Below are 57671 nucleotides of genomic sequence, written 5' to 3' on the forward strand. Positions count from 1 at the left end.
CCGCGCCCGCCGGAGACCTCGACGACCTCGGTCCAGGTGCCGCCGAGCGCACGGACCGCCGACGCGGTCTGGCGCCGCGCCCTCTCGGGCAGCTGGGTGCCGATCACCCTGGCGACGCTCGCGCTCTTCGCCGTGAGCCCGGTGATCGCCCCCGGGAGTCTCGACGCGGCCCCGCTGCTGTCGATGCTGCCGTTCGCCTCGGTGCTCGCGATCGCCGCCGCCGGCCAGACCCTCGTGGTGCAGCAGCGCGGCCTCGACCTCTCGGTGCCCGGCATGATCGCCCTCGGTGCCGTGATGGCGACCGCCCTGCCGCAGCAGTACGGCTGGAATCCGTGGGCCGCGGTCGTCGCCGCGCTCCTCGGCACGACGGCGTTCGGGCTCCTCAACGGCGTCGTGGTCGGCCGGCTCCGGATCCCCCCGCTCGTCGCGACCCTCGGTATGAACGCCGTGCTCCTCGGCACGGTGTTCGCGATCGCCAACGGCACCCCCTCGGGCGCCGCGGACGAGCTCAACCGCTTCGCGCTGGCCCGGACGTTCGGCATCCCGAACACGCTGCTCATCGCGGTCGTCGCGATCGCGCTGGCCGCGGTCGTCGCGCACCGCTCCGTCGTCGGCCACCGCTTGAGCGCGGTGGGGGTCAGCGAGGCCGCGGCCTCGGTCGTGGGCATCCGGGTCGGGTCCTACCAGGTGGCGGCGTACGGGCTTGCCGGGCTCTGCTACGGCGCAGCGGGCGTGCTGCTCGCCGGCTACACGAAGACCCCGGCCCTCTTCCTCGGCGACCAGTACCTGCTGCCGACGGTGGCGGCGGTCGTACTCGGCGGCACCGCGCTCACGGGCGGGATCGCGTCGATCGCCGCCTCGGCGGTCGCCGCGCTGTTCCTCACCCAGCTCGGCCAGCTGCTGCGCTCGGTCGGCTGGCCGGACGCGCTCCAGCTCATCGCCCAGGCGATCGTGCTGATCCTCGTGGTGCTGCTGCGCGAGCTCGTTCCGGTGTTGCTCCGGCGGCGCGCGACGCGGCGGCTCGCCGCTCAGGCGGTGAGCCGATAGGTGCGCATCTTGCGGTAGACGGTCGCTCGCGAGAGGCCGAGGATCTCGGCCGCTCGCGAGCGATTGCCGTCGGCCTCGTGCAGGGCGCGCTGGATGGCTTCGAGCTCCGCGCGCTCGATCATGGTCAGCGACCGGGTGCCGCGGACCGACATCGGCAGCTCGGCGACGCCGATCGAGCCGCGCCGCCCGCTGAGGAGGAGCTGCTCGATGACGGTGCGCAGCTCGACCGCGTTGCCCGGCCAGCCGTGCGCCTCGAGTGCGGCGAGGGCCTCGCGGTTCGGCTCCAGGTGCGCGGTGCGCCCGGCACGGTCGGCGAGCACCCGCCAGAGCGGGCCGATGTCGCCGGCGCGTTCTCGGAGCGGCGGCACCCAGGCGATCGGATAGCCGAGCCGGGTGCCGGCGGCCTCCGCATCGGCACGGGTCGCCGCCGACATGGTGAGCAGCACGGTCGCGCCGCCCGCCGCGCTGTCGATGAGCGAGCACATGCCGGCGACGGCGGCGGGGTCGAGCGTTTCGATGCCGCGCACGATGAGCGGCGCGCGGCTCGCGATGCGTTCGCCGAGCCGCTGCAGCCATCGGCGGGTGCCGAGCACGTGCCGCTCGGCGGCGTCGACGACGGCGCTCGGGCGGTGCGCCTCGTCGGGCCGGAACGGGAAGCCGAGACCGAGCGAGGTCTTGCCGGTGCCGGGCTCCCCGGCGATGACGAGGGGCGTCTTCGCCTCGCGATGGCGGGCGACGAGCTGGGCCGCCGCCAGCCACTCGGGCGAGCGGCCCGCGAGCGGCGGCCGCATCGGGCCGAAGCCGGTCTGACTCTGCCGCCGCTCCGTGTCGACGAGGACGGCGACGGTGCCCGACCCGCCGTCGAGCCGGGTCACCTGCACGTCCGCCAGCCCGTCGGAGAGCTCGAGGCTCACCCGCCCGGAGCGGGCCGGCTCGGCGCAGAGCCGCTGGAGCAGGCCGAGGTCGGCGGGCAGCAGGCGCGAGGCGCGCTGGTTCTGCATCATCAGGCCGTCGGGACCGAACGCCACGACGGGGCCGGCCTGCACGCGCGAGGCCGCGAGGAACGCCTCGAGCATGTTGCGCGCCGCCGGCCGTTCGGCGTCCATCACGTGCTGGCCGAGCTGGGTCGCGATCGAGTGGGAGAGGGGGCGCAGCAGTCCGGCGCGGTCGTTGACCTGGCCGGAGAGGGTGACCACCGCGAGCAGGCGCCCGGTGAGCGGATGCCGCACCGGCGAGCCTGCGCACATGGCGGCCCGGTAGAACTCGGCGAAGTGCTCGTTGCCCGCGATCTGCACGCTGCGCCCGGTGGCGGCCACGGTGCCGACGCCGTTGGTGCCGACCGCCTCCTCGGAGAGCACCGCGCCGCGCACGGTGCCGAGCACGTCGAGGTGGGCGACGACCGAGCGGTCGTGCGACCAACGCTGCAGGATGCGTCCCTCGGAGTCGGCGAGGAGCAGGCCGAGCCCGGTGCCGTCGAGCTCTTCGGAGGCGCGGGCGAGCGGGGCCTGGAACATCTCGAGGAGGTGGCCGTCGAGCAGCTCGAGGCCGACCTGGGGCACGTCGCGCACCCGCTCGGGGGAGCCGAGGGCGTCTTTGGAGCGCTGCCACGAGGTGACGAGCTCGGGTCGGAGGGCGGCGAGCTGCGGCGAGGCGCCGAGCAGCTCGGACTTCGCCTGATCGATCAGCTTCGGGTCGGCTGCGGTCATGTTCGACTCCTTCGTCGACATCGGATCTCTCGATCCGCCGCGGGCGGGTGCGGGGGCGCTCGCCTGCGCTTGGGGGAGTGCGCCGAGGGTACCCCACGGCGGGGCGGTCCGGTACCGGCGTCGCGGGGCTCAGACCAGGACGGAGCTCGGGTGCTCGAGCCGTCCGTCGGCGGTGACGCGCGCCTCGTACTCGACGATCGCGAGCCGGCCGGCGAGCTCGAGATGGTGCTCGGCCGCGGCGCGGGCGGCGACGGGGTCGCGCACGACCGCGGCGGCCTCGACGATCGCCTGCAGCTCCTCGTAGGAGGTGGCGACGCGTTCGTCGTCGAGGAACGCGTAGCGGCGGAAGAGCCCGATCCGGCGGTGCACCGCGGCGAGCTCGTCGCTCAGCACCTCGTTGCCTGCGCCGTCGAGCAGGAGCCGGTAGAACTCGGTCTTGCTCTCCTCGCGGGTGGCGACGGTGCCGTGCAGGTAGCTGGCGGACATCGCCCGCAGCTGCGCGGAGAGGGCGCGCGCCTGCGCGTCGTCGGCCCGCCGGGCGAAGAGCGAGGCGGCGAGCCCCTCGAGCGCCGCACGCACTTCGTAGAGCGACTCGATCTCGTGCCTCGTGAGCACGGCGACGATCGGGCCGCGGCCGGGCAGGACCGCGATGAGGCTCTCGCTCTCCAGCTGCCGCAGCACCTCGCGGATGACGGTGCGGGAGACGCCGTAGGAGGCGCACAGCTCGCCCTCGACGAGCCGCTCGCCGGGGGCCCGCACGCCGTCGAAGATCTCTTCGCGCATGCGGATGAGCACCTGCTGCCGCAGCGGTGCGGCGTGCCGTTCGATGACCGCCATCCGGTCGTCACCTCGCCTTCCGATTCGTCTCAGATTGAGACACTGGCCCGGTCGGGCCGTCTCATCCTATTACCGTAATACGAGATTCGACCAGGGTGAAAGGATCAACGATGACCACCGCCATCAGCACGCCGCTCACGGCGGAACTCCGTGGACCGGACGTTCCGACCGACCACTACGTCGGCGGCGCCTGGGTGCCGACCGCCGAGCGCTTCACGGTCTTCGACCCGGCGACGGGCCGCTCCATCGCCGAGGTCGCCGATGCGAGCGTCGAGCTCGGCCTCGCGGCCCTCGCCGCTGCGGACGCCGCCCAGGACGCGTGGCGCTGGATGCCGCCGCGGGAACGCGCCGAGCTCTTCGCCCGAGCCCACCGGCTCCTCGTCGAGCGCGCCGAGGAGATCGCCGGCATCATGACGCTCGAGAGCGGCAAGCCGCTCGCCGAGGCCCGTGCCGAGTTCCAGCTCAGCGCCGACTTCTTCCTCTGGTACGGCGAGCAGATCGCGCACCTGCACGGCACCTTCGCCCCGGGCTCGCGCGGCGGCTACCGCATCATCGAGACGCACCAGCCCGTCGGCCCCACCCTGCTCATCACGCCCTGGAACTTCCCGCTGCTGATGATCGCCAGGAAGGCCGGCGCAGCGCTCGCCGCCGGCTGCACGACGGTGGTGAAGTCGGCCCGGGAGACCCCGCTCAGCTGCGCGCTCTTCGTGCAGGTGCTGCACGACGCGGGCTTCCCGCCCGGCGTCGTGAACCTCGTGCACACGACCTCCTCCTCCGCGATGTCCGCCGCGATCATGGCGGACCCGCGCTTGCGCAAGGTGAGCTTCACCGGCTCGACCGAAGTCGGCTCCGTCCTGCTGCGGCAGGCCGCCCCCGGCATCGTCAACGCCTCGATGGAGCTCGGCGGCGACGGCCCGCTGATCGTCCTCGACGACGCCGACGTCGAGCTCGCCGCCACGCAGGCGATCCTCGCGAAGTTCCGCAACGCCGGGCAGGCCTGCGTCGCCGCCAACCGCATCATCGTGCACGAGGCGGTCGCCGACCGATTCATCGAGCGCTTCGTCGAGCTCGCCGCCGCGCTCGTCGTCGGCAACGGCTTCGCGGACGGCACCGACGTCGGTCCCATCATCTCGGCCGCGCAGCGCGACGGCGTCATCGAGCTCGTCGCGGAGTTCGATCGGATCGGGGCACGCCGGCTGCTCGGCGGCAGCCCGATCGCGGGCGAGGGGTACTTCTTCGAGCCCACCGTCTTCGAGGTGCCGACGCGGGAGGCTGAAGTCTGCAACCGCGAGCTCTTCGCGCCGATCGCGGCGATCTACCGGGTCTCGAGCACGGCGGAGGCGATCGAGTTCGCGAACCGCACCCGCTACGGGCTCTCCGCCTACGTGTTCACGCGCGACGTCTCGCGCGCCTTCGCCGTCGCCGAACGGATCGACGCGGGCATGGTCGGCGTGAACCGCGGCATCATGGCCGACCCGGCGGCGCCGTTCGGCGGGGTGAAGGCCTCCGGGCTGGGACGCGAGGGCGGGCACGACGGGATCTACGAGTTCCTCGAGCCGAAGTACCTCGCGGTGACCGTCGACGCGGACGGGGCGCTCGCATGACCGCCCAGAGCCTGCCCGCCCCGGCGCGGACCGAGAACGGCGCCGCGCTCGGCATCCTGCGCCAGCCCGGCACCGTGCTCTTCGGCCCCGGCCAGCGCCGGCAGGTGCCGAGGCTCGTGGCCGGCTTCGCCCGGCACGCGCTCCTCGTCACCGACGCCAGGATGGCCGCCAGCGACGAGTTCGCCGCGCTCGCCGGCGGTCTGCGCGACGCCGGCGTCGCGGTCGAGGTGTACGACGGCACGCTCGCCGAGCTCCCCCGCGAGAACGTCATGGAACTCGTCGAGCGGTTCCAGGACCGGCCGATCGACGTCGTCATCGGCATCGGCGGGGGATCCTGCCTCGACCTCGCGAAGGTCTCGGCCGTCGTCCTCGCGCGCGGCGGCGACGTCCGCGAGCTGTACGGCGAGTTCCTCGTGCCCGGCCCCGGCATCCCCGTCGTGACCGTGCCGACCACCGGCGGCACGGGCGCCGAGGTCACCTGCATCTCCGTGATCTACGACGCCGAGCGCGGCATGAAGGTCGGCGTGGCGAGCCCGCACCTCGAGGCCACGATCGCCGTCATCGACCCCGAGCTCACGCTGACCTGCCCGCCCGGACTCACGGCCGCGACCGGCGCCGACGCGCTCTCGCACCTCGTCGAGGCGTTCACCGGCCGGGCGAAGAACCCCGGCCCCGAGCAGCTCGCGAGCACCCTCTACGCCGGCAAGAACCTCCTGACCGACGTGTACGCCCGGGCCGGGCTCGAACGGCTCGCGACCTCCCTGCCCGCGGTCGTCGCCGACCCCGCCGATCTCGCGGCGCGCACCGACACCATGTTCGCCTCGTATTGCGCGGGGATGGCGATCAACACGGCCGGCACCGCGGGCGCGCACGCGATCCAATCGCCCATCGGCAACCTCACGCACACGCCGCACGGCTTCGGGGTCTCCGCGCTCCTGCCGTACGTCATGCGCTACAACCTGCCGGCGCGGATCCCCGAGTTCGCGGAGATCGGCGCGCTGCTCGGCGTCGCGGACGCCGACGCGCCGGAACTCGAGCGCGCCAAGGCCGGCATCGTCGGCGTCGAATCGCTGCTCGAGGTGCTCGGCGCCCCGACCGACCTCGCGACGCTCGGCCTCGACCCGAAGGACTTCGGCTTCGTCGCCGAGCAGGCGCTCCTCGCCACGCGGCTCACCGCCAACAACCCGCGCGAGCTGAACCGCGAGGCCGTGCTCGAGATCCTCGAGCGAGGGCACGCGGCCGACCGCGGCTGGTGGTCGTCGTGAGCGCGACGGGCGAAGCCGAGCGGGTCGCCGTCGTCGGCAGCGGCTCGATCGGCGTCGCCTTCGCGATCGTCTTCGCGCGGGCGGGATTCCGGGTGGCGCTGCACGACCCGGTGCCCGCCGCGCGCGAGCGCGCCGAGGCCGAACTCGCCGAGCGGCTCGAACTGCTGGCCGAGGCCGGGCTGCTGCCCGGCGGAGTGGGCGCCGCGGCCGCGCGGATATCGCTGCACGCGACGCTCGACGAGGCCGTCGCCGGGTGCGCGCTCGTGCAGGAGTGCGCACCGGAGCAGCGCGAGCTCAAGCGCGAGCTCTTCGCCCTGGCCGCCGCCGCGGCCCCCGCCGGCGCCGTGCTCGCGAGCTCCAGCTCCGCCATCCCGCCGTCGGAGCTCGCGGACGGACTCCCGGAGGACGCCGCCGGACGCCTGGTGGTCGGGCATCCCGGGAACCCGCCGTACCTGCTGCCGGTGCTCGAGCTCGTGCCCTCGCCGCGCACCGACCCGGCCGTGCTCGCGCGCGCCCGCGACGTGTACGAGCGGGCCGGGCTGCGCGTGGTCGAGCTCCGTCGCGAGGTGGAGGGATTCGTCTTCAACCGCCTCCAGGGCGCGCTGCTGCGCGAGGCGTACTGCCTCGTCCGCGACGGCGTCGTCGACGTCGACGGGGTGGACGAGATCGTGCGCAGCGGGCTCGGCCGGCGCTGGAGCGTCGTCGGCCCCTTCGAGACGAGCGATCTCAACGTGCGCGGCGGCATCGCCGCGCACGCCGAGCGGATGGGCGGGGCCTATGCCCGCATGGGCGCCGAACGTGGGCAGCACGACCCCTGGTCGCCGGAGCTCGTCGACACCGTCGCGGCGCAGCGCCGGGCCATCCTGCCCCTCGAACGGTGGGACGAGCGCGTGCGCTGGCGCGACCGCCGGCTGACGGCGCTCACCGCGGTCTGGGACGACGGCGCGCGGAACGGGGGCGAGGCATGATCGACAAGACCTGGCCGGATGCCGCGAGCGCCGTCGCCTGCGTCGAGGACGGTGCGACCGTGATGATCGGCGGCTTCGGGCGGTCGGGGCAGCCGGTCGAGCTCATCGACGCCCTGATCGCCCACGGCGCGCGCGAGCTCACGATCGTGAACAACAACGCCGGCAACGGCGACACCGGACTGGCGGCCCTCATCGCCGCCGGTCGGGTGCGGAAGATCGTGTGCTCCTTCCCGCGACAGGCCGACTCCTGGGTGTTCGACGAGCGCTACCGCTCGGGTCGGATCGAGCTGGAGCTCGTACCGCAGGGCAACCTGGCCGAACGCATCCGTGCGGCCGGGGCCGGCATCGGCGGCTTCTACACGCCGACCGGGGTGGGCACGCTCCTCGCCGAGGGCGCCGAGCTGCGCACGATCGGGGGTCGCGACCACGTGCTGCAGTTCCCGCTGCACGCGGACGTGGCGCTCATCGGGGCGCTCGCCGCCGACCGCTGGGGCAACCTCGTGTACCGCAGGACCGCCCGGAACTTCGGTCCCGTCATGGCGACCGCCGCGCGCACCACGATCGCGCAGGTCGACGCGGTCGTCCCGCTCGGGCAGCTCGACCCCGAGGCCGTCGTCACCCCGGGGATCTACGTCGACCGCGTCGTCGTCGTCGGCGAGCGGCCCTGGCTGCGCGAGGGGCGCTTCGTCGGCGGAGTCGACATCGACGGCCACCCGATCGCCGACGAAACGCAGGAGGCCGTGCGATGAACGACCGGATCAGCCGCGACGAGCTCGCGGCGCGGGTGGCCGCCGACATCCCGGACGGCGCGTACGTGAATCTCGGCATCGGCGCGCCCACGAGGGTCGCCGACTTCCTGCCGGCCGAGCGGGAGATCGTGCTCCATACCGAGAACGGCCTGCTCGGCATGGGCCCCGCGCCCGCGGCCGGCGCCGTCGACCCGGATCTCGTGAACGCCGGCAAGCAGGCCGTCACCGAGGTCGCCGGCGCCGCGTACTTCCACCACGCCGACTCCTTCGCCATGATGCGCGGCGGGCACCTCGACGTCTGCGTCCTCGGCGCCTTCCAGGTCGCCGAGAACGGCGATCTCGCGAACTGGTCGACCGGCGGCGAGGGGGCGATCCCCGCCGTCGGCGGGGCGATGGACCTCGCCATCGGTGCGAAGTCCGTCTACGTCATGACCGATCTGCTCACCAGGGCGGGCGAGCCGAAGCTCGTGCGCGCCTGCAGCTATCCGCTCACCGGGGTCCGCTGCGTCACCCGGGTCTACACCGACCGTGCCGTGTTCGATGTGACCGAGCGCGGCTTCGCGGTGCGCGAGCTGTTCGGCACCGCCACCGTGGCCGAGCTGGAGGAGCTCACCGGTCTCTCGTTCGTCACCGCAGAAGGAGCCGCCGCATGACCGTCACCTGGATCTACGATGCCGTCCGCACGCCGTTCGGCCGGGCCGGGGGAGCCCTCGCCGGCGTGCGTCCCGACGATCTCGCGGCGCTCGTCATGCGCGCGACGGTCGAACGCACCGGGCTCGATCCGGCCCGGATCGACGACGTCGTCTTCGGCGACGCGAATCAGGCCGGGGAGGACAACCGGGACGTCGCGCGGTTCGGCGCGCTGCTCGCCGGATTCCCGAGCTCGGTGCCCGGCGTGACCGTCAACCGGCTCTGCGGTTCCTCGGTGGAGGCGGTCATCCAGGGTTCGCGTGCGATCGAGTCTGGCGATGCCTCGATCGTCCTCGCCGGCGGGGTGGAGTCGATGAGCCGGGCGCCGTACGTCGTCGAGAAGCCCGCGCGGCCCTGGTCGGCGATCGGCAACCCGACCATGTGGAACACCGCGATCGGCTGGCGGATGACGAATCCGGCGCTCCCGCCGGCGTGGACGATCTCCAACGGGGAGTCCGCCGAGCTGCTCGCCCGGCGCTTCGGCCTCTCGCGCGAGGCGCAGGACGAGTTCGCCCTGCGCAGCCACCGGGCCGCGGCGGGCGCGTGGGCCGCCGGCCGCTACACGGACGAGATCGTGCAGGTCCCGGGCGCGCCGCTCGCCCGCGACGAGGGCATCCGCGACGATACGACGCTGGCGGCGCTCGGCGGGCTGCGCGCCCTGTTCGCCGCCGACGGCACCGTGACCGCGGGAAACTCCTCGCCGATCACGGACGGCGCCTCCGCCGTGCTGCTCGCCGCCGAGGGGGCGGTCGACGGCGAGCCGCTCGCCCGCATCACCGGGCGCGGCGTGTTCGGGAACGACCCGGACGTGTTCGGCATCGCCCCCGTCGAAGCGGCGAACCGGGCCCTGGCCCGGGCGGGTCGCCGGTGGGCGGACGTCGACCTGGTCGAGCTCAACGAGGCGTTCGCCTCGCAGTCGCTGGCCTGCCTCGCCGGCTGGCCGGAGCTCGATCCGGAGCGCGTCAACCGCGACGGCGGGGCCATCGCGATCGGGCATCCGCTCGGGGCATCCGGCGGCCGCATCATCGGGCACGCCGCGCACGAGCTGGCGCGCCGCGGCGGCGGCGTGGCCGTCGTCGCGATCTGCATCGGCGTCGGCCAGGGCCTCGCGCTCGTGCTCGAGCGCTGAGCTCGCGCCGCGCGAGGAGACCTAGTCGAGCTCGAGCTGCGCGCGGTCCAGCGCTGAGCCGCGCCGGTCGCGCACGCTCGCCCGCCTGGCCAGCGCCAGGGCGAGCACGGTCGCGACGATGGAGCCCCCCAGCAGCCACGGCGCCGCGGCGTCGAGCGCGTGCGCCACCGGCGAGGCGTACCAGCCGAGGGGCAGCGGCAGATTCGTGCGCCCCTGCTCGTGCGCGGCGGCGAGGTCGAACTGCACGTCCCAGGCCGGGGCCTCCGCCTCGGCCCCCGACACGGCGCGCACCGTCGTGTTGTAGGCCGGGAAGAGCCTCGACACCGTGTCGTCGTCGACCTGGACGACGAGGCCGGAGGAGTCCTTGCCGGCCGTGCGATTGCCCTGCGCATCGACGGTCTCCGGCAGGACCCCGCCCTCGCCGTCGTCGATCAGGACGTACGCGCCGAGGGCGTCGTACAGGTCCCGAAGCTCGCCGGCCCCGTCGATGCCCTGGCCGCGCAGCTGGCGCGCCGCGGGCGGGGCCTCGCCCGGCATGAGGAAGCCGATGTCGGCGTCGACCGGCACCTCGGCGCCGACGTACGACGCGGTGTCGATCTCCTCGGCCGCGTACACCCGCGGATCGAGCCGGGCCGGCGCGCCGGTGATGAGCCGGAGCTCGGCCGTCGCCCCGGAGGCGTCGGTGACGAGGAGCGTGTCCGGCGCGTCGATCCGGATGCCGGACGCGGGGATGCGGGGCATGCCGACGCCCGCGGTCATCATCCCCGCGACGATCGCGAGCAGGGCGCACACGCCGGCCATCGCCAGCCACCATCGCGCACGGGTCTTCGCTGAGTGCGGTGTCATGTCTCCCACGCCGGTTCGGTTCACATTCGGGCCCTTCCATCCTGACCTGTCGGAGGTGATTCTCCGAACTGACCCACCGGCCCGTCCGCTCAGTCGTCGGGTCGGCGGAGCAGTGCGCCCTCGTGCCGACAGGTCGCGGCCGCGACGAGCATGGCGGCATCGAGCCGCTTCGCCCAGTCGCCGGTGTCGGCGTCGGCGCCGGGACCGGTGTCGGCGACGAGGCTCGCGACGGTCGCGGCGAGGATGGCGTCGCCCGCGCCCATCGTGTCGACGATCGCGCCGGGCAGGCTCGGCACCGGGCGGGCGACGATGCCCCGGGCGGAGTGCACGGCGGCGCCGCCGGCCCCCATCGTCGCGAGCACCGCGCCCGCCCCCGCCCGGTGCAGCCGGGCGGCGACCGCGACGAGCGGCGCTCCGTAGAGCAGCTCGGCATCGTCGTCGCCCAGTTTCACGAGCGCGCTCCGTGCCGCGAGCGTCTCGAAGCCGCGCACGAACTCGTCGCGATCGGCGAGCAGATGCGTCCGGGGGTTCGGATCGACCGCGAGCGGTGTGCCGGCGGCCGAGAGGGCGGCGGCGAGGGCGGCCGACTGCGCCGTGTCGTCGAAGGGGAAGCAGCTCACCACGACGAAGCTCGCCTCGGCGAAGGCGGCGGTCAGTTCAGGGGAGAAGCGGATGGCCCGGCGGCGGGCCGCGAGGTTGAATTCATACCTCGGCTCGCCGGCCGCGTTCCGGGTGCTCACCGCCCGGCTCGAACCGTGCGGCCCCGTCGTCGGGATCAGCCGGACGCCGGCATCGGCGAGGTGCTCTGCGATCCGCCCGCCCGCCGGGTCGTCGCCGAGCATCGCGACGAGCGTCGCCGGGACGCCGAGCCGGGCGAGCCCGACGGCGACGTTGAGCCCGGCGCCGCCGACATGCTCGCGCACCCCGTGCGCGTCGCGCAGCTCGTCGATGAGGGCGTCGCCGACGACGACGACGGAGGGGGTGGCGGGCACGGGCTGGGTCCTTCGATTCGACGGTGCGAGTCGCACGACGGATGCCGGGGCGCGCCGCGGGGGCTGGCGCGGGGTCGGTTCTGTCGTGCGACTCGCAGGAGGTGGGAGGTAGCGAGACGGGGCAGGAGGTCGGAGGTGGGTAGGCGCGGCTCAGCGCGCGGGGTAGCGGATCGGCGCCTCATGCACGCGGCCGCAGGCCTCGGTCAGTACGCCGAGGAGGTCGCCGTCGGCCGCGGTGAACGACTGGCCATCGATCGCGAGCGGGGCGCCGAAGACGACGACGGGCGCGCCGATCCCGGGGCAGCCGACCGCCTGGTCGATCGTGAGGCCGCCGACGGCCTGCACCGGCACGGTGGTCGCGGCGACAATCGCCTCGAGGTCGGTGAGCGGGGTGAGACCCCAGTCGGGGTGCGCGTTGCGGTGGTCGTAGCCGATGTGGTGGATCACCATGCCGACGCCGAGCGACTCGAGTCGCGCGCACTCGGCCACGCGATCGGGGGCGCCGAGGTCGTCGCCCATCACCAGCATGCCGAACTGCTCGCCGGCGGCGATGACGGCGTCGATGGTGGCGTCGTGCGCGCGGCCCATCACGATGACGGCGTCCGCCCCGGCGTCGCCCATCATCTCCGCCTCGAGGTAGCCGCCGTCCATCGTCTTCAGGTCGACGACGAGCGGATGCCCCGGGAACTCCTTGCGGAGCGCCCGCACGGCGTGCAAGCCCTCGGCGAGCACGAGCGGGGTGCCGACCTCGATCCAGTCGGCGCCGGCCTCGACGGCGATCGCCGCCGTCTTCAGCGCCTCGGTGTTGTTCGTGAGATCGAGCGAGACCTGCACGAGCGGACGGGTGAGGGTGTCGCGGCTCAGTCCGCGGATGGACGTCGTCATGTGGTGGCCTTCCGAATCGGGGTGACGAGGTTGCGTAGCGGCGAACCGTCGAGGTGCGCCGCGAGGTTCTCCTGGATGAGCGATGCCGCGCCGAGCGGGCGCCCGCCCGCCGAGTGCGGGGTGATGATCGCGTTCGGCAGATCCCAGAGCGGGGAGGACGCCGGGAGCGGCTCCTGTACCGTCACATCGAGCGCGGCGCCGCCGAGCCGGTCGTCGCTGAGCGCCTCGATCAGGGCGGCCTCGTCGACGGTGGTGCCCCGGCCGACGTTCACCACCCAGGCGTGGTGGGGGAGCGTCGCGAGCAGCTCGGCGCTGAGCGCGGCATCGGTCGCCGGCGTCGAGGGCAGGATCATCACGAGCACATCGGTGCTCGGCAGGAGCGCGGGGAGCGCCTCCGGGGTGACCACCTCGAAGCCCGATTCGGTGCGGGCGCGGGTGCCCACCCCCGTGACGCGCGCACCGAGCGCGCGCAGGTGCGGGGCGAGCGTCGAGCCGATGCTGCCGAAGCCCCAGACGACGACGTTCGCGCCGCGGAGGGTCGAGAAGACGCCCGGGCTCGGCTCCGGCTGGATGCCGCCGAGCTCATCCGCCCAGCGGTGTCCGATCTGCGCCCGCACGAGGGTGTGCACGCGGCGGGCGGCGGCGAGGACGAGCGCGAGCGCGTGCTCGGCCACCGGGGCGTCGTGCAGCGAGCGGCCGCTCGTGATCGCGACGCTCGCGCCGAAGCCAGCGGCGAGGGCGGCGTCGCTGCCGGCGGAGAGGAGCTGGACCCATTCGAGTTCGCGGAGCCGGACGGCCGCATCGCCGAGCAGCTCGTTCGGCATGCCCCAGACGACGAGGCCGCGCGCGTCGGCGTGCTCGTCGGGGATGGGCCGGGTCGGATCGTAGGCGACGACATCGACGCCGGGCAGCTCGGTGGCGAAGGGCACGAGGTCGGGGACGAGGAGTTTCACGCGGCACCTCCCGGGAACGCGACACCCGCATCGGTGCCGAGCGCGGCGAGTTCGCTCGCGGTGGCGTCGGGCAGCTCGATGCCGCCGGCGAGTCGCGCGCGGCGGGTGGCCTCCTCGGGTTCTCCCGGTACGAGCACGCGGTCGAAGCCGGGCGCGGTCGGCACCGCGTGGGCGAGCGCGGCGAGGCCGTCCATCCGGGCGACGAAGTCGTCGAGGGGGAGGAACCGGGCTACGTCGACCGCGAGCATCCAGTGCCCGACATCCTGCGGCTTGGAGAAGTCGTTGTACATGTTGCCGATATCGCCCGCGACCGCAGCCCCGGTGAGCACGCCGCCGAGCACCTCGACGAGGAAGGCGAGTCCGTACCCTTTCGGGCCGGCGGCGGGCAGCAGCGCGGTCACCGCGGCCGGGTCGGTGGTGGGCACTCCCGCGGCGTCGACGCCCCAGTCGGCGGGGATGGCGGTGCTCTTCGCCTGCGCGACGAGCACCTTGCCCATCGCGCTCGTGCTCGTGGCCATGTCGAGGCTGATCGGGTCGCCGGAGGCGGGGGCGGCGAACGCGAGCGGGTTCGTACCGAGGAGCGCCTCGCGCCCGCCGAACGGCACGACGCAGGGCTCGGAGTTCGAGACGACGATGGCGATCCGGCCGCGCCGAGCGAGATCCCGCGCGTAGAAGCCGGCCGTGCCGAAGTGGGTCGAGCCTCGCACCGCGGCACTTGCGATGCCGTGCGTCGCGACGAGGCCGTCGAGCTCGTCGACGGCGAGCCGCGCGGCGAGCTGGCCCGGCGCTCCGTTCGCGTCGATGCGGACGACGGCGCCCGAGCGTTCGACGATCGGCTCCGCGCGGGGGCGGACCAGGCCGGCGTCGATGCGCGCCCGGTAGGCGGCCAGGCGGATGACCCCGTGCGAGTCGACCCCGCGGAGGTTCGCGTCGACCAGGGTTTCCGCGAGGTAGGCGGCATCGTCAGGGTCGTACCCCCAGGTCTCGAGCAGCTGCGTCGCCCAGCTGCGGAGCCGACTTCCGTCGATCTTCATCGCTGACTGTCCTTTCGCCTCGTCGCGGTGGTGGGGCACTGGCGAGCGCCCATTACGCATAATAGTCTGATTCGTAATACTTTTGTACTTCCAGCATGAAACGAGGAGTCAATGAGGATCAGCGTGTTCCCGAAGGGGGACCTGGAGGCGTTGGCCGTGCATCGCACGATGACGGTCTTCGACTGGATCGAGAAGGCCTCGGCGCTGCCCGCCGACGGGCTCGAGCTGTACAGCGGCATGTTCTGGCAGACCGACGACGCGCACCTCGACGCCGTCGGCGAGGCGCTGGCCGTCGCCGGCTTCGAAATGCCGATGCTGTGCGCCTCGCCCGACTTCACCCACCCCGACCCGGCCGTCCGCTCCGCCGAGTTCGACCGCGAGGTCGAGATGCTCCGCATCACCGCGCGACTCGGCGGGCGCGGCGCGAGCACCCGGGTGCTCTCCGGCCAGCGGCACCCCGAGGTCGCCACCGAGCAGGGGGTCGAGTGGGTCGTCGGCGCGATCGAGCGACTCATCCCGATCGCTCGGGAGCTCGGCGTCACCCTCGCCATGGAGAACCACTACAAGGACGGCGCCTGGTCATACCCGGAGTTCGCGCAGAAGTCCGAGGTGTTCCTCGCGATCGTGGACGCGATCGAAGACCGAGCGACGTTCGGCGTGCAGTTCGACCCGTCGAACGCGATCGTCGCGGGCGACGACTCGGCGGAGTTCCTCGAGCGGGTCGTCGACCGCGTCGTGACGATGCAGGCCTCCGACCGCTCCCTCGCGCCCGGCGCGAGCCTCGCCGAGCTGCGGCAGAGCGATGGCACAATCGGATACTCGCCGTTGCTGCAGCACGGCGTCATCGGCCGCGGCATGAACGACTACCCGCGCATCTTCGAGACGCTCGTCACCGCGGGGTACGACGGCTGGATCAGCATCGAGGACGGGGTGAACGGCATGGGCGAGATGGCCGAGTCCGTCGACTACCTGATCGAGGCAAGGGACCGGTACTTCGGCGGGTCCACCGCCGTCCGCGTCGAGACGCACGAGCACGCGCTCGCGGCCGCCGGCCTGCCGAGCATCGCCAAGCAGGAACTGATCGGAGGGGCGCGATGAAGGCGCTGGTGAAGTACGGGATGAATGACGGCGACGTCGAGCTCCGCGAGGTGCCGGAGCCCGAGCTGCAGCCGGGCACGGTGCTCGTCGCGGCGCGCGCCGTCGGCGTGTGCGGCTCCGACATCCACATGTGGCGGAACGGCCAGAGCTGGGACGTCGCGCTGCCGGTCACCCTCGGCCACGAGACCGCCGGCGTCATCGTCGCGGTCGCCGACGATGTGACCGGCTGGCAGCTCGGCGACCGGGTGGTCTGCGAGACCGCCGCCTCGATCTGCGGGGTCTGCGCGCTCTGCCGCACCGGGCGCTACAACCTGTGCCCGGACCGCCAGGGGTACGGGGCGCTCCGCGACGGGGCCTTCGGCGAGCTGCTGCTCGCCGAGCCGCGCGTGCTGCACCGCATCCCCGACGGCGTGAGCTTCGAGCAGGCCGCGATGACCGAGCCCTTCGCCGTCGCGTACAACGCGCTCGTCGAGCGCGCCTCGGTCACCCCCGGCGATCTCGTGGTCATCCAAGGGGCGGGGGCGATCGGCGCGCTGTCGCTCCTCGTCGCGAAGCTCCGCGGCGCCGGTACCACCGTCGTGCTCGGCACTCCCGTCGACGCCGAGCGGCTCGTGAAGCTGCGCGAGCTCGGCGCCGACCACACCGTCGATGTGACCGTGGACGATCCGGCGGAGCTCGTCCGATCGCTCGGCGACGGCCTCGGCGCCGACCTCGTCGTCGACGCCACGGGCGTCAGCGTCGCCTTGAAGCAGGGGCTGGAACTCGTACGCCCCTTCGGCTCGATCGCGAAGGTGGGCTGGGGGCCGCAGCCGCTCGGCTTCAGCCTCGACCCCCTCGTCGCGAAGGCGGTCACCCTGTACGGCTCGTTCTCGCACACCTGGACGACCTGGGAGCGGGTGCTCTCGCTCTTCGCGAGCGGCGACCTCGACACCTCGAAGGTGCTCGGCGGGGTCTACGAGCTCGCCGACTGGGAGCGCGCGTTCGCCGACATGGAGTCCGGCCGGAACATCAAGTCCGTGATGGTGATGCCCGCCTGAGCCCCGAGCGGGCGCGCACTCAGGTGGTGCGCGCCCCCTCGTGGGTGCGCTCGAAGTCGTCGAGGGTCAGTTGCACGAGTTCCAGCGCGAGCCGCTGCGCGGCCGATGCGTCACGGGCGACGAGCGCCTCGGCGAGTCGGATGTGCTTCTCGACCGCCTCGCCGGACAGGTCGAGCATGCCCGGTCGGGTGTCCTGGCTCCGGGCGTCGAGCGTCGCGCCGATCGTGTCGGCCAGCTGCGCGATGACCGCGTTCTCGGTGCCCTCGAGCATGATGCGGTGGAACGCGGCGTCGGCCTCGAAGAACTTGCGCGCGTTCTGCTCGGCCATCGCATCACGCATGTCGTGCGCGCGCGCCAGGATCTCCTGGCCCTGCTCGGCGGGCAGGTGCTTGGCGGCGAGCCCCGCCGCGGCGTGCTCGAGCCCGAGCCGGAGCTCGAGCAGTTGCTTCATCTGCTCGAGGTAGCCTGGTCCCTGGCCGCGCCACTTCACGACGTACGGGTTCAGCAGGTCCCAGCTCGTCGACGGCAGCACGCGGGTGCCCACCTGCGGGCGCGCCTCGACGAGCCCCATCGAGCTCAGGGTGCGGATGCCTTCGCGCACGACGCTGCGGGAGACGGAGAGTCGCTCGCAGAGCTGCTCGGCGAAGATGATGGTGCCGGCCGGGAGGTCGCCGTTGATGATCTCCTGCCCGACGACGTCGACGACGTGGGCGTAGAGGCCGCTGCCGATCCGCGCCCGGTAGCGCGCGGTGCTCGCACCCCTGAGGTCTGCCACCAGTGAGCCTCCCGTCATTCGGCTGTCGCGAGATCGTACTCGCCGGCGGCGGCTGCGGCCTCGTAGGCGAGCCGGGGGACCTGTGTGGCCAGCTTCCCTCCGCTGATATCGATGAGCGTACCGGTGATGTATCCCGCGTGGTCGGAGGCGAGGAAGCAGATGAGGCTCGCGATGTCGGACTTCGCCCCCCAGCGCCGGAGCGTCAGCGTGTCGAGCAAGCGGTCCTGCGCGGCGGTCTCGAGTTCGTCGAAGTGGTTCATCGAGGTCGGGATCATGCCGGGGGCGTACGCGTTGACCGTGATGTTCCACGGGCCGACCTCGCCCGCGAGCGCTCGGGTGAAGTGCGCGACGGCGGCCTTGGAGGAGGCGTAAGCGCCGCTGCCGTAGATCGGAACGAGGGCGGCGAAGGACGCGGCGTTCAGGATGCGCCCGGACCGCTGCCGCTTCATCGCGGGCAACACCGCGCGGCACATGAGGAACGTGCCCTTGAGGTTCACCTCGTGGACGAAGTCCCAGGTGCGCTCGTCGAGTTCGTCGATGGGGCCGTTGCCGACGACCCCGGCATTGTTCACGAGGAGGTCGATGCGGCCGTACTCCGCCTCGACGGCGGCGACGACGGCGGCGACCCGGTCGGCGTCCCGGATGTCGCACTCGAACTCGCGGTGCCGGCCGCCGAGCTCGTCGAGGAGTGCGCCGGTCTCCGCCAGCTCGGCTGCGCTGACGTCGACCGAGACGGTGGTGACCCCCTCGCGGGCGAGTGTGGCGACGATCTCGCGGCCGATTCCGCGACCCACTCCGGTGACGATCGCGACCTTGCCGTCCAGGTCGATGTTCATGGCGCTCCTCTGCTCCGGCGACCTTGCGGTTGCATTATTAGTATGAATTATTAGAATAATCATACTCAGGTGCCCCGGCACCGATCCCTCATCCCCCCGAAGCGCAGGGTTGCGCACTCACAGAGAGGAGATGCGATGAAGCATCGAGTTGCACTGAAGGCCGCCGCCCTGGCGGTGGGCGTGCTCACCGTCGGAGCGTTGGCCGGGTGCACGACCAGCGGCGGCGAGGCGTCCGACGTCGTCCGCGTCACCCTGGCGAACCACGTCTGGACCGACCTCATCAAGGAGAAGATCCCGGAGTTCGAGGAGCAGACCGGCCTCACGGTCGAGCTCACGCAGCTCGGCGAGGACCAACTTTCCGACCAGTACAACGTGAAGCTCAACGCCGGCACCGACGAGATCGACGTCATGATGTACCGGCCGTTGCAGGAGGGCAAGCTCTTCGCGCAGAACGGCTACCTCGCCGAGCTCGACGACCGCATCGACGCGGCATCCGACTGGGACTGGAGCGACTTCCAAGCCGGCCCCGCCGAGGCCACCACCTACGAGGACACCGTCGTCGGCGTTCCGCTCGTCACCGAGTCGGAGGTGCTCTACTACCGCACCGACCTGCTCGAGCAGGCCGGGCTCGAGGTGCCCACCACGCTCGCCGAACTCGAGAACGCCGCGAAACTCGTCTCCGAGGCGAACCCCGGCGTCGCGGGCTTCATCGCTCGCACCGGCCGCTCGGCCGCCGTCACCCAGTTCTCCAGCTACCTGTTCAGCTTCGGCGGGGACTTCAGCGAGCAGGGCACGGCCGCGGTGAACTCGCCCGAGGCGGTCGAAGCCTACGAGTACTACGGCGGCATGATCCACAAGTACGGGCCGCAGAACGTCAGCACGGACATGAACTGGGCCGAGGCCTCGGCGATCTTCGCCCAGGGCCAGGCCGCGTTCTACACCGACGCGAGCAGCCTCTACCAGAACCTCGCGCTGCCCGAGAACTCCACCGTCTCCGACAAGCTCGGCTACGCGCCGTTCCCCGAGGGGCCCGCCGGCTCGAAGCCGTACAGCATCCCCGCCTGGGCGCTCGGCTTGAACAGCGGCTCCGGCAACCAGGACAACGGCTGGAAGTTCATCGAGTGGGCGACGAGCTTCGACACCGTGCTCGCCACGCAGGAGGCCGGCGTGCCCGGCGCGCGCACCTCGGTGTGGGACGACCCGGCCGGCACCTCGAGCTTCCCCGCCGCGCTCGCCGCCGCCATCCAGGCGAACGCTCAGAACGGGGTCGGCTACGACCGGCCCCTCGTCGTGAACGTCGCCGAGGCGCGCGAGATCGTGGGCGACCCGATCGTCGTCGGCATCACCGGGGGCGACGTGCCCGCGGCCGCCGAGACCGCCGAGCAGAAGTTCCAGGCCTTCCTGGACGACGAGAACCAGTAACGAACGACAACCCGGGCCCGGTGGGCGCGCTTCGTCGCGCCCACCGGGTCATCACCAGAGGAGGTGGCCGGTGAGCCAGGTCGCACACGGCGACGTCGGCGCGTGGGAGAAGACCTCGCGCTGGGTCAACAGACGACGCAAATGGGTGTTCGCGGCACCGGCGATGATCTTCGTCGCCCTGCTGCTCGTCTTCCCCGTCGTCTGGACGCTGTATCTCAGCTTCACGAACTCGAAGGGCTCGGTTCGCGCGCCGTTCGACTTCACCGGCTTCGAAAACTACTTCACCGTCCTCACGGACACCGAGCGGTTCTGGCCTGCCGTCGGCCGCACCGCGTACTTCACCGGCGGGGCGCTCGTCTTCGAGGTGATCCTCGGCATCGCGATCGCGCTCCTGCTCTGGAAGCCGTTCAAGGGGGAACGACTCGTGCGGGTCGCGATCCTTCTCCCGCTCGTCGCCACCCCGGTCGCGGTCGGCATGATGTGGCGGCTCATCTTCGAACCGAACATCGGCTTCGCGAACGAGTTCCTCTCCTGGTTCGGCATCCCCGCCCAGCCGTGGCTGAGCAGCCCGGACACCGCGCTCAGCACCCTCGTCTTCGTCGACGTCTGGCAGTGGACGCCGATGGTGACCCTGATCATCCTCGCCGGGCTCACCGCGTTGCCCGAAGAGCCCGACGAGGCGGCGCGGGTCGACGGCGCCAACTGGTGGCAGCGGCTCTGGTACGTCACCCTGCCGCTGCTCGCGCCGACGATCACCGCGGCTGTCGTGCTGCGCGGCATCGACGCGCTGAAGACCTTCGACATCCTCTATGCGACGAAGGGCAAGGGCGGCGGCTCCTTCCACGAGGTCGAGACGCTGAACATCTACGCCTACGGCCTGAGCTTCGACTACAACCGCTACGGGCAGGCCTCGACCGTGCTGATCCTCTTCTTCCTGATGATCATCGGGCTCATCTGGATCCTGTCCCTCCGGAAGAAGGCGGCGAACAAGTGACCACGAAATCCCTGACCATCGCCGGCGCCCCGCGGCGCCGCAAGTTCCCGTGGCCGACGTTCGGGCGCGCAGTCGGGCTCACCGCCGTCGTGGTCACCTTCGTGGCGCCGCTCGCCTGGATGCTGCTCGCGAGCTTCAAGACGAACGTCGACATCTACGACTCCTCGAAGATGTTCGCCTTCCTGCCGACCCTCGACAACTACGGCACCGTGTTCGGCCAGGCGAACTACGGCGCGTACATCTGGAACTCGTTCTTCGTGGCCTTTGTCGCGACGGTGCTCTCGCTCGTGCTCGCGGTGCCCGCCGCGTACAGCATGAGCCGCTTCGTGATGGGGCGCTCGGCGATGGTCGTGCTGCTCGCCCGCATCATCCCCGGCGTAAGCCTGCTCGTGCCGTGGTACTTCGTGTTCTCGCAGATGCGTCTCGTCGGCAGCTTCGCCGTGCTGATCCTGTCGATGATGTTCGTCTCGCTGCCGCTGATCCTCTACATCATGATGTCGTACTTCGACTCCATGCCCGAGGAGCTGGAGGAGGCCGCGCAGGTCGACGGCCTGACGCCGATCGGCGCGTTCCTGCGGATCACCTTGCCGCTGTCGATGCCGGGCGTCGCGACGGCCGGCATCCTCTCGTTCATCTTCGCGTGGAACAACTTCATGTTCGCGCTCGTACTGTCGGGGGCGAGCACGAAGACGCTGCCCGTCGCGATCTTCGACTTCGTCGGTTACGCGAGCATCGACTGGGGCGGCCTGATGGCCGCCGCCGTCATCGTCACCCTGCCGATCATGGTGATCGCGCTCTTCACCCAGAAGTACATCGTGTCCGGCCTGACGGCGGGCGCGACGAAGGGCTGAACCAGTCGCGGCCGCCGCTGTCAACCCCTGTTCGGCAGCGGCCGCCGGGTGTGAAATGAAGTGGTCGCACAAGGGAGCGATCAACGCACGGAATGGGGTGGCCCGGGTGGCGGTGTTTCGACCGCGGCCCGGGCCTTTTCCGTGTCGGCGGATTGCAGGGGAGGGGTGCGCACGTCGGTCGCCCGACGTACGGTCGAAGACATGAAGGTCACGATCATCGCGACGAACCCGGCCTCGGGCGAGGCCGTCGTCGTCGAGGCCGACGGCACCGACGAGGAGACCGCGACCGCCGCGGCGAAGGCGCAGATCCCGGTGGGATGGAAGGCCGTCAGCATCCGCCGAGTCTGAACGCCGCGGCGATACGCTGGGCCTGCCCACGGGGGACGGCGCCTCGGAGCGGGTTCGACCGACGACGCCGAGGCGGCAGAGAGAGGCACCGATGCGCGCACGTGAACTGAGCTTCGTCCGTGAGATCGAGACGGGGAAGCGCAAGACCCCGCTCGTCGTCGCCTACCTGCTCGCCGTGCTGCTCGCCGTGTTCGGCGTGCAGTTCGTCGTCGGCGCGGGCCTGCGCATCGCGACCGGCTCCGTGACCGACACCTCGAGCCTGTTCTCGCAGCTGATCGAGGGCGTCACCGACCTCGTGCCGATCCTCATCATCTTCGCCTGGGTCGCCTGGTTCGAGCGTCGCCGGGTGAGTTCCCTCGGCCTGCGGAACGCCCGCGGCTGGCTGACCCTGCTGCTCGGCGTCGTCGTCGGCGGTGTCCTCATCGCGATCGCCGCGGCCCCCGCCATCCTCGCCGGCGACGTCGTGCCGGCCGGGCCCGACACCGGCGCGCTGGTGACCGGCACCGCGGCGCTCGGCGCCGTCGTCGCGACGATCCCGATCTGGCTGATCCAGGGCAGCTCCGAGGAGATCATCTTCCGCGGCTTCCTGCTCCAGCGCAGCCTCTACTCCTGGCCCACGTGGCTCGCCATCCTCGTCACGAGCGTGCTGTTCGCCCTCGTGCACCCCGGCGCCTTCGGCGTCGGCAAGCTCAACATCGCCCTCTTCGGCGTGTTCGCCGCGCTCGTCGTCATCTGGCAGAACTCGATCTGGCTCGTCATGGGCATCCACGCCGGCTGGAACCTCGTGCAGGGGAACGTCCTCGGCATCGCGGTGTCCGGCTCGGGCCACGACAACAGTCTCTTCCGCTTCGAACCGGTCGCCGGTCGAGAGCTGCTGTCCGGCGGTGACTTCGGAACCGAGGGCAGCGTGTACGCCACCGTCGTGCTCGTCCTGGCGATCGTGGCCGCGTTCCTGCTCGCGCAGCGCCGCCTCGCCGCGGGGCCCGCGGGACGCTGACCCGGCCGCGTCAGGCGAACGCCGCGGCCCGCGCCGCGACCCACTCGTCGTACTGCGCCCAGGGGTCGTCGACGCCGAGCGCGAGTGCGGCGACCTGCGCGTCGAGCTCGGCGGTGCGCTCGAACCACTCGGTGCCGGGGACGCGGGACGCGGCGAACTGCTCGTGCCTGCGGTGCTCGCACGCACGACCGCCGGGCTCCAGGGCGAGCAGCTCGTCGTGGGGGAGCGCGGCGACCCGCGCCCGGAGCCGGCCGCTCGTGCCGATCTTGATGCGGTCGTCGAAACGCAGGTAGTAGACGACCTCGACGATCGGGGCGCCGAACTCGCGGTCGGGTACGTCGCCGGCCCGCCAGCCGCAGCGCTCGCAGAGCGTGCCGCCGGGGTAGCGCCGCCCCACCCGGGCGCCGCAGGCCAGACACGGCGAGAGCAGCAGCGTGCGCGCGCCGAACTCGCCCTCCGCCCACTCGAGCGCGACGGCGAGGTGGCTCGTGCAGAGGGCGAGCGGCGCACCGGCCGCCGCCGGGTGCGGGCAGGGCGCGCCCGAGGCATCCGTCAACGCGCAGTGATCGTCCACGCGGGTACGGTACGTCGCACCGGTGACATTCGGGCCGCGGATGCCCCGGCTCAGCGGCGCGCGCGGACGGGGCGCAGCACGGTCCGCAGCACCGGGCCGAGCGGCGAGCGCGACACGGCGCGGCGCAGCCGCTGCAGCCGCGAGGGCGGCGTCGCCCGCCGTCGCTCCCGGGCGCGTTCGAGCTCGAGCGCCCACTTCGCCACGACGCGCTCCTCGTCGAAGTCGCGCGCGGCCTGCATCGCCCGCCGCCGCATCGCCGAGACCCGGGCGGCGGGCATCGCCTCGAGCCGCTGCACCGCGCGGGCGAGCCCCGCGACGTCGCCCTCCGGGACGAGGAAGCCGTTCCGCCCGTCGCGGATCAGATCGGCCGGGCCGTAGCGGATGTCGTACGCGATCGGCAGGCAGCCGGCCGCCATACTCTCGACGAGGACGAGGGGGAACCCCTCCGAACGGGACGTCAGCATCATGAACGACGCCCCGTCGAGGTGCTGCCTGGCCGCAGGGTCGTAGCCGTGCAGACGAACCCCCGGAGCATCCGCGGCGAGCGCCTCCACCTCGGCCCGGCACTCGCCGTCGCCGTAGACGTCGAGCCGCACGGGCGTCTCCCGGCCCTCGTTCGCGAGCGCCATCGCCCGCACCGCGTCCTGCACCCGCTTCCGTCGGGTGAGCGCGGCGAGCACGACGCCGCCGCTGCGCGGCCGCACGATCGTCGGCGCCGCGCCCGCCCGCTCGGGGCGCGCGTTCGGGATGACCACGACGTTCGGGCGGTGGCCGACGAGCTCGGCCACCTCCTGCGCCTGCCGCCGCGACAGCAGCGCGACGAGGTCGAAGTCGTCGATGCGGTCGAACACCTCTCGCCGGGAGGCGCGGACCGGATGCGTCTCGCCGCCGCCCGAACGGTGCGAGGCGTGCACGACGTGCGCCGCCACCACGTGTGCGCGTCGATAGCCGAGCATGAACGGCGCGATCGTCTTGCTGTCGACGATCATGAAGCTGCGTTCGCCGGCGGTGAGCGCGTCGAGCCAGGCCGTGTACAGGTGCCAGATGCGCGCCCAGGAGCGCACCGGCTCGCCGCGCCCGTCGCAGAGCACGACCGAGCGCCCGCCGAGGACGCCGCGCTCCCGCGTGTCGCGCCGGTCGCTCAGCACGAGGCTGCCGTCAGGACGGAGGTGGTCGATCTGCAGCAGCCGGCCGGATGCGTCGTGCCGCAGCCGCGCCATGACGCGGTCGTCCCGGCGCAGCAGCTCGTCGGCATCGCCGTCGCCGAGCGGGGTGAAGGCGTCGCGGTCGAGGCGCAGCGAGCCGCCGGGCAGCGGGTGCTCGCGCAGCCACTCGTAGAGGTTCGTGAGACCGACCCCCTCGGCGAGGGCGCCGCGGGCGCGCAGCCCGGCCTCGAGCCCCGGCACATCCGGGTGGGCGTCGAACGTCAGCACCTCGACCGGGGTGCCGCCGAGCCTCGCGAAGGAGGCGCAGCGGGCGAGCATCGCCTGCGTCATCCCGCCGTAGTCGCTCGGAATCGCCCAGGTCACCGCGAACTGCCGCCCCCGCGGCAGTCGCACGCGCGGCGTCGTCTGCACCGCCATCCCCCGATCGCTCATGCGACGACGCTAACCGGGGAGTCTGCGCGCGGGCTGGGGGACCGCCGGGAGCCCGGCGCCGGAGCGCTCAGAACCGCAGCGTCGTGAGGACGGCGAGGTGATCGCTCGCCCCGGCGGGCAGCACAGTGTTCCCGATGGGCGTGAGGCCGCGCTGGAAGAGGTGATCGATGCGCGCGACGGGGAACGCCGCAGGCCAGGTGAAGCCGAACGACGGCTCCGACTGACCCGGCTCGCTCAGCGTGCGCCGGATTCCGGCGAGCGCCGGATCGGTGGATGCCGCGTTGAAGTCGCCGAGCGCGACCACCCGTTCGTTCTCGTCGCGGTCGATGACGGCGGAGAGCTCGTCGAGCATGGTGTCGCGGTCGGACTGCGCACCCGGTCGCAGCGACGCGGCGTGCACGACGTAGACGCTGACGAGCCCCGCGGGCGCGGAGATGTCGACGGTGAGCGCCCGGTTCCAGCCGAGGCCGAGCTCGAGCGGTCGCGCGTTCGAGATCGGCGACGTGCTCCAGATGCCGACGGTGCCCACCCCGTAGGAGTACGGATGGCTCGCTTCGAGCGCGGCATCCGCCTGCGCCCTGGCGTCGCCCTCGAGCTCGGTGAGCGCGATCACGTCGGCGCCGGCGGCGGCGAGCGTCGCGGCCGAGTCGGCGGCCGTCCCCGAGAGCGCCTCGACGTTCTGGCTCGCGAAGACGAGCTCGGCCGGCGCGTCGGCCGCGTCCGCCGCGACCGTGGCGCCGTCCCCGGGCAGCCACGCGAACGACGGACCGACGGCGAACGCCCAGGCGAGCACGGGCACGAGTGCGACGAGCCAGGTGCGACCGCGCACCACGAGGGCGGCGATGAGGAGGGGGACGAGCAGCAGGCCGAACCAGGGCAGCGCGGTCGACACCGCCGACCCGACGAATCCGGGCACGAGCCCGAGCAGCACGACCGCGGTGAACGCGAGCGACAGCACGACGACGGCGCGCCGACGGCCCAGGTGTCGCCGGACGCCGGGCGTCCGGGCAGGGTCGGCGGCCGACGTGGCTCGGCGTGGGGGAAGCGTGCGCGTCATAGTGAGGATCGGCCGTGGGGACCTGGCTCCGACCGTACCGCCTGGAGCTGCACAGGCGCTGGACATCGTGCGAGGACTACCCTGGAGCGTGACCTCAGACGACTTCCCGACGCCCGACCCGGCCGACGCAGCGCCCACCGCCGGTGCTGCCGAGGCGACGGAGCCCGCCGTCGACGCCCCCACCGACGCGCAGTCCGCGACGCCGGCAGACGCTTCCACCGAACCGCCCGCACCGTCCGGCTTCGCCGCCCTCGGCCTCGACGGCGCGGTGCTCGCCGCGCTCGACGACGTCGGCTACGAGACGCCCTCCGCCATCCAGGCCGCCACGATCCCGCTGCTCCTCGAGGGCCGCGACGTCGTCGGCCTCGCCCAGACCGGCACCGGCAAGACGGCCGCGTTCGCGCTGCCCATCCTCGCCCGCCTCGACCTCGACGTGCGTGAACCGCAGGCGCTCGTGCTCGCGCCGACCCGGGAGCTCGCGCTCCAGGTCTGCGAGGCGTTCGAGCGCTACGCCGCACATCTGCCCGGCGTGCACATCCTGCCCGTCTACGGCGGGCAGGGCTACGGCGTGCAGCTCTCGGCGCTGCGCCGCGGCGTGCACGTCGTCGTCGGCACGCCCGGCCGCATCATGGACCACCTCGACCGCGGCACGCTCGACCTCTCGGGCATCCGCTACCTCGTGCTCGACGAGGCCGACGAGATGCTGCGCATGGGCTTCGCCGAGGACGTCGAGTCGATCCTCGCCGACACCCCCGACGACAAGCAGGTCGCGCTGTTCTCGGCCACGATGCCCGCGACGATCCGGCGGATGTCGCAGCAGTACCTGCACGACCCCGAGGAGGTGCGCGTCGCCGCGAAGACCCAGACCTCGGCCAACATCACCCAGCGCCACCTCGTCGTCTCGCACACGCAGAAGCTCGACGCCCTCACCCGCATCCTCGAGGTCGAGAACTTCGAGGGCATGATCGTGTTCGTCCGCACGAAGAACGCCACCGAGGAACTCGCCGAGAAGCTGCGCGCCCGCGGCTTCTCCGCCGCGGCGATCAACGGCGACCTCGCCCAGGCCCAGCGGGAGCGCACGGTCGAGCAGCTGAAGTCGGGCGCACTCGACATTCTGGTCGCGACGGATGTCGCGGCGCGCGGCCTCGACGTGGACCGCATCAGCCACGTCGTGAACTACGACATCCCGACCGACTCCGAGCCGTACGTGCACCGCATCGGCCGCACCGGCCGCGCCGGCCGCACGGGCGACGCGATCAGCTTCGTGACGCCCCGCGAGCGTGGGCTCCTCGCCCGCATCGAGAAGGCCACGCGGCAGCCGATCGCGCAGATGCCGCTGCCGAGCGTCGACGAGGTGAACGAGACCCGGCTCACGCGCTTCGACGACCGGATCACCGCGGCGCTCGACGAGACCGCCCGCATCGAGCGCTTCCGCGACATCATCGCCCACTACGTGCGCCATCACGACGTGCCCGAGGTCGACGTGGCCGCCGCGCTCGCCGTGGTCGGGCAGGGCGACTCGCCGCTGCTGCTGGAGCCCGACCCCGAGCCCCGCTTCGAGCGCGGCCGACGGGACGACGACCGGCGCGGCCGGGACGACCGCGGACGTGACCGCCGCGACCGGGACGAGCACGACGGCGGCCGGGAGCGGCCCGATCGGCGTCGCCGCAGCGATGCCGGCGAGCTGCGCAGCTACCGCATCGCGGTGGGACGCCGGCACCGGGTGGAGCCGCGGCAGATCGTCGGCGCGCTCGCGAACGAGGGCGGCCTCCGCCGCGAGGACTTCGGACGCATCCAGATCCGCGGCGACTTCTCGCTCGTGGAGCTGCCCGCCGAGCTGCCGCGCGACGTGATGGATCGGCTCGAGGGAACCCGCATCTCGGGTCGACTGATCGAGCTTCGGCCCGATCGCGGCGGCCCGCAGCGCTTCGACCGCGACGCGGATCGGGGCCGGCGCCGCGACGACGACCGCGGAAACCGGCGGGACGACGAGCGGAGCGGCCCGCCCGCGCGGAAGCCGCGCCACAGCTCCCGCCGCGCCGAGGACTGACCCGCCACCCTCTGCAGAATCCAGAGTTGCCCGACTTTCATGAAAGTCGGGCAACTCGGGGTGGGGGGCCGTGCTGGGCCGGCGGGCGCGGGTGCTGGGAGCCCCCGGGCTCGGGGCCCGGGGGTCGCCGCCGGAGCAGGCTCTCGCGGCGAGCGGGCGCACAGGATCGGGGGATCCGCCATGCGCCCGCCTCAGCAGAGAGACGGCCCGCCCCGCCGAACATGACGCGGCGGTCCCTGCGAATCCCCTGGGCGCCGCGAGCGGTCCGAGCGGCGAGGTCGCGCAAACGGCGCTCGGGCGGGCGGCTGTGCGACCGCGTGTTGCGTCGTGTTGCCCCGTGCGTCGGCGGGGGCTCGCGGGCGCTCCCTGCCGCCCCTACCGTCGTCGAGGACGGCTCGAACGGGTCGGCGACGCGCCTCCGACCGGGCGTGCGAACGGGGGAGGCGCGGCATGACGAGGCTCATCATCGGCGCCATGGTGCGGGCGCTCGGCGCCTACCCCTCGGGCTGGCGCTACCCGGGCGCGCACCGCGACCCCAGGGGTGACGCGGGGGTGCTCCGCCTGACCGCACGCCTCGCCGAGCGTGCCCGGCTCGACCACCTCTTCTTCGGCGACTGGCTCTCGACCGGGCCGGAGCTCGCGCACCGCGACCCGTACCTCCTCGCCCGCGTCGACCCGCTCTCCGCCGTCGCGCACCTCGCGGCGGTCACCGAGCGCATCGGGCTCATCGCGACCGTCGACTCGAGCTACGCCGACGCGTACTCGGTCGCCCGGGCGACCGCGTCGATCGACCTCCTCTCCGGAGGCCGGCTGGGACTGAACCTCGTCACGACCGCCGATTCCCGGGCGGCCGGCAACCACGGTCTCGATGCCGAGCGGGTGCACCCGAGCCGGTACGAGCGCGCGGTCGAGTTCGAGACGGTGCTGAAGCGGCTCTGGGACTCCTTCGACGACGACGCGATCGTCGCGGATGCCTCGACCGGCGACTTCCTCGACCCGGACGGCCTGCACGAGGCGCGCTTCCGCGGGGCCCATCTGCGCGTCGACGGCGCGCTGAACGCCGTGCGGCCGGTGCAGGGGCATCCGCCGATCGTCCGCTCCGGCGCCTCGCCCGCGTCGCGACTGCTCGCCGCCCGCAGCGCCGATCTCGCACTCGTCGCCGCCGACGACCTCTCCCACGCCGTCGCGGTCCGCGAGGAGCTGCGGGCCCTCGCCTTCGAGTCCGGCCGCGACGACCGCACGCTGAAGGTGATCGCCCCGGTGCTGCCGATCGTCGCCGAGACCCGGGCCGGGGCGCAGGCGATCGCGGACGAGCTGTCGGAGCTCGTCCGGCTCGTCGACGACTGGCCCGACGGCCCGCCGCCGGGGTTCCCCGCCGAGCGCTCGCTCGCGAGCCTCTCGCCGCTCGTCGGCGTCGACCTGCAGGGCGTCTCGCCCGACCTCGCGGTCACGCCGACGATCGCGGCGCAGTTCGGCCAGGCGGGGCATCAGCTCGTCGAGATCGTCGCCGAGCGGACGGGCCGCACGCCGGCGGGGTTCCGCCCGCCGACCTTGCGCCATCTCGTGGTCGCCGCGGCGGTGACGGCGCCGATCATCGTGGGCACCGCCGAGGACGTCGCGGCCGAGTTCGAGGCCTGGGGCGAGGCGGGCGCGGTCGACGGCTTCAACGTGCTCTCCGCGGTGCAACCGGCCCAGTTCGAGGCGTTCGCCTCGCTCGTCGCCCCCGAGCTGCAGCGCCGCGGGCTGCTGCCGCGGGCGTACGAGGGGGCCACGCTGCGCGAGCACCTCGGACTCGCCCGACCCGACGGCGTGCACACCGCCCTCGGCGCCCTGCACGGCTGAGCGGGCAGCGCGTGACGCCGTATGACGCCGCGTTCCGGTGTGTGACCGGAGCGCTGGCGGGGGCGGTCCGGCGGTCGTAGCGTCGCCGCATGACTGGAGCGAGCACGGTGACGGAGCGGAAGGCGCGGGCGATGGAGACCCGCCCCATGCCGCTCGCCGAGCTCGCCGACCGCGGCCTCGTCGTCCCCGTCCTCGGGGGCGATCGCGTCGCGCACACGAACCTCGACCTGGCGGCCTCCGCGCCGCCGCTCGTCGCGGTGGCGCAGCACGTTGCCGAGATCACGCCCTGGTACTCGAGCGTGCATCGGGGCACCGGCTACGCCTCCGAGCTCGCGACGGAACTCGTCGAGGGGTCCCGCGCGGCCGTCGCGCGGCACGTCGGCGCCCGCGACGGCGATGTCGTCGTCTTCACCCGGAACACCACCGACGCGCTCAACCTGCTCGCGAGCGCGGTGCCGGGCGACGTCGTGGTGCTCGACGTCGAGCACCACGCGAACCTGCTGCCGTGGCGGAACCGCCGCGTCGTCGTCGCGCAGCCGAGCCTGGAGGCCACCCTGCGCGCCCTCGAGGCGGAGCTCGCCCGCCGCTCCGCCGCGCTCCTCACCGTCACCGGGGCGTCAAATGTGACGGGTGAACTGCTGCCGATCGAGCGGCTCGCCGAGCTCGCCCACGCGCACGGCGCCCGGCTCGCGGTGGATGCCGCGCAGCTCCTGCCGCACCGGCGCGTCTCGCTCACCGAGTCCGGGGCCGACTACCTCGCCTTCTCCGGGCACAAGGCGTATGCCCCGTACGGCGCCGGGGCGCTCGTCGGCCGGGCCGACTGGCTCGACCGGGCGGCGCCGTACCTCGCGGGCGGCGGGGCGGTGGCGGCGGTCGCGCTCGACGCAGTGGCGTGGCGCACGGGCTCCGAGCGGCATGAGGCCGGCACGCCGAACGTGCTCGGCGCCGCCGCGATCGCCGCGGCCCTCGCCGAGTTCGAGCGGCTCGGGGAGCCGGCGCGGGCCGCGCACGAACGGGCGCTGACCGAGCGCTTGACGGCCGGGGTCGAGCGGGTCCCGGGGGTACGCCGGATCCGGGCGTTCGAGGATGCCCCGGACGCGCTCGGCATCGTCACGCTCGAGCTGGAGCGGGGCTCGGTCGGGCTGCTCGCCGCGGCGCTCTCCGCCGAGCACGGCGTCTCGGTGCGGGCCGGGCGCTTCTGCGCCCACCCGCTCTTCGACCGCGTCGCGAGCCGAGCGAACGGTCTGCGCGCGAGCGTCGGCCTCGGCACGGGGGCGGCCGAGATCGACCGTTTCCTCGCCGCGCTCGAGCGGCTCGTCGCCGAGGGACCCCGCGCGAAGTACCGCCGCACCCCCGACGGCTGGAAGCCGGTCTCCGACGACCGCCCGCGCCCGGCCCTGCTGCACCGCGCCGGCTGAGCCGCCCGACCGAGGAGCGGGGTCGGGCGTTCGGTCCCGCGCTCCGGGCGTAGGGTGGCTGGGTCGGAGGGAGAGGGATGCGCGCGCTCAGCGAGGCGGAGATCCGCGGCTCGTTCGTGAACGCCACGCCGGCCGAGCTCGAGCGGTTCGAGCTGCCCATCGAGGTGCTCGTCGCCGAGTGGGAACGACTCGACGCGCTCGCGTGGCGCGATCGCCGCGCTCGGCGTCTCGGCTACCTCGTGACCATCATCGACGACGAGCCGGTCGGCGTGGTGCTCCGGGCGGCCGAGAGCACGATGTCCCGTCACCGGGCGGCGATCTGCACCCTCTGCCACACTCAGCAGCCGGCCGACCAGGTGGCGCTCTTCTCCGCTCGGCGGGCCGGACCGGCCGGGGAGAACGGCGACTCGCTCGGCGCCTACGTGTGCGCCGATCTCTCCTGCCAGGAGAACGTGCGGCTGCACGCGCCGCTCGCGCCAGCCGAGGTCCGCGACGGCTGGCAGGCGCTGCGCCGCATCGAGGGGCTGGCCACGCGCACCCGCGCCTTCGTGGCGGACGTGCGCGGCTGAGGCATCCGCCGCTCGGGCTCTGCTACGGTACTGGCGTACCGCATCGCGTGGCGGCCTCCCTTCTCTCGTTCCCTCTGGAGGCATGACCATGCAGATCGTTCCCCGCGCGCGTCTCGCTCGACGCGATGACCGCGAGCAGCTCGCCGAGCTCGTGAACGCGCACCTCTCCGCCGTGATCCCGGGCGCCCGGGTCTCCGTCAACACCGTGCTCGCGAGCCTCGAACGGCAGCCCGAGGAGTACCTCGTCGACCCGTGGGTGGTCGAGCGTGTCACGGTCGTCGTCGAGCAGCTGGAGCGCGTCGTCGCCGCGGCGCACCTGCAGCGCTTCGCCGACCGGCCCGCCGTGAGCGACGACTATCGCGGCGCCGGTCTCGTGCAGTGGTTCCTCGTCGTCCCCGAAGCGGATTCCGCGGCGGACGCACTGCTCCGCGCCTGCCTCGCGCAGCTCGCGGCCTGGGACGTGCGGCTCGCCTACGCCGACGGGCAGCTCCCCTTCCCGGGCGTGTACGGCGTGCCCGCGACGTGGCCGCACGTGCGGGCGGCGCTCGAGCGCGGCGGGTTCGCCTGGGACGGCACCGCCGAGACGGTGCTGCTCGCGACCACCGACTCCCTGCCGGACCCTGCCCGGGCGGCATCCGCGGAGCTCACGGTGCGACGCACGCTCGGGCCGGCCGGGGTGCGCCTCGCCGCGCAGCGGGGCGGGGCGACGGTCGGGTTCCTCGAGCTCGATCTCGGGGCCGGGCGCGCGGAGCGGCACGCCGCCGGTGTCCGCGTCGCCGAGCTGGCCGATTGGGACGTCGACGACGAGGCGGATGCCTCGGTGCTGCCCTGGTTGCTCGGGCAGGCCCGTGACTGGTTGGGGCTCAGCGAGGTGCACCGCCTGCTCGTCGCCGAGGACGCCGCCGACGCGGAGGCGCTCGCGCAGCTCACCGGCCTCGGCTTCCGCGAGCTCGTGACGACCGCGCGCGGCTGGCGCCGGGCGATCCGTTAGGGCAGGGAGAACGGCTCGAGCACGGGCCGCTTCGCCGTGCGGCCGTCGCCGGAACTGCGGCCGGTGAGGCGCCGGCCGATCCACGGCAGCACGAACTCGCGGTAGTACGCCGCGGTGTTCCGGCTGCGCGGGCCGGCCGGCGCCGCGGCGACCTCCTCGACGCCCCACTCGACGGGGACGGGCACCCCGAGCGCGGTGAGCACGTTGCTCGCGACCCGGGCGTGGCCGAGCGAGTTGAGGTGCAGCTTGTCGGGCGACCAGTAGCGGATGTCGCGGAGCACCCGGTCGGAGAAGTTGTCGACGAAGGTGACTCCGTCGAGCTCGCCGACGTCGGCGAGGGCGCGGGTGAGCCGGGCACCGCGGGTGTCCATCATCCGGCCCATCGGCAGATGGTCGCTCGGGTTCGCGCCGCTCAGCATGAGCACGTGCACGCCGGCCCCGCGGATCCGGAGCACCGCCTCGCGGAAGCGTTCGGCGACGGCCGCCTCGTCCATGCGGGGACGCATGATGTCGTTGCCGCCGCCGTTGAAGCTGATCAGCTCGGGGCGCAGCCGGATGGCCGCCTCGAGCTGCTCCTCGATGATCGGGCCGAGCTTGCGGCCGCGGATGGCGAGGTTCGCGTAGCGGACGGGTTCTCGCGCGTGGGCGGCAAGACCCAGGGCGACGAAGTCGGCCCAGCCCCGCACCGAGCCGTCGGGCAGCTCGTCGCCGACCCCCTCGGTGAAGCTGTCGCCGATGGCGGCGTAGCTCGTGTACATGCCTCCACGGTACTCGCCGGCTCTCGACAGCGGACCCACTACTCCGGTTGAATGAGCGAGGGTGCCGCCGACTGGCGCGAACCGGCCGGATGCCCCGGGGGACGAAGGGGGAGCCATGGCCGTGTCGCGTCGCATCCGGAGGATCCTGTCGGGCGGGGTCGCCATCCTCGTCGGGGCCGCGCTCGCGATCCCCCTCGGGGCGCTGCCCGCGCAGGGCGCCGACGTGACGAGCGTGCTCGAGGTGCGCAAGCAGGCCTCGGTGACCGAAGTGCGACCGGGGGAGACCTTCAGCTACACCGTGCAGCTGTCCTGCTCCTCGATCACCGACACCGGCTGCGAGGGCGCGACCCTGAGCGACGCCGTGCCCGCCCCCTTCGTGCCGGTCTCCGCCGCGGTGAGCGGGGCCACCGCGCAGACTCCGACGATCGACGGCAGCGACGTCGAGGTCGTGTTCGCCCAGGACCTCGGCGACGGCCGCACCGGACTCCTCGACAACACCACGGCGACCGTGACGATCACCGTCCAGGCGCCGGACCCGATGCCCTACGACCTCAACGGCGTGCCGATCACGAACACCGCGACGGCGACCGCGACGAACGCCGACCAGGCGCAGGGCAGCATCGCCGTCACCCCCGTCGTCGACCTCGAACTCGCCACCGAGGCCAGCAAGACGATCGAGCCGCCCTCGGCCGTCGCCGCCCCCGGCACCGAGCTCACCGCCGTCCTCGGCGGCACGAACACCTCGAACGGCTCCGTCGACCGGCTCGTCGTCAGCGACCCCGCCGATCCGAGCCAGCCGGGCGCGTTCGACGTCCTCGACCTCGAGTCGGTCGACTCGGTCACGTATCCGGAGGGCGCCGACACCGCGGTGCTCTCCTACTGGGACCCGGCGACGTCGAGCTGGGTGCCCGGCCCGCCGGCCACCGCACCCGCCATGCCGAACCCGCCGCCCGCGCCCGCGGCCGCCGACGCCGGCGGCTTCCGCATCGAGTTCACCAGTTCCTCGGGCGAAGCGACCATCCCGCCGGGCGCGCAGGCCGGCGTCACCGCGACGCTCGTCCAGGGCGACGCCGTGGGCGAGCTCACCGAGCCCACGACGGTGCAGAACGTCGCGGGCAGCGAGGTCGGGCGCGGCGACGACTCGGAGGCGGCCACGGCGAGCGACGACTACCGCATCGTGCTCGACCCCGTCGTCGTCGACGTCGAGAAGGCCTTCGACCCCGCCGAGGTGTTGCCCGGCGAGCCGAGCGAGGTCGGCATCGTCGCGACGAACCGTGGGGAGACCGAGCTCGACCGGATGACCGTGACCGAACCGTCCGCGGGGGACTTCACGAGCGACGCGGCCTTCGACGGCTTCACGGCGCCGATCGGATGGCCGGCCGGCGCGGATGCCGCGACCCTCGTCTACCGCTACGACGACGGCACCACGAGCCCCGTCTACGACCTCGAGGAGGGCGTCGACCCGCCCGCACCCGACCCGGCGAAGACCGTCGCCGGGTTCACCGTGGAGTACACCGGCACCATCACGGAGGGTGCCGAAGCCGGCATCCGCTTCGGCGTCGCGACCGACCCCACGCTCGTCGGGCCGATGACCATCCCGAACACCGTGGGCGTGGAGGGCGAATCGGGCGGGGCCACCGCGACGGACTCGGACACCGCCGAGCTCACCATCCTCGAGAAGATCCTCGTGCTCGAGACGACGAAGAAGATCAACCCCGGCACCATCCCCTCGGTCGCCGGCGAGCTCGCGACCGTGCAGCTGCCGACGCAGCTGCTGAAGCCCGAGTCGACGACCTCGGCGACGCAGATCGTCGTGCAGGACCCCGAGACCATCCCAGACCCGGGCTGGTGGAACAGCTTCGACGTCGTCGCGATCACGAAGACCGACATCCCGCCGGGCGCGACCCTCACCGTCAGCTACTGGAGCGTGTCCGAGCAGCAGTGGGTCGTGTTCGACGGCGCCGACCACGTCACCGCGCCGAACCCGTTCTCGATGACCGTGCCGCCGGAGCTCCGCGACGACATCGGCGGCCTGCGATTCCAGTTCGACGACCCGAACGGCTTCCCGCCCGGCACGACCGTGCAGCCGAACTTCACGAGCGAACTGCGCGAGCAGCTCCGCGACGGCTCGGGGCCCGCGGCGGGCAGCGACGTGCCCGTGCCGAACTGCGCCTCGGCCGCGGCGACCGCGCCCGGCGTCGACCCCGCCGACGCCGCGACACCCGCCCCCTGCCCGAGCATCGAGCTCATCCCCGGCGAGGGCGGCACGGGCGACCTCATCGACAAGGAGTGGATCGACCCCGTCCCGCCCGTGGTGATCGCCCGCAGCGGCGAGCAGGCCACCGCCAGACTGCACTGGTCGACCGGCGGCTACTCGAACCTCGACCAGGTGATCGTCGCCGACACCGCCGAGCCGCCCGCCGACGACGCCGCCATCGCCGCCTCGGTCTTCCAGGCCTTCGATCTCGTGGAGATCCCGGAGATCACGGCCGACCCCTGGCTGCCGTACGACCGGGTGACCGCCGTCGAGCTCTGGAACGGCACCGCCTGGGTGCCGACCGAGACGGACCCCTGCGCCGGCGGAGCCTGCGACGGCGCCTTCCCCGGCTACCGGCTGAGCGACGCCGAGCGCGCCTCGACGACCGGGGTGCGCCTCGTCTTCGAGGAGTACACGGCGCCGCGCGAGGCATCCGGCGCCCCCATCGACGCCCCGCTGCCGGGAACCGGGGTCGCCCGCTCGAGCGGCAACGACCGGGCCCTCGACCTCGTCTTCGAGCTGCGCGACCTCGCCCGGGTGCCGTCGAGCGACCCCGACCCGGTGCTCGGCACGCGGTTCTACAACACCGGCACCGCGGGCGACGTGAACAACACCGCCTCGGCGACCGGCTACGCCGACGGGCAGCAGGTCATCCGCGACACCGCGGCCGACCTCATCTCGATCATCGACCGGCCGCTCAACACGACGGTCACGAAGGGCTGGACGGGCGGCCCGCTCGGCATCCCGCCGGCCGGCACCGCGCCGGAGGACTACCCGAGCGGGCGCGTCACGATCATCGGCACGAACGCGACCGTCGCCCAGGTGAACACGCTGAGCATCAGCGACCCCTCGCCGACCCAGACCGGGCCGAGCGCCTTCGACGCCTTCGACCTGCGCCGGATCGTCAGCATCTCGGTGCCCGGCGGGACGGTCACCGCGACCGTGCAGCTCACCCGCGAGGGCGGCGCCGTCGACGAGGTGAGCATCGCGACCGCGACCGGCATGTCCGCGACCGCGCTCGCCGACGTGGTCGGCATCGCCGTCGTGCACGAGGGCCGCATCGCCTCGGGCGCCGACACCCGGCTCGTGATGGACCTGCGGCTCCGCGCCACGCACCGCGACGGCGGCGCCCCGGTCACCGCGGCCGACTCGCCCGTGCACAACGTCGCGCAAAGCGCCGTCGAGGACCTCGGCGGGGTGAACGACCAGCATCGAGTGACTGACGACGACGACGCCCAGATGCGGCTCGCCGCGCTCGAGATCGGCGTCGTCGCCGGCAAGAGCTTCTCGCCGCAGGCGCAGGTCGAGGCGGACCGCGACCCGATCATGATGAACCTCACGGCCCGGCCGACGGGCTCCGCCCGCGCCGCCGAGCTCGTCGTCACCGACGACGAGGCGACGTTCTGGAACGCCTTCGACTTCGTCGACTTCGGTCCGACATTCACCCTCACCTCGCCGATCACCCGGGTGCAGGTGGATGCCTTCACGGGCGCGAGTTTCACGGCGGAGTCCGACGGCTCGCTCACCCGCACCGGCGGCGGCTGGGTGACGGGCAGCCCGGGCACCACGCCGCAGCTGCCCGCGGGCGTGCAGCCCGAGGACGTGCAGGGCATCCGCTTCACCTTCAGCCGCGCCGACGGCGCCCAGTGGGAGAACCCGGCGAACCCCCTCCAGCAGATGCCGATGTTCGTGCAGCGGCGGCTCGAGTTCCGCAGCGGCGGCGACGTGCGCACCGACCTGGTGATCGACGGCAACACGCCGGCGCCGGGGGAGACCGAGCTCGGCACCTTCACGAACCGCGTGGACGCGACCGCGAACTCGTTCCTCGAGAACGGCTCGGGCGACCCGCTCTACACCGACACCGACGACGCCGAGGCCCAGGCCCGCTACCTGCACTACGAGACCTCCGTCGTCGTGACGAAGGGCCCGCGCGGTGTGCAGGACCCCGGCGCGGCGATCCCGTTCACCCTCGAGGTGCAGAACAGCGGCACCGGGCCGATCTCGAACCCCGTGATCGTCGACCGCATCCCGATGCAGGACGGCGAGCCGCTGCTCGTCTTCGACCCCGAGCTCTCCGGTTCGCCGTACGCCTACGCCCTCGACGGCGACGCCCCCGATCCGGCGAACGGCTCGCCCATGCCGACCGACCCCGACGACGTCACCACGACGGTCGCGCCGGACGGCAGCACGATCGAGTTCCGCTTCGCCGACGGCACGGTGCTCGAACCCGGCCAGACGTACACGATCACCGTGATGCTGATGTTCCGGCCGGGCGTGCAGGCCGGCCAGGAGATCACGAACGCGGTCGACGTGACGGCCGAGCGGCCCTTCGACTTCTGCGAGGGCACCGCGGGACCGCACGAGGACTGCTCGGACACCACGGTCGTGTACCCCGCCAACGTCGGGGCGCTTCGTGCCGCGAAGTTCGTCAAGGCCGACGACGGGCTCGGCGTGCAGAACGTGGAGGACCCCTCGGCGAGCGCCGCCTGCGCGCCGGCCGTCGCGGACTTCTACCGTGCGCCCTGCGTGCCGGTGACGAAGCCCGGCACCACCGAGACCTGGCTCGTCGCGGGTCAGAACACCGGCACCATCCCCGCCGACCGGGTCATCTCGATCGACCGCCTCCCGACGCCGGGCGACACCGGCGCCTACGCGACGCTGCCGCGCGGCTCGGAGTGGACGCCGCTCTGGGTCGGCAACGTCACGCCGCAGTCGGTCGGCGGATCGCGCATCCCCGACTCGTTCACCGTCTACGGCACGACCGCGGCGGACCCGTGCACCGTCGAGCTGAGCTCCCCCGGGGCGACGTGCCCGCCGGGCGCCTGGGTGCCGATCGATTCGCTCGACCCGGCGTCGGTGACGAGCATCAAGGTCGAGTTCCTGTTCACGAGCGCGCAGTTGCAGCCCGGCGAGGAGGTCGACTTCACCTTCCAGACCCGCAGCCCCGCCGTGTCGCCGACGGCCGGCGCCGACACCGTCGCCTGGAACACCGCGGCGATGGGCGGCAGCTCCGGCGCGTCGAGCGTCCTGCCGAGCGAGGGTCGCCGGGTCGGCGTCGCCCTCGCGACCGGGCCGCTCCAGGTCGTGAAGCGGGTGAGCGGCGACGGCGCGGGGTTCGCGCCCGACGAGTTCCGCGTGCAGCTCAGCTGCACCTCGGCCGTCGGCACGCCCGTCGAGACCGTGCTGCCGCCGATCGAGCTGACGCTCGTCGCGAACGAGGTGCAGACCGTCGAGGACCTGCCCTGGGGCGCGGAGTGCGAGCTCACCGAGGTGGCCGGCGAGAACGGGGAGACGAGCTCCTCGTCGACGACCGCGGTCGTCGGCCGTGACACCGACCCGATCGGGCTCGTCGAGCTCGAGAACGTCTACGAGGTGGCCGGGCTGGCCCTCGAGAAGCAGGTCACGAGCGCCGCCGCCGACCAGGACGGTGAACCCGTCGCCTACGGGCCGTTCGAGTTCGAGGTCAGCTGCAGCTACCTCGGCGAAGCGGTCGCCGCCGACGGCTACCCGGCCGGACAGCCGATGGCCGTCGAGCTCGCCGACGGCGGCCGGGTCGAGCTCACGGGGCTGCCGGCCGGCGCCGTCTGCTCCGTCGAGGAGACGGATGCGAAGGGCGCGACGGGCACGACGCTCACCGTGACGGTCGGCGACGGCGAGCCCGAGACCGGGCAGGGGACGCAGGTCGACGTGACGCTGCCTCCCGTGGATGCCGGGGGGCAGCCGACGGTGCTCGTCCAGGCGGACAACGCCTTCGAGGTCGCGAGCGTCGTGATCGAGAAGATCACCGACGGCCCCGGCGCCGAGGACTTCGGCCAGGGCCCGTTCACCCTGCACCTCGAGTGCGTGCTCTCCGACGCATCCGGGATCCGCACCGTCTGGGACGGCGACCTCGTGCTGCCGACCCCCGAAGGCGAGTGGTCGACCGAGGTCGACGGCATCGCCGCCGGGGCGTCGTGCACCGTCACCGAGCCCGACCCCGGCCTCGCCGACGAGGTGTCGATCTCGCCGGACGGGCCGTTCCTCGTCGGCGGCGAGATCCCGGTCGAGGTGACGGTGACGAACACCTTCCTCGCCGGCTCGCTGCACGTCGTGAAGGAGCGCACGGGCGACGGCGCCGAGCGCTACGGTGCCGGGCCCTTCACCGTGTCGCTCGCGTGCACGATCCCGCTCGACGGCGGTCCCGTGCCGGTCGACATCCCGGGCGGCGCCGAGCGGGTGCTGAACGAGGCGAACGGCTACGAGGCGGACTACGCCCCGCTGCCGGCGCGCGCCGAGTGCGAGCTCAGCGAGACGGGCACGGGCGGCGCGAACGAGGTGCGGATCACCGACGAGCACGGCGAGCCCGGCTCGACGTTCGTCGTCGAGCCCGGGGTGGAGCGCAGCTTCACGGTGACGAACGTGTTCGAGCTCGGCGCGATCGAGGTCGTGAAGACGGTGACGGGCTCGGGCGCCGCGGCCGCCGCCGACCGCACGTTCACGGTGCAGCTCACCTGCGTCCGCGACGACGGCGGCGAGGGCGTGCAGATCGAGATCCCGGGCGGGGCGACCCGCACGCTCTCGAAGGCGAGCTCACTCACGACCGTGTACGAGGAGCTGCCGACGGGCGCCGCGTGCGAGCTCGTCGAGACGGATGCCGCGGGCGCCGCGCGCACGACGCTGACCCCGCACGTCGACGACCCGCGCACCGCGTCCGTGATCGTGGGCTCCGGCGATGTGGTGCGCATCGACGTCGTGAACGAGTTCGACGCGGCGCCGCCGATCGCTCGCACCGGGTTCGACCCGCTGCCGCTCGCACTGGTGGCGGGAGGCATCCTGCTCGCCGGGGGCGCCGTGCTCGCGGTCGTGCTGATCCGCCGCCGCCGCCAGCGCTGACCGCCGCCCGCCGCCCGCCGCCCGCCGCCAGCCGCCCGGATCCAGGGTTGCCCAACTTTCATGAAAGTCGGGCAACCCTGCGTCACCACCGGGGTTGCCCGACTTTCATGAAAGTTGGGCAACTCGGTGGTGTCGCGGGGTGCGGGGTGCGTAGGGTGGGCGGAGTGGGTCAGGTGACCCAGTTCGGGGCGACGGCGCCCCGACGACCCGGAGGGCGAGGACGCCGATGGCCGAGACGACGAGGATGCCGGCGTTCCCGGCCGGATTCCGCTGGGGCGCCGCGACCGCCGCCTTCCAGATCGAGGGCTCCACGCACGCCGACGGCCGGGGCACCTCCATCTGGGACGTGTTCGCCGCCGAACCCGGCCGCATCCTCGACGGCCGTGACGCGAGCACGAGCGCCGACAGCTACCGCCGCCACCGCGACGACGTGGCCCTCCTCGCCGAGCTCGGCGTCGACGAGTACCGCTTCTCGATCTCCTGGCCGCGCATCCAGGCCGAGGGCCGCGGCCCCGCGAACCCGGCCGGCCTCGACCACTACGCGCGCGTCGTCGACGCGCTCGCCGAAGCCGGCATCAGCCCGCTCGTCACGCTGTACCACTGGGACCTGCCGCAGGCGCTCGAGGACGCGGGCGGATGGCTCGCCCGCGACACCGCGTCTCGCTTCGCCGAGTACGCGGCGCTCGTCGTCGACGCGCTCGGGGACCGCGTCGAGCGCTGGATCACCCTGAACGAACCCGCCATGACGACCCTTCAGGGCTACGCGCTCGGCGAGCTCGCGCCCGGGCGCACGCTCATGCTCGGCGCGCTGCCGACCGTGCACCACCAGCTGCTCGGCCACGGCCTCGCGGTGCAGGCGATCCGGGCCGCGCGCCCCGGCGCGGAGCTCGGCATCACGAACAACCACACCCTCGTCGAGCCCGCCTCCGACGCGGAGGACGATCTCGTCGCGGCCGGCGCCTTCGACGCGATCTACAACCGCATCTTCGCCGAGCCGGTGCTGCTCGGCCGCTACCCGGATCTCGCGCCGCTCGGGCTCGAGTCGTTCCCCGGCGTCGAGGACGGCGACCTCGAGCTCGTGTCGGCGCCGCTCGACTTCTACGGGGTGAACTTCTACCACCCGACCCGGGTGGCGGCGGCCGCACCCGGCTCGCCCTTCGCCGAGGCCGGGCTGCCGTTCGAACCGGTCGAGATCCCGGGCGTCCTGGTCACCGGCTTCGGCTGGCCGGTGGTGCCGGAATCGCTCGAACGCCTGCTCGTGGGCCTCCGCGACGCCTACGGCGACGCGCTGCCGCCGATGGCGATCACCGAGAACGGGGCGTCCTACCCCGACGAGGTCGTCGCCGGCCGGGTCGCGGATGCCGAGCGCATCGCGTATCTCGACGGGCATCTGCGCGCGGTGCACCGGGCGATCGAGGCGGGCGTCGACGTGCGCGGCTACGACGTGTGGTCGCTCATCGACAACTTCGAGTGGGCCGACGGCTACACGCAGCGCTTCGGGCTCGTGCACCTCGATCTCGACACGGGAGCGCGCACCCGCAAGGATTCCTTCGACTGGTACCGACGGCTGATCGCCGAGCAGCGCGCGGGCTGAGAAGCCCTCCTCGAGCGCTACTCGACCGCGAGGAGCGCCGCCCAGAGGTCGGCGCGGGCGTGGAAGCCGGAGAGGTCACGGCCGAGCAGTCGCTCGGCGAGGCCGACCCGGCTGCGCACCGTGTGCCGGTGCACGCCGAGCGACTGCGCCGTGGCATCGAACTGGCCGCCGTGCTCGAGCCAGGTCCGCATGGTGGCGACGAGCGTGCTGCCGTTCTCCCGGTCGTACTCGGTGAGCGGGGCGAGCGTGGCCCGCGCCACCGCCCTGGCGTCGGTGCGGGCGAGGAAGGCGAGGACGCCCTGGCGGCTGATGTCGTCGAACCACGCGACGCCCGGGCCCGCCTCGCGGGCGCGCTCGTACCCGCGCACCGCCTCCTCGTGGGCGTCGGCGAGCTGCGCGAGCGAGCTCGGGTCGCTGACGCCCACGGCCAGCTCGAACTCGGCCGAAAGCTCCTCGGCGAGCTGCGCCGCGTCGGGCTCCTCGACGAGCACGACGACGTGCTCCGCGTCGCGGCCGAAGAAGAGCCGCCCGCCGCGCTCGTCGACCCGCAGCTCGAGGAGCTCGACGAGCCGGTCGGCGCCCTCCTCCGGGGCGCTCGTCACGAGCACCCGGAGCGGCGCCTCGGGCAGCGGCCCCCACATCTCACCCGCGACGTCGGCGGCGAGGCCGAGGTCGCCCGCGAGCAGCGAGCGCAGCAGGCCGGAGCGGAGGTGCCCGCGGGCGCGGTCGAGGTCGCGGTTCTGCTCGAGGGCGAGCCCGGCGAGGGCGATCACCGAGGTGACGACCTCGCGGCCGGCCTGGTCGAGCTCGGGGGAGTCGCCGATCGCGAGCACCCCGCGGAGGGCGCCGCCCGAGCCGAGGGTCTGCAGCGTCATCCGCTGCGGCCGGCCGATCGCGGCGCCCGCCTCGACCGCGCGGCTCGCGCGCTGGCCCCGCCTGAGCATCGTGCGCGCCTCGCCGACGACCTCGCCGAGGGCGGGCTGCCCGAGCCCGCCGAGGGGGAACTCGCGATCGAGGCCCCCGGTCGAGTCGATCAGCCCCACCCAGGCGCCGAGCCGCTTGGAGAGCTCGGCGAGCGTCGCGGAGAGCCCGTCGGGGCGGAGCGCGGCGAGCGAGATCGCCCGCTGCGCCTGCAGCGCCCAGGCTTGCCTGGCGAAGGCGTCCTCGGCGATGAGGTCGGCGACCGTCCGTGCGATGGCGATGAACGGCGTGCGGTACGGCACCTCGAAGAGCGGCAGCCCTGAGGCCAGGCACGCCTCGACGAGGGCCGTCGGCGTGCCGTCGCGGATGACCTCCGTGCCGAAGCCGAGCGCGGCGATGCCGGTGTCGCGCAGCCGGGCGACGTAGGCGGCGACGTCGGCCGGGTCACCGGGCTCCGGCTCACCCTCCTCGCCGAGCCAGGTGCCCGTGGTGAGCAGCACCTGCCCCGCGTCGAGGAAGGGGGTGGGATCGGTGAGGTCGGAGCTGTGCGCCCAGGTCACCGGGGCGGCGAGCGCGCCCTCGGGCAGCGATGCCGCAGGGGTGAGCAGGCGGAGCGTCAGCTCCCGACGGTCGAGCAGGGTCTGCACGGTGGGCTTCACGGCGGCTCCTCGGAGGGCTCCTCCGTCGACGGGCGCGAGCGCGGGCGGGGGCACGTGCTGGTGTACGCCGCGTCGAACGGATCAGCCCCGAGTGTACAGCCGGGCCCGGCGACGACGGATGGTGTGACGGGAATCCCGCGACCGGGGCCGAACGCCGCCGAGCTGTACACCATGGCCAGTGCTCCGCCGCACGATGTACATCGGGGCGTCGCGGAACGCGGGGGAGCCGACCTAGCATGGCGGTCATCCTCCACCCGTCGTCACTTGCATCGGAGCAACCAATGACCCTCGTCGACACCCCGGCCACCGCCACCGGAGGCCCCGCGCTCGCACAGGAGCGCCGCCTCGTCACCGCCATCCCCGGCCCCCGCTCGCAGGAGCTCCTGGCCCGCAAGGCGAGCGCCGTCGCCGCGGGCGTCGGCCACACCCTGCCGATCTCGGTCGTCGCGGCCGGCGGCGGCGTCGTCGTGGACGCCGACGGCAACTCGCTCATCGACCTGGGCTCCGGCATCGCGGTGACCGGCGTCGGCAACTCCGCCCCGCGCGTCGTCGAGGCCGTCACGGCCCAGCTGAACGCCTTCACGCACACCTGCTTCACCGTCTCGCCCTACGAGGGCTACGTCGCCGTCGCCGAGAAGCTCAACGAGCTCACCCCCGGCGACCACGTCAAGCGCACCGCCCTGTTCAACTCGGGCGCCGAGGCCGTCGAGAACGCCGTGAAGATCGCGCGCCACTACACGAAGAAGCAGGCCGTCGTCGCCTTCGACCACGCGTACCACGGCCGCACCAACCTCACCATGGGCCTCACGGCGAAGAACCAGCCGTACAAGAACGGCTTCGGCCCCTTCGCCCCCGAGATCTACCGCGCCCCGCTCAGCTACCCCTTCCGCGACGGCGGCCTCGACGGCCGTGAGGCGGCGGCCCGCGCCATCCTCGGCATCGAGAAGCAGATCGGCGCCGAGAACCTCGCCGCGATCATCATCGAGCCCATCCAGGGCGAGGGCGGCTTCATCGTCCCGGCCCCGGGCTTCCTCGCCGCGCTCGTCGAGTGGGCGACCGCGAACGACGTCGTCTTCATCGCCGACGAGGTGCAGACCGGCTTCGCCCGCACCGGCGCCTGGTTCGCGAGCGAGCACGAGGGCATCGTGCCCGACCTGATCGTCACCGCGAAGGGCATCGCCGGCGGCCTCCCGCTCTCGGCGGTCACCGGCCGCGCCGAGATCATGGACGCCGCCCAGGTCGGCGGCCTCGGCGGCACCTACACGGGCAGCCCGATCGCCTGCGCCGCGGCGCTCGCGACCATCGAGACCTACGCCGAGGACGGCCTCGTCGAGCGCGCCAAGGAGATCGGCTCGGTGCTCATCGGCCGCCTGAACGCCCTGCGCACCGCCGACGCCCGCATCGGCGACGTCCGCGGCCGCGGCGCCATGGTCGCGATCGAGCTCGTCGACCCCGAGACCGGGGCCCCTGACGCCGCCCTCACCGGCAAGGTCGCGAAGTACGCCCACGAGCAGGGCGTCATCCTGCTGACCTGCGGCACCTACGGCAACGTCATCCGCTTCCTCCCGCCGCTCACGATCTCCGACGAGCTCCTCATCGAGGGCCTCGGCGTCGTGGCCGAGGGGCTCAAGCAGGCATGAGCACCGTGATCGACGGCGCGGCGACCCTCGCCGCGCCCGTCGCGACGCCCCTCGAGGACGCCCGCGCCCAGCTCGCCGAGGCCATCGCGCTGCTCGGCTACAGCGACGGCACCCGGCAGATGCTCGCGACCCCGCGCCGCGAGCTCACCGTCGCCGTGCCGCTCCGCACCGACGCCGGCGAGACCCGCCTCTTCACCGGCTACCGCGTGCAGCACAACTTCAGCCGCGGCCCCGCCAAGGGCGGCCTCCGCTACGCGCCGAACGTGAACCTCGACGAGGTCCGCGCGCTCGCGATGTGGATGACGTGGAAGTGCGCCCTGCTCGACGTGCCGTACGGCGGCGCGAAGGGCGGCATCGCGATCGACCCGCGCGAGCACTCGCAGGCCGAGCTGGAGCGCGTGACCCGCCGCTACACGAGCGAGATCCTGCCGATCATCGGGCCGGAGCGGGACATCCCCGCGCCCGACATCGGTACCGACGAGCGCACGATGGCGTGGATCATGGACACCTACTCGGTGAACTCCGGGTACACGGTGCCCGGCATCGTGACGGGCAAGCCGATCGCGCTCGGCGGCTCGCAGGGGCGCGCGAGCGCCACCTCGCGCGGCGTCACCCACATCGCGCTCGCCGCGCTCCGCCACGCCGGCATCACCCAGTCGCAGGCCACCGCGGCCGTGCAGGGCTTCGGCAAGGTCGGCGCCGACGCGGCGCGCTTCCTCGGCGAGGCCGGCGTCACCGTGCAGGCCGTCAGCGACCAGTACGGCGCCGTGTTCAACGCCGCGGGCCTCGACATCGAGGCGCTCGGCGACCACGTGCAGCGCACGGGCGCGGTCGTCGGCTTCGCCGGTGGCGAGGCGCTCGACGGTGCCGCCCTGCTCGAGCTCGACGTCGACCTGCTCGTGCCGGCCGCCGTCGAGGGCGTGCTGCACGAGGGCAACGCCGGCCGGGTCGGTGCGAAGGTCATCGTCGAGGGCGCGAACGGCCCGACGACGCCCGACGCCGACCGCATCCTGCGCGAGCGCGGCATCCTCGTCGTCCCGGACATCCTCGCGAACGCCGGCGGCGTGATCGTCTCCTACTTCGAGTGGGTGCAGGCGAACCAGGCCTACTGGTGGCGCGCCGACGAGGTGGAGTCCAGACTGGAGGAGCGGATGCTGAGCGCCTGGGAGCACGTGCTGGGCTATGCCCGGTCGCGCGACCTCTCGCTCCGCACCGCCGCCACGGCGCTCGCGGTCGAACGCGTCGCCGAGGCGCACAAGCTGCGCGGCCTGTACCCCTGATCAGGCCCGCTCCCTCCCGACTTGCCCGACTTTCATGAAAGTCGGGCAAGTCGGGGGTGCACCGCACGAACATCCATCGAAACGGAAGTCACACATGACGAACGCAACGCTTGAATCCTCGGTGCTCGACAAGGTCGAGGGCCGGCTGTTCATCGGGGGAGCCTGGGTCGACGCCGAGGGTGGCAAGACCCTCGAGGTCGCCGACCCCTCGACGGGCGACACCATCAAGGTCATCGCCGACGCCTCGCCGGCCGACGGCATGAAGGCGCTCGACGCGGCCGTGGCCGCGCAGGACGAGTGGGCCAAGGTCGCCCCGCGCCAGCGCGGCGAGCTGCTGCGCCGCGCCTTCGACCTGCTGACCGAGCGCAAGGAGGAGTTCGCGCTCCTCATGACGCTCGAGATGGGCAAGCCGATCGCCGAGGCCCGCGGCGAGGTCGTCTACGGCGGCGAGTTCCTCCGCTGGTTCAGCGAGGAGGCGGTGCGCATCTCCGGCCGCTACGGCCTGAACCCCGAGGGCACCGGCCACATGGTCGTCTCGCAGCGCCCCGTCGGCCCCTCGTTCTTCATCACCCCGTGGAACTTCCCGCTCGCGATGGCGACCCGCAAGATCGCCCCCGCGCTCGCGGCCGGCTGCACCGTCGTCATCAAGCCCCCGGCCCTCACCCCGCTCACGACGATCGCGTTCGTGCAGCTGCTCGAGGAGGTCGGCCTGCCCAAGGGCGTCGTGAACGTCATCCCGACCTCGACCTCGTCGAAGGTCTCCGGCCCGATCATCGAGGACCCGCGGCTGCGCAAGCTCAGCTTCACGGGCTCCACCGAGGTCGGCCGCGCCCTCATGAAGCAGGCCGCCACCGGCATCCTGCGCACCTCGATGGAGCTCGGCGGCAACGCCCCCTTCGTCGTGTTCGAGGACGCCGACCTCGACAAGGCGGTCGACGGCGCGATGCTCGCGAAGTTCCGCAACATCGGTCAGGCGTGCACTGCGGCGAACCGCTTCATCGTGCACGAGAAGGTTGCCGCAGAGTTCTCGAAGCGCGTCGTCGAGCGCGTCGCCTCGTTCAAGGTCGGCCGCGGCACCGCGGACGACGTGAACATCGGCCCGCTCATCGACGACAAGGCCGTCGCCTCGACCGACGAGCTCGTGCAGGACGCCGTGGCCAAGGGCGCCAAGGTGCTCACGGGCGGCACCGTCATCGACGGCGCCGGCTCGTTCTACGCGCCGACCGTGCTCGGCGACGTGTCGGCCGACGCGCGCCTGCTCCGCGAGGAGATCTTCGGACCGGTGCTCGGCATCACCACCTTCGCCGACGAGGACGAGGCCGTGCGCCTCGCGAACGACACCGAGTACGGGCTCGTCTCGTACGTCTTCACCGAGGACCTGGCGCGCGGCCACCGCATGATCGAGCGCCTCGCCACCGGCATGATGGGCCTGAACACCGGGCTCGTCTCGAACGCGGCGGCCCCCTTCGGCGGCATCAAGCAGTCCGGCATCGGCCGCGAGGGCGGCGCAGAGGGCATCCACGAGTACCTCGACACCAAGTACACGCTCATCCCGGTGAGCTGAGCGCGCGGGCGGATGCCGCGGGCTCGCGCCTGCGGCATCCGCCTTCGTGTTTCTCGAAACGAACAGAAGCAGGAACCAGGAACCATGGAACGCATCGAAACCGACGTCGTCGTGATCGGAGCCGGCGCGGCCGGCCTCACCGCCGCGACCGAGCTGAAGGCCGCGGGCAAGCGCGTCGTCGTGCTCGAGGCGCGGGACCGCGTCGGCGGCCGCCTCTGGAACGGCGACTTCGACGGGCACCTGCTCGAGATCGGCGGCCAGTGGGTCTCGCCCGACCAGGACGCCCTGATCGGGACCCTCGCGGAGCTCGGCCTCGAGACCTACTCGCGTTACCGCGAGGGCGAGAACATCTACATCGCGGAGGACGGCGAGCGCCGCCTCTTCGAGGGCGAGATCTTCCCGGTCCCGGCGAAGACCGAGGGCGAGATCCTCGGCCTCATCGAGAAGCTCGACGCGCTCGTCGCCGAGATCGACCCCGAGGCCCCCTGGGCGCACCCGCGCGCGAAGGAGCTCGACGAGATCTCCTTCGCCGAGTGGCTCGGCACGCAGACCGACGACGAGGAGGCGAAGCGCAACATCGGCATGTTCATCGCCGGCGCGATGCTGACGAAGCCGACGCACGCATTCTCGGCTCTGCAGGCGCTGCTCATGGCCGCCTCGGCCGGCTCGTTCTCGCACCTCGTCGACGCGGACTTCATCCTCGACCAGCGCGTCGTCGGCGGCCTGCAGCAGGTTCCGCTCCGCCTCGCCGAACGCCTCGGCGACGACGTCGTGAAGCTCGAGCAGCCCGTGCGCACCATCCGCTGGTCGCCGGAGGACCCGGCCGCGGGCGTCACCGTCGTCACCGACTCGCTCGAGGTCGCCGCCGACCGCGTCATCCTCGCGCTCGCGCCCATCCTCTACTCGCGGATCAGCTACGACCCGCCGCTGCCCCGCCGCCAGCACCAGCTGCACCAGCACCTCTCCATGGGCTTCGTGATCAAGGTGCACGCCGTCTACGAGACGCCGTTCTGGCGCGAGCAGGGCCTGTCGGGCACCGCGTTCAGCCCCTACGAGCTCTGTCACGAGGCGTACGACAACACGAACCACGGCGACACCCGCGGCACGCTCGTCGGCTTCGTCTCCGACGAGGAGGCCGACGGCGTCTTCTCCCTCTCCGCCGAGGAGCGCCAGGAGCGGATCCTCGAGTCGCTCTCGCACTACTACGGCGAGCAGGCGAAGAACCCGGTGCTCTACTACGAGAGCGACTGGGGCAGCGAGGAGTGGACCCGCGGCGCCTACGCCGCGAGCTTCGACATGGGCGGCCTCGCCCGTTACGGCGCCGACCTGCGCGAGCCGGTGGGCCCGATCTCGTTCGCCTGCTCCGACATGGCGGGCAAGGGCTACCAGCACGTCGACGGCGCGATCCGCATGGGCCGCCTCGCCGCGGCGCGCATCCTCGAGGGCTGAGCGCCGACGATGACTGCGAACACCGAGCCGACGTACCGCATCGTCGTCGGCTATACGGCGGATGACTCGGGGGCCGACGCGCTCGCGCTCGGCGCCCGGATCGCCGGCGCCACGGAGGCCTCGCTCGAGGTCGTCATGGTGCTGCCGATCGAGGCCCGCGGCGGCGTCGTGCCCCGCGACCCGGGGCACGAGCGCCGGGTCAAGGAACAGGCGCAGGCCTGGCTCGCTGAGGCGTCGGCGGGGCTCGGCCGTGACGTCGAGCAAGCGTTGCACATCCGCTACGCGGACTCCTTCGCCGAGGGGCTCGTGGCCGCGGCGCACGAGTTCGGCGCGCGCCTCGTCGTCGTCGGGCCCGCCCGCGGCGGGCTCTTCGGCCGCACCCGGATCGGCTCGGTGGCCTCGGAGCTGCTGCACTCGGCCGACGTGCCCGTCGCGCTCGCCCCGGTCGGGGCGCGCAAGCTGCCCGTCGCGGCCGGGCTCACCCGGGTCACCGCGGCCGTCGGCGGGACGCCCGGCATCGTGCTCGAGGCATCCGTCGCCCTCGCCCGCCGCGCGCACGCGCCGCTGCGGCTGCTCTCCCTCGTGCCCATCGACCTGCCCGCCGGCGTCGACACCGGGCTCGTGAACCTCACGAGCACCGTCGCCGCCGAGCAGGCGCTCGAGGGCGCCCGCCGCGAGCTGCCCGCCGGCGTCGAGGCGAGCGCCGTCGTCGCCACCGGCCAGACGATCGAGGAGTCGGTCGGTGCGCTCGACTGGGAGCCGGGCGAGCTCGTGCTCGTCGGCTCCAGCCGGCTGGCAGCGCCGTCGCGCCTCTTCCTCGGCGGCACCGCCACGAAGATGCTCCGGGAGCTCCCGGTGCCGCTCATCGTGGTGCCCCGCGCCGCCCAGACCTCCTGACTCCCGACCACCCGAAAGACCTCTGCAATGACGCACGACCCCGCGAACCAGCGCTTGGCCCACGAGGCCCACTCCCACCCGCACGCTCCGCTCACCACCGCGAGCGCGACGGTCGACGGCGGCGACCCCGGCCTGTCCAAGAAGGGCCTCTCGGCCGGATCGGTCGGCCTCATCGGCGCGATCGTCATCGGCATCTCCTGCATCGCCCCGGCGTACACGCTCACCGGCGCGCTCGGGCCCACCGTCGCGGAGGTCGGCACGCAGCTGCCGGCGATCTTCCTGCTCGGCTTCATCCCGATGCTGCTCGTCGCCTTCGGCTACCGCGAGCTGAACAGCGCCATGCCCGACTCGGGCACCTCCTTCACCTGGGCGACGCGGGCCTTCGGCCCGTGGGTCGGCTGGATGGCCGGTTGGGGGCTCATCGCCGCCACCGTCGTGGTGCTGTCGAACCTCGCGGGTATCGCGGTGGAGTTCTTCTATCTGGCACTCGCGCAGGCCTTCAACAACCCCGACATCGCGAACCTCGTCGGGAATCCCTTCGTGAACGTCGCGACCTGTCTCGTGTTCATCCTCGGCGCGACCTTCATCTCCTACCGGGACATGCAGACGACGCAGAAGCTGCAGTACTGGCTCGTCGGCTTCCAGCTGCTCGTGATGATCGGCTTCGGTGTGGCCGCGTTCTGGCACGTCGCGAACGGCACGGCGTTCGATCCGACGCAGATCGAGCTCAGCTGGTTCAACCCCCTCGAGGTCGGCTCGTTCTCGGCGATCGTCGCCGGACTCTCGGTGTCGCTCTTCGTGTTCTGGGGCTGGGACGTCACGCTCACGATGAACGAGGAGACGAAGGGCTCGAACTCGACGCCCGGCCGGGCGGCGACCCTCACCGTCACCATCGTCGTCGCGATCTACCTCTTCGTGGCCATGGGGGCGCTCGCCTTCGCCGGCACCGGTACGGCCGGGGTCGGCCTCGGCAATCCGGCGATCCAGGAGAACGCGTTCTTCTACCTCGCCGGCCCGATTCTCGGCCCGCTCGCGATCCTGATGTCGATCGCGGTGCTGTCGAGCTCGGCGGCCTCCCTGCAGTCGACGTTCGTCTCGCCCGCGCGCACCCTGCTCGCGATGGGTCACTACGGCGCCCTGCCGCAGAAGTTCTCGAAGGTCAGCCCGCGGTTCTTCACGCCCGGCTACGCCACCGTCGTCTCGGCGATCGTCGCCGCGGTGTTCTACACGGTGATGCGCTTCGTCAGCGAGGACGTGCTCTGGGACACGATCACGACGCTCGGCATGATGATCTGCTTCTACTACGGGCTCACCGCGTTCGCGTGCGTCTGGTACTTCCGCAAGACGTGGTTCCGCAGCGGCCGCAACCTGTTCTTCCGCCTCATCGCCCCGTTCGTCGGCGGCGCCATCCTCGCGGTGCTGTTCTTCACCACGCTCATCGACAGCATGGACCCGGCGTACGGCTCGGGATCGAACATCGGCGGGGTGGGCCTCGTGTTCATCCTCGGCGTCGTCATCCTGCTCGCCGGCGTCGTCGTGATGATCTGGCAGCGGGTGAAGCGGCCGGAGTTCTTCCGCAGCGAGCACCTCGCCCGCGGCGTCGCCGACCGCGACAGCTAGGCCGCACAGACTGGAGCCGCCCCGCCGACGACACTCGGCGGGGCGGCTCCGTTCGCGCCCCGGCGCGGCGCCCCGCCTCACACAACTCAGGAACGCCCTCGTGGTCGTCGCTCACCACTCGCGGGCCTCGATGCGCGTGACGCCGTTGGGCCGAACGAGGCTCCTGGCGATGCCGAGCGATCGGTCGATCGTGACGGTCCCGCGCAGTTCGGGGTCGTTCCGGTGCTCGATGGTGATGAGCAGCGCGTCGGGCTCGTAGTCGTCCACCGCGAGCGGCCGCCAGTCGTCGCATGATCGGCCCCAGAGGGGAAGGTGCTCGATGAAGAGCATCTTGAGCGCGATGGAAGGAAGCGAGCCGGTCAGCGTGGTGGCTCGGGCGGAATCCGGCGAGCGGTAGATCCCTCCCGAGTAGGACGCGATGAGTCTCCGGGAATCGGCATCACTCAGCGTCCAGAACTCGCGCGACCGATCCAGCTCGATGTGCGAGAAGGTCGTCGTCGAACCGGACTGGGACGCGGCATCGGCGATGAGGCGATCGGGCCGTGGCAGGTCGAGCAACTGTTCGAGCAGCCCGTTCTCGCTCGCCAGATCCCCCGAATGAAACCTCACCAGATCCCTGCCTCCTCGCCGTTCGGGAACTCGCAGGTGCTGTTCGATCCTAGGCGTCCCGTCGGATCGCCGAGCGGCTCCGTTCGTGCGGGCGGCGCCGCCTCACACAACTCAGGAACGCCCGCGTGGCCGACACCGGGAATCCGCGGATCGGCGGATGCCTCGAGGGGCATAACCCCGGGATGTTCCTGAGTTGTGGGTGGGTGAGCAGGCGCCGCGCGGCGCGGGGTCAGGCCTCGAACTCGGTGCGACCGGCGACGACCGTGCGCACGACGTTCGCGCCGAGCAGCGCCGCGTCGCCCTCGGCGAAGGGATCGACGTCGAGCACGGCGAAGTCGGCCGACAGGCCCGCCGCGAGGCGGCCCCGCAGCGGCTCCGCGTCGACCGAGGCGGCGGAGTCGCGGGTCGCGTGGCCGATCGCCTCGGCGAGCGGCAGCGCGTACTGCGGGTGCACCGCCGGGTAGGCGGGGTCGAGCGCGGAGGCGCGGGTGGCCGCGACGTAGAGGTTCGGCAGCGCCTGGTGCGGCGCCGTCGGTGCGTCGGTCGAGAAGGCGAGCAGCGCGCCCGCCGCGACGTACTCCGGCCACGCGAAGCCGCGGTCGGCGCGCTCGTCGCCGAGCATCGCCGCCCAGTTGTCGAAGATCGCCGGGTCCGCGTGCACGGGCTGCATCGAGGCGGTGACGCCGAGCCGGGCCATCCGCTCCGCCGTGCCGGGGGCCGCGTACTCGAGGTGCTCGATGCGGTGCTTGCGCGGGCGATCGCCGTTCGCGGCGACCGCGCGCTCGATCGCGTCGAGGGCGAGCTCGCTCGCGGCATCCCCGATCGCGTGCATCGCCACCTGGAGGCCCGCGGCGTCCGCCGCCTGCACGACCGGGGCGGCGGCCTCGAGCGGCCAGATCAGCTCGGCGTTCGAACCGTTCGCGTAGGGCTGCTTCATCGCGGCGGTGCACGCGTCGATGACGCCGTCGAGGATGAGCTTGATGCCGACGACCCGCAGCCACGGCTCGTCCGCCGTCTCGGTGGCGAGTTCGGCGGCCCGGGCGACCTGGGCGAGGTTGTCGGCCTCGTCGCCGGTGTTGCCGACGAGCCAGTGCGCGGCGACCCGGATGGGGAGCCGCCCGCCGCGCCGCTCCGCGGCCCGCCGGAACGCGGCGAGGTCGAGCTCGTTGAACGCCATGTCGACGGCTCCGGTGACCCCGGCGGCGAGGTAGGCGGCGAGCGTGCGCTCGACGGCGTCGTCGCGGTCGGCGTCGCTCGCGACGGAGGCGAGGTGGGGCCAGACGATCTCGACGGCGGCGGTCTCGTAGAGGATGCCGTTCGGCTCGCCGTCGGCGTCGCGGCCGATGCGCCCGCCCAGCGGGTCGGGGGTGTCCCGCGTGATGCCGAGCTCGGCGAGCGCCGCCCGGTTCACCCAGACCGAGTGGTAGTCGTTGGCGTCGAGGTAGACCGGAACCTCGGCCACGACCGCGTCGATCATCGCGGCGGTCGGCTCGCCCGGCAGCGAGTCGAACAGCCAGCCGCGGCCGAAGAGGCGGGGCGCGTCGGGTGCGGCCCTCCGGGCCGCGACGAGGCGCGCCTGGATCACCTCGAGGCTGCGGGCGTCGGTCAGCCCGACCTTGCCGAGCGCCTCACCCATCATCACGAGGTGGGTGTGGCTGTCGACGAAGCCCGGCACCACGAGTCGCCCGCCGAGGTCGACGGTGTGCGCGTCGTCGCCCGCCGCCGCGGCGGCCGAGGCGGCGTCGCCGACATGGGCGAGCCGTTCGCCGTCGACGACGAGCGCCTCGGCCCAGGGCTCGCCGTCGTCGGGCCGGTTCGCGGTGAGGATCCTGGCGTTGGTGTAGAGCGTGCGGCTCATGCGGTGACCTCCTCGGTCGTGACGTCGGCGTGGCGCTCCTCGCGCTGCAGCCGGGTGGAGAGGCGGGCGACGGCGACCGTCGGCACGGCGAGCACGAAGCTCGCGACACCGAGCGCGACGGCGAAGCCCTGGTAGCCGAGCGCCTCGGTGAGCGCGCCGCCGATGACGGGCGTGAGGCTCGAGCCGACGAGGTAGACGGCCAGCAGCGGGCCGGACCAGCGGCCGTCGGCATCGAGCGCGGCCGAGGTCGACACGAAGTACATGAAGGCGAGCGCGTAGATCGTGTTCCAGGCGATGAACACGACGATGAAGGCGGTCGGCTCGGTCACGAAGCCCTCGACGATCTTCAGCGCGCCGCCGGCGGCGAGCAGGATGCCGAGGGGGAGCGCGCGGCCGAAGCGGTCGCCCACGATCGTCAGCAGGATCGAGCCGATCAGCCCGCCCGCGGTCGCGCCGCTCAGGGCGATGCCGAGCCCCTCGGGGGACAGTCGCGCCTGCGCGTCGCCCATGACGCCGGCCATGGCCCAGAGCGAGTCCTCGCTCGCGGCCCAGAGTGCGAAGGTGACGAGCAGGGTGAAGCCGGCGATCGTGACGGTCCGGGCGGTCGCGGCGCTGCGCTGCGGGACTTCGGGTACGAAGCCGGTGGGCGGGATCTCGACGGGCACCGCCTCGGCGACGGCCGCACCGGCCCGGGGATCCTGCACGGGCGCGGCGGGAAGCCAGGAGCTGAGGGCGAACCCGATGAGGCAGAAGAGCGCGAGCGCGCCGAACACCTCGAGCGGGGCGAGGCCGATGAGCGGGAGCACGAGCAGCACGACCGTGATGATCGCGCGGTTCGCGAGTCCGTTCATGCCGGCGACGCGGTCGGGGTTGCGGAAGGCGGCGAGCGCGGCGCCCGCGGCGGCGACCGCCCCGCCGGCGCCGGCGCCGCCGAGGAGCAGGCCGCCGACGATGACGGCCGGGGCGGGCACGAGGGCGGCCGCGCCGAAGCCGATCGCGCCGAGCGCGAGCCCCGCCCGCGCGACGAGCCGGCGGCGCGGGCCCGCGCAGAGCGGGGCGATGGCGAGCCCGACGACGGCGGTCGCGAGCAGGGCTCCGGTGACGATCCAGCTCGCGGTGAGCAGGTCCGCGCCGAGCGAGCTCTGCAGCGCGCCGATCATGTAGGGCGAGAGGTTGACGCCGAGGTAGCCGGCGATGGCGATGGCGAAGGTGGCGCTCGCGGTGGGCAGGCGCAGGGGGACGCGCGAGGCGAGCTCGGAGTTCGACATTGGGGCTCCGGTGGGGGTCGGACACGGCGGTGTGCGGAATCGGGGGAGCGGCGGTGCCGCCGCCATAAATGAATGGCGTTCGTTTATTATGCAGGGGGATGCCCCGGATGGGAAGTGCCGAGCGTGTAGCCTCGTTCGGATCGTCACCCGCCGCCCGCCCGGCCCGGAAGGAGCAGCACGTGCCGCGCCCCAGAATCCCGCTGCTGTCCGAGGACCGCATCGCCGACGCCGCGATCGAGCTCGTCGACTCGGGCGACCCCTTCGGCGTCAACGCGCTCGCGAGACGCCTCGGCGTCACCCCCTCCTCGCTCTACAACCACGTCGACGGCCGCGACGGCATCATCGAGCTCATGCGCGGCCGCCTCGGCCGTCGCTATCTGCCGGAGCTGCCGGAGGGGGCCTGGGACGAGGTCGTCGCCGAGACGCTGCGCGGCATGCGCCGGCTCTACGCGGGCCATCCCGCCGTCGTGCCGCTCCTCGTCGGCAAGACGATCACCGACCCCTCGGTCATCGCGAGCTACGACGGGCTCACCACCGCGCTCATCGACGGCGGCTTCCCCGACGACGAAGTGCTCGCCGTCGTCGCCGTGCTCGATTCCTTCGCCCTCGGCTTCGGCCTCGACCTCGCCTCCCCCGACGACATCTGGCAACCGCAGGGCGAGACCCGGACCCTCGGCCGGTTGCTCGGCTCCGCCGAGCGCGGCAGCACCCGGTCCGAGCGCGCCTTCGAGCTCGGTCTCGAGCTCCTGCTGGAGTCGCTCCGCCTCCGCCTGGCCCGCATCTCCGCGCGCTGATCGGGGCGCGAGGTATCCCGAGCGTCCGCAGCCCTTCCGCCCGGGGCGTCCCTCCGGCTAGCGTGAACGCGGAACGCCCGGCACGCGGGCGCCGGAAGGAGACGCACCAATGGCAGCACTCGACGAGCTCATGAGCAGCCTTCCCATCGGCGACATCGCGAAGAAGCTCGGCGTCGACGAGGCGACCGCGACCCAGGCGGTCGAGCAGGCCCTGCCCGCCCTGCTCGCCGGCATGGGCGCGAACGCGCAGGATCAGGCGGGCGCCGCCTCGTTGCAGAAGGCCGTCTCGAAGCACGACCCCGCGCTCGTCGAGGGCGGCGTGAACCTCGCCGACGTCGACGAGGAGGACGGCAAGAAGATCGTGAAGAACGTCTTCGGCCAGAACACCGACCAGGTCGTGCAGGCCCTCGACCAGAAGCAGGGCGGCGGCGCCGGTGACCTCATCGGCAAGCTGCTGCCGATCCTCGCG

The 57671-nt window shown here is 73.0% G+C and carries 46 protein-coding genes (2 of these 46 running past the window's edge); 29 read left to right on the forward strand and 17 right to left on the reverse strand.

Annotated elements, in window-relative coordinates:
- On the forward strand, positions 1-1047 hold the 3' portion of the coding sequence (locus M3147_RS11270) for an ABC transporter permease (protein ID WP_251203565.1). Its footprint begins 21 nt before the window's first position; the window shows 1047 of its 1068 coding nt (coding positions 22-1068); its start codon lies off the left edge, out of view; the stop codon is at positions 1045-1047.
- Here M3147_RS11270 and M3147_RS11275 read toward each other — a convergent pair.
- On the reverse strand, positions 1029-2753 hold the full coding sequence (locus M3147_RS11275; RefSeq protein WP_251203566.1) for a sigma-54-dependent Fis family transcriptional regulator: 1725 nt from the start codon (positions 2751-2753) through the stop codon (positions 1029-1031). The genes M3147_RS11270 and M3147_RS11275 overlap by 19 nt on opposite strands.
- 129 nt (positions 2754-2882) lie before the next feature.
- The gene (locus tag M3147_RS11280; protein WP_251203567.1) at positions 2883-3590 is read right to left on the reverse strand and encodes a GntR family transcriptional regulator; all 708 of its coding nucleotides are present in this window, start codon (positions 3588-3590) and stop codon (positions 2883-2885) included.
- Positions 3591-3700: 110 nt separating this feature from the next.
- On the opposite strand from M3147_RS11280, the gene M3147_RS11285 reads away from it, so the two are divergent.
- From M3147_RS11285 to M3147_RS11310, 6 genes are read left to right on the forward strand one after another with little or no spacing between them, the layout of a single operon-like run.
- On the forward strand, positions 3701-5194 hold the full coding sequence (locus tag M3147_RS11285) for an NAD-dependent succinate-semialdehyde dehydrogenase (RefSeq protein WP_251203568.1): 1494 nt from the start codon (positions 3701-3703) through the stop codon (positions 5192-5194).
- Positions 5191-6459, forward strand: coding sequence for an iron-containing alcohol dehydrogenase (locus tag M3147_RS11290; protein ID WP_251203569.1), 1269 nt, complete (start codon positions 5191-5193; stop codon positions 6457-6459). The genes M3147_RS11285 and M3147_RS11290 overlap by 4 nt, the downstream gene beginning before the upstream one ends.
- Positions 6456-7427, forward strand: a complete 972-nt coding sequence (locus M3147_RS11295; protein WP_251203570.1) for a 3-hydroxyacyl-CoA dehydrogenase — start codon at positions 6456-6458, stop codon at positions 7425-7427. The genes M3147_RS11290 and M3147_RS11295 overlap by 4 nt, the downstream gene beginning before the upstream one ends.
- Positions 7424-8176, forward strand: coding sequence for a 3-oxoacid CoA-transferase subunit A (locus M3147_RS11300; RefSeq protein ID WP_251203571.1), 753 nt, complete (start codon positions 7424-7426; stop codon positions 8174-8176). The genes M3147_RS11295 and M3147_RS11300 overlap by 4 nt, the downstream gene beginning before the upstream one ends.
- Positions 8173-8829, forward strand: a complete 657-nt coding sequence (locus M3147_RS11305) for a 3-oxoacid CoA-transferase subunit B (RefSeq protein WP_251203572.1) — start codon at positions 8173-8175, stop codon at positions 8827-8829. Before M3147_RS11300 ends, M3147_RS11305 begins: the two co-directional genes overlap by 4 nt.
- Positions 8826-9995: a thiolase family protein gene (locus M3147_RS11310; protein WP_251203573.1), complete on the forward strand. Its 1170-nt coding sequence runs from the start codon at positions 8826-8828 to the stop codon at positions 9993-9995. Before M3147_RS11305 ends, M3147_RS11310 begins: the two co-directional genes overlap by 4 nt.
- Before the next feature lie 21 nt (positions 9996-10016).
- On the opposite strand, the gene M3147_RS11315 is transcribed toward M3147_RS11310, so the two are convergent.
- The 5 genes from M3147_RS11315 to M3147_RS11335 all read right to left on the reverse strand — a co-directional run bounded on the left by M3147_RS11315 (position 10017) and on the right by M3147_RS11335 (position 14705).
- Positions 10017-10841 carry a hypothetical protein gene (locus M3147_RS11315; protein WP_251203574.1) on the reverse strand — a complete coding sequence of 275 codons (825 nt, stop codon included), beginning with the start codon at positions 10839-10841 and terminating at the stop codon, positions 10017-10019.
- Positions 10842-10930: 89 nt separating this feature from the next.
- A complete protein-coding gene (locus M3147_RS11320; RefSeq protein WP_251203575.1) occupies positions 10931-11833 on the reverse strand; it encodes a PfkB family carbohydrate kinase in 903 nt (300 codons plus the stop codon).
- Positions 11834-11983: 150 nt separating this feature from the next.
- Complete coding sequence (locus M3147_RS11325; RefSeq protein ID WP_251203576.1) at positions 11984-12718, reverse strand: orotidine 5'-phosphate decarboxylase / HUMPS family protein; 735 nt, start codon at positions 12716-12718, stop codon at positions 11984-11986.
- Positions 12715-13671, reverse strand: a complete 957-nt coding sequence (locus tag M3147_RS11330; protein WP_251203577.1) for an NAD(P)-dependent oxidoreductase — start codon at positions 13669-13671, stop codon at positions 12715-12717. The genes M3147_RS11325 and M3147_RS11330 overlap by 4 nt, the downstream gene beginning before the upstream one ends.
- Positions 13668-14705 (reverse strand): Ldh family oxidoreductase, encoded by a 1038-nt coding sequence (locus M3147_RS11335; RefSeq protein ID WP_251203578.1) that lies wholly within the window; start codon positions 14703-14705, stop codon positions 13668-13670. The genes M3147_RS11330 and M3147_RS11335 overlap by 4 nt, the downstream gene beginning before the upstream one ends.
- A 111-nt stretch (positions 14706-14816) precedes the next feature.
- Between M3147_RS11335 and M3147_RS11340 the strand changes: the two genes are divergently transcribed.
- Together M3147_RS11340 and M3147_RS11345 are read left to right on the forward strand one after the other, a co-directional pair.
- On the forward strand, positions 14817-15803 hold the full coding sequence (locus tag M3147_RS11340) for a sugar phosphate isomerase/epimerase family protein (protein WP_251203579.1): 987 nt from the start codon (positions 14817-14819) through the stop codon (positions 15801-15803).
- Positions 15800-16840, forward strand: coding sequence for a zinc-binding dehydrogenase (locus tag M3147_RS11345; protein WP_251203580.1), 1041 nt, complete (start codon positions 15800-15802; stop codon positions 16838-16840). Before M3147_RS11340 ends, M3147_RS11345 begins: the two co-directional genes overlap by 4 nt.
- Positions 16841-16859: 19 nt before the next feature.
- On the opposite strand, the gene M3147_RS11350 is transcribed toward M3147_RS11345, so the two are convergent.
- Positions 16860-17615, reverse strand: a complete 756-nt coding sequence (locus tag M3147_RS11350) for a FadR/GntR family transcriptional regulator (RefSeq protein ID WP_251203581.1) — start codon at positions 17613-17615, stop codon at positions 16860-16862.
- Between the two features lie 14 nt (positions 17616-17629).
- The gene (locus tag M3147_RS11355) at positions 17630-18451 is read right to left on the reverse strand and encodes an SDR family NAD(P)-dependent oxidoreductase (RefSeq protein ID WP_251203582.1); all 822 of its coding nucleotides are present in this window, start codon (positions 18449-18451) and stop codon (positions 17630-17632) included.
- Between the two features lie 135 nt (positions 18452-18586).
- Between M3147_RS11355 and M3147_RS11360 the strand changes: the two genes are divergently transcribed.
- The 5 genes from M3147_RS11360 (at position 18587) to M3147_RS11380 (ending at position 23063) form a co-directional block, all read left to right on the forward strand.
- On the forward strand, positions 18587-19873 hold the full coding sequence (locus tag M3147_RS11360; RefSeq protein WP_251203583.1) for an ABC transporter substrate-binding protein: 1287 nt from the start codon (positions 18587-18589) through the stop codon (positions 19871-19873).
- A gap of 70 nt (positions 19874-19943) precedes the next feature.
- Entirely contained in the window at positions 19944-20867 is a 924-nt protein-coding gene (locus tag M3147_RS11365; protein WP_251203584.1) for a carbohydrate ABC transporter permease, read from the forward strand.
- The gene (locus M3147_RS11370) at positions 20864-21718 is read left to right on the forward strand and encodes a carbohydrate ABC transporter permease (RefSeq protein WP_251203585.1); all 855 of its coding nucleotides are present in this window, start codon (positions 20864-20866) and stop codon (positions 21716-21718) included. The genes M3147_RS11365 and M3147_RS11370 overlap by 4 nt, the downstream gene beginning before the upstream one ends.
- A gap of 201 nt (positions 21719-21919) precedes the next feature.
- Entirely contained in the window at positions 21920-22066 is a 147-nt protein-coding gene (locus tag M3147_RS11375; RefSeq protein ID WP_251203586.1) for a hypothetical protein, read from the forward strand.
- 91 nt (positions 22067-22157) lie between these two features.
- Positions 22158-23063 carry a CPBP family intramembrane glutamic endopeptidase gene (locus tag M3147_RS11380; RefSeq protein WP_251203587.1) on the forward strand — a complete coding sequence of 302 codons (906 nt, stop codon included), beginning with the start codon at positions 22158-22160 and terminating at the stop codon, positions 23061-23063.
- A 10-nt stretch (positions 23064-23073) separates the two neighbouring features.
- Here M3147_RS11380 and M3147_RS11385 read toward each other — a convergent pair whose 3' ends face one another.
- The 3 genes from M3147_RS11385 to M3147_RS11395 all read right to left on the reverse strand — a co-directional run bounded on the left by M3147_RS11385 (position 23074) and on the right by M3147_RS11395 (position 26292).
- Positions 23074-23637 carry a GIY-YIG nuclease family protein gene (locus M3147_RS11385; RefSeq protein WP_251203588.1) on the reverse strand — a complete coding sequence of 188 codons (564 nt, stop codon included), beginning with the start codon at positions 23635-23637 and terminating at the stop codon, positions 23074-23076.
- Between the two features lie 50 nt (positions 23638-23687).
- Positions 23688-25235, reverse strand: a complete 1548-nt coding sequence (locus M3147_RS11390) for a glycosyltransferase (protein WP_251203589.1) — start codon at positions 25233-25235, stop codon at positions 23688-23690.
- Positions 25236-25302: 67 nt separating this feature from the next.
- Positions 25303-26292 (reverse strand): endonuclease/exonuclease/phosphatase family protein, encoded by a 990-nt coding sequence (locus M3147_RS11395; protein ID WP_251203590.1) that lies wholly within the window; start codon positions 26290-26292, stop codon positions 25303-25305.
- Positions 26293-26380: 88 nt separating this feature from the next.
- Between M3147_RS11395 and M3147_RS11400 the strand changes: the two genes are divergently transcribed.
- The 5 genes from M3147_RS11400 to M3147_RS11420 all read left to right on the forward strand — a co-directional run bounded on the left by M3147_RS11400 (position 26381) and on the right by M3147_RS11420 (position 33162).
- Positions 26381-28342, forward strand: coding sequence for a DEAD/DEAH box helicase (locus M3147_RS11400; RefSeq protein ID WP_251203591.1), 1962 nt, complete (start codon positions 26381-26383; stop codon positions 28340-28342).
- A 450-nt stretch (positions 28343-28792) separates the two neighbouring features.
- Positions 28793-30184 (forward strand): NtaA/DmoA family FMN-dependent monooxygenase, encoded by a 1392-nt coding sequence (locus M3147_RS11405; protein WP_251203592.1) that lies wholly within the window; start codon positions 28793-28795, stop codon positions 30182-30184.
- Between the two features lie 89 nt (positions 30185-30273).
- Entirely contained in the window at positions 30274-31602 is a 1329-nt protein-coding gene (locus tag M3147_RS11410; RefSeq protein WP_251203593.1) for an aminotransferase class V-fold PLP-dependent enzyme, read from the forward strand.
- A gap of 77 nt (positions 31603-31679) precedes the next feature.
- Positions 31680-32171 (forward strand): FBP domain-containing protein, encoded by a 492-nt coding sequence (locus tag M3147_RS11415; protein WP_251203594.1) that lies wholly within the window; start codon positions 31680-31682, stop codon positions 32169-32171.
- An 82-nt stretch (positions 32172-32253) separates the two neighbouring features.
- Complete coding sequence (locus tag M3147_RS11420) at positions 32254-33162, forward strand: hypothetical protein (protein ID WP_251203595.1); 909 nt, start codon at positions 32254-32256, stop codon at positions 33160-33162.
- Here M3147_RS11420 and M3147_RS11425 read toward each other — a convergent pair.
- The gene (locus M3147_RS11425) at positions 33159-33920 is read right to left on the reverse strand and encodes an SGNH/GDSL hydrolase family protein (protein ID WP_251203596.1); all 762 of its coding nucleotides are present in this window, start codon (positions 33918-33920) and stop codon (positions 33159-33161) included. The two genes, M3147_RS11420 and M3147_RS11425, sit on opposite strands and share 4 nt — an antisense overlap.
- Before the next feature lie 115 nt (positions 33921-34035).
- On the opposite strand from M3147_RS11425, the gene M3147_RS11430 reads away from it, so the two are divergent.
- Complete coding sequence (locus M3147_RS11430; protein WP_251203597.1) at positions 34036-41049, forward strand: DUF5979 domain-containing protein; 7014 nt, start codon at positions 34036-34038, stop codon at positions 41047-41049.
- A gap of 226 nt (positions 41050-41275) precedes the next feature.
- Complete coding sequence (locus tag M3147_RS11435; RefSeq protein ID WP_251203598.1) at positions 41276-42643, forward strand: GH1 family beta-glucosidase; 1368 nt, start codon at positions 41276-41278, stop codon at positions 42641-42643.
- Positions 42644-42660: 17 nt separating this feature from the next.
- Here M3147_RS11435 and M3147_RS11440 read toward each other — a convergent pair whose 3' ends face one another.
- Complete coding sequence (locus tag M3147_RS11440) at positions 42661-44223, reverse strand: PucR family transcriptional regulator (RefSeq protein ID WP_251203599.1); 1563 nt, start codon at positions 44221-44223, stop codon at positions 42661-42663.
- A 281-nt stretch (positions 44224-44504) separates the two neighbouring features.
- Between M3147_RS11440 and gabT the strand changes: the two genes are divergently transcribed.
- The 6 genes from gabT (at position 44505) to M3147_RS11470 (ending at position 52673) form a co-directional block, all read left to right on the forward strand.
- Positions 44505-45863, forward strand: a complete 1359-nt coding sequence (gabT, locus tag M3147_RS11445) for a 4-aminobutyrate--2-oxoglutarate transaminase (RefSeq protein WP_243569369.1) — start codon at positions 44505-44507, stop codon at positions 45861-45863.
- Positions 45860-47143: a Glu/Leu/Phe/Val family dehydrogenase gene (locus M3147_RS11450; protein ID WP_251203600.1), complete on the forward strand. Its 1284-nt coding sequence runs from the start codon at positions 45860-45862 to the stop codon at positions 47141-47143. Before gabT ends, M3147_RS11450 begins: the two co-directional genes overlap by 4 nt.
- A 94-nt stretch (positions 47144-47237) precedes the next feature.
- Complete coding sequence (locus M3147_RS11455) at positions 47238-48707, forward strand: NAD-dependent succinate-semialdehyde dehydrogenase (protein ID WP_251203601.1); 1470 nt, start codon at positions 47238-47240, stop codon at positions 48705-48707.
- A gap of 84 nt (positions 48708-48791) precedes the next feature.
- Entirely contained in the window at positions 48792-50156 is a 1365-nt protein-coding gene (locus M3147_RS11460; RefSeq protein ID WP_251203602.1) for a flavin monoamine oxidase family protein, read from the forward strand.
- A 9-nt stretch (positions 50157-50165) separates the two neighbouring features.
- Entirely contained in the window at positions 50166-51053 is an 888-nt protein-coding gene (locus M3147_RS11465) for a universal stress protein (protein WP_251203603.1), read from the forward strand.
- 27 nt (positions 51054-51080) lie between these two features.
- The gene (locus tag M3147_RS11470; RefSeq protein WP_251203604.1) at positions 51081-52673 is read left to right on the forward strand and encodes an APC family permease; all 1593 of its coding nucleotides are present in this window, start codon (positions 51081-51083) and stop codon (positions 52671-52673) included.
- 111 nt (positions 52674-52784) lie between these two features.
- On the opposite strand, the gene M3147_RS11475 is transcribed toward M3147_RS11470, so the two are convergent.
- The 3 genes from M3147_RS11475 to M3147_RS11485 all read right to left on the reverse strand — a co-directional run bounded on the left by M3147_RS11475 (position 52785) and on the right by M3147_RS11485 (position 56408).
- Entirely contained in the window at positions 52785-53282 is a 498-nt protein-coding gene (locus tag M3147_RS11475; protein WP_251203605.1) for a hypothetical protein, read from the reverse strand.
- 229 nt (positions 53283-53511) lie between these two features.
- Positions 53512-55140, reverse strand: coding sequence for an amidohydrolase (locus M3147_RS11480; RefSeq protein ID WP_251203606.1), 1629 nt, complete (start codon positions 55138-55140; stop codon positions 53512-53514).
- Entirely contained in the window at positions 55137-56408 is a 1272-nt protein-coding gene (locus M3147_RS11485; protein WP_251203607.1) for an MFS transporter, read from the reverse strand. The genes M3147_RS11480 and M3147_RS11485 overlap by 4 nt, the downstream gene beginning before the upstream one ends.
- Positions 56409-56587: 179 nt before the next feature.
- On the opposite strand from M3147_RS11485, the gene M3147_RS11490 reads away from it, so the two are divergent.
- Complete coding sequence (locus M3147_RS11490; protein ID WP_251203608.1) at positions 56588-57202, forward strand: TetR/AcrR family transcriptional regulator; 615 nt, start codon at positions 56588-56590, stop codon at positions 57200-57202.
- 109 nt (positions 57203-57311) lie between these two features.
- Positions 57312-57671: the 5' portion of a DUF937 domain-containing protein gene (locus M3147_RS11495; protein WP_251203609.1), read on the forward strand. It continues 264 nt past the right edge of the window; only the first 360 of its 624 coding nucleotides appear in the window; its start codon is at positions 57312-57314; its stop codon lies off the right edge, out of view.

The sequence above is a fragment of the Agromyces mediolanus genome (assembly GCF_023715325.1).
GTDB lineage: Bacteria > Actinomycetota > Actinomycetes > Actinomycetales > Microbacteriaceae > Agromyces > Agromyces mediolanus_A.

Bases quoted from the DNA above. Each gene is read 5' to 3' on its own strand.
- M3147_RS11275 (WP_251203566.1), bottom strand. From the start codon at position 2,753: ATGACCGCAGCCGACCCGAAGCTGATCGATCAGGCGAAGTCCGAGCTG.
- M3147_RS11280 (WP_251203567.1), bottom strand. From the start codon at position 3,590: ATGGCGGTCATCGAACGGCACGCCGCACCGCTGCGGCAGCAGGTGCTC.
- M3147_RS11285 (WP_251203568.1), top strand. From the start codon at position 3,701: ATGACCACCGCCATCAGCACGCCGCTCACGGCGGAACTCCGTGGACCG.
- M3147_RS11290 (WP_251203569.1), top strand. From the start codon at position 5,191: ATGACCGCCCAGAGCCTGCCCGCCCCGGCGCGGACCGAGAACGGCGCC.
- M3147_RS11300 (WP_251203571.1), top strand. From the start codon at position 7,424: ATGATCGACAAGACCTGGCCGGATGCCGCGAGCGCCGTCGCCTGCGTC.
- M3147_RS11305 (WP_251203572.1), top strand. From the start codon at position 8,173: ATGAACGACCGGATCAGCCGCGACGAGCTCGCGGCGCGGGTGGCCGCC.
- M3147_RS11310 (WP_251203573.1), top strand. From the start codon at position 8,826: ATGACCGTCACCTGGATCTACGATGCCGTCCGCACGCCGTTCGGCCGG.
- M3147_RS11315 (WP_251203574.1), bottom strand. From the start codon at position 10,841: ATGACACCGCACTCAGCGAAGACCCGTGCGCGATGGTGGCTGGCGATG.
- M3147_RS11325 (WP_251203576.1), bottom strand. From the start codon at position 12,718: ATGACGACGTCCATCCGCGGACTGAGCCGCGACACCCTCACCCGTCCG.
- M3147_RS11335 (WP_251203578.1), bottom strand. From the start codon at position 14,705: ATGAAGATCGACGGAAGTCGGCTCCGCAGCTGGGCGACGCAGCTGCTC.
- M3147_RS11340 (WP_251203579.1), top strand. From the start codon at position 14,817: ATGAGGATCAGCGTGTTCCCGAAGGGGGACCTGGAGGCGTTGGCCGTG.
- M3147_RS11345 (WP_251203580.1), top strand. From the start codon at position 15,800: ATGAAGGCGCTGGTGAAGTACGGGATGAATGACGGCGACGTCGAGCTC.
- M3147_RS11355 (WP_251203582.1), bottom strand. From the start codon at position 18,451: ATGAACATCGACCTGGACGGCAAGGTCGCGATCGTCACCGGAGTGGGT.
- M3147_RS11360 (WP_251203583.1), top strand. From the start codon at position 18,587: ATGAAGCATCGAGTTGCACTGAAGGCCGCCGCCCTGGCGGTGGGCGTG.
- M3147_RS11375 (WP_251203586.1), top strand. From the start codon at position 21,920: ATGAAGGTCACGATCATCGCGACGAACCCGGCCTCGGGCGAGGCCGTC.
- M3147_RS11380 (WP_251203587.1), top strand. From the start codon at position 22,158: ATGCGCGCACGTGAACTGAGCTTCGTCCGTGAGATCGAGACGGGGAAG.
- M3147_RS11390 (WP_251203589.1), bottom strand. From the start codon at position 25,235: ATGAGCGATCGGGGGATGGCGGTGCAGACGACGCCGCGCGTGCGACTG.
- M3147_RS11395 (WP_251203590.1), bottom strand. From the start codon at position 26,292: ATGACGCGCACGCTTCCCCCACGCCGAGCCACGTCGGCCGCCGACCCT.
- M3147_RS11405 (WP_251203592.1), top strand. From the start codon at position 28,793: ATGACGAGGCTCATCATCGGCGCCATGGTGCGGGCGCTCGGCGCCTAC.
- M3147_RS11410 (WP_251203593.1), top strand. From the start codon at position 30,274: ATGACTGGAGCGAGCACGGTGACGGAGCGGAAGGCGCGGGCGATGGAG.
- M3147_RS11415 (WP_251203594.1), top strand. From the start codon at position 31,680: ATGCGCGCGCTCAGCGAGGCGGAGATCCGCGGCTCGTTCGTGAACGCC.
- M3147_RS11420 (WP_251203595.1), top strand. From the start codon at position 32,254: ATGACCATGCAGATCGTTCCCCGCGCGCGTCTCGCTCGACGCGATGAC.
- M3147_RS11425 (WP_251203596.1), bottom strand. From the start codon at position 33,920: ATGTACACGAGCTACGCCGCCATCGGCGACAGCTTCACCGAGGGGGTC.
- M3147_RS11430 (WP_251203597.1), top strand. From the start codon at position 34,036: ATGGCCGTGTCGCGTCGCATCCGGAGGATCCTGTCGGGCGGGGTCGCC.
- M3147_RS11435 (WP_251203598.1), top strand. From the start codon at position 41,276: ATGGCCGAGACGACGAGGATGCCGGCGTTCCCGGCCGGATTCCGCTGG.
- gabT (WP_243569369.1), top strand. From the start codon at position 44,505: ATGACCCTCGTCGACACCCCGGCCACCGCCACCGGAGGCCCCGCGCTC.
- M3147_RS11450 (WP_251203600.1), top strand. From the start codon at position 45,860: ATGAGCACCGTGATCGACGGCGCGGCGACCCTCGCCGCGCCCGTCGCG.
- M3147_RS11455 (WP_251203601.1), top strand. From the start codon at position 47,238: ATGACGAACGCAACGCTTGAATCCTCGGTGCTCGACAAGGTCGAGGGC.
- M3147_RS11460 (WP_251203602.1), top strand. From the start codon at position 48,792: ATGGAACGCATCGAAACCGACGTCGTCGTGATCGGAGCCGGCGCGGCC.
- M3147_RS11465 (WP_251203603.1), top strand. From the start codon at position 50,166: ATGACTGCGAACACCGAGCCGACGTACCGCATCGTCGTCGGCTATACG.
- M3147_RS11470 (WP_251203604.1), top strand. From the start codon at position 51,081: ATGACGCACGACCCCGCGAACCAGCGCTTGGCCCACGAGGCCCACTCC.
- M3147_RS11480 (WP_251203606.1), bottom strand. From the start codon at position 55,140: ATGAGCCGCACGCTCTACACCAACGCCAGGATCCTCACCGCGAACCGG.
- M3147_RS11485 (WP_251203607.1), bottom strand. From the start codon at position 56,408: ATGTCGAACTCCGAGCTCGCCTCGCGCGTCCCCCTGCGCCTGCCCACC.